Source organism: Streptomyces sp. H27-H5 (assembly GCF_026627505.1).
GTDB lineage: Bacteria > Actinomycetota > Actinomycetes > Streptomycetales > Streptomycetaceae > Streptomyces.
The window spans coordinates 1-42,139 of sequence record NZ_JAPNLK010000074.1 but is presented as its reverse complement, the minus strand read 5'-3'; the positions used below and the strand labels follow the sequence as shown (position 1 = coordinate 42,139).

General features: G+C 72.6%; 30 protein-coding genes and 1 tRNA gene. 11 read left to right on the top strand and 20 right to left on the bottom strand.

Features of this window, described 5'->3' with window-relative positions:
- Window positions 1-400: 400 nt before the first annotated feature.
- The 4 genes from OTB19_RS30265 (at window position 401) to OTB19_RS30250 (ending at window position 3,075) form a co-directional block, all read left to right on the top strand.
- Window positions 401-811, top strand: coding sequence for a rodlin (locus tag OTB19_RS30265; protein ID WP_053679627.1), 411 nt, complete (start codon window positions 401-403; stop codon window positions 809-811).
- A gap of 292 nt (window positions 812-1,103) precedes the next feature.
- The gene (locus OTB19_RS30260; RefSeq protein WP_324289527.1) at window positions 1,104-1,337 is read left to right on the top strand and encodes a chaplin; all 234 of its coding nucleotides are present in this window, start codon (window positions 1,104-1,106) and stop codon (window positions 1,335-1,337) included.
- A 121-nt stretch (window positions 1,338-1,458) separates the two neighbouring features.
- The gene (locus OTB19_RS30255; protein WP_267801787.1) at window positions 1,459-2,583 is read left to right on the top strand and encodes a chaplin; all 1,125 of its coding nucleotides are present in this window, start codon (window positions 1,459-1,461) and stop codon (window positions 2,581-2,583) included.
- Between the two features lie 156 nt (window positions 2,584-2,739).
- A complete protein-coding gene (locus OTB19_RS30250) occupies window positions 2,740-3,075 on the top strand; it encodes a hypothetical protein (protein ID WP_267801786.1) in 336 nt (111 codons plus the stop codon).
- 75 nt (window positions 3,076-3,150) lie between these two features.
- On the opposite strand, the gene OTB19_RS30245 is transcribed toward OTB19_RS30250, so the two are convergent.
- Complete coding sequence (locus tag OTB19_RS30245; protein WP_164324667.1) at window positions 3,151-3,393, bottom strand: chaplin; 243 nt, start codon at window positions 3,391-3,393, stop codon at window positions 3,151-3,153.
- A gap of 167 nt (window positions 3,394-3,560) precedes the next feature.
- Window positions 3,561-4,025, bottom strand: coding sequence for a hypothetical protein (locus OTB19_RS30240; protein ID WP_267801784.1), 465 nt, complete (start codon window positions 4,023-4,025; stop codon window positions 3,561-3,563).
- 279 nt (window positions 4,026-4,304) lie between these two features.
- Between OTB19_RS30240 and OTB19_RS30235 the strand changes: the two genes are divergently transcribed.
- The gene (locus OTB19_RS30235; RefSeq protein ID WP_267801783.1) at window positions 4,305-4,715 is read left to right on the top strand and encodes a rodlin; all 411 of its coding nucleotides are present in this window, start codon (window positions 4,305-4,307) and stop codon (window positions 4,713-4,715) included.
- A 100-nt stretch (window positions 4,716-4,815) separates the two neighbouring features.
- Here the strand turns inward: OTB19_RS30235 and OTB19_RS30230 are convergent, their stop codons facing one another.
- A complete protein-coding gene (locus tag OTB19_RS30230; RefSeq protein WP_420716945.1) occupies window positions 4,816-5,466 on the bottom strand; it encodes a vitamin K epoxide reductase family protein in 651 nt (216 codons plus the stop codon).
- A gap of 183 nt (window positions 5,467-5,649) precedes the next feature.
- Here OTB19_RS30230 and OTB19_RS30225 point away from each other — a divergent pair, with 183 nt between their 5' ends.
- Complete coding sequence (locus OTB19_RS30225; protein ID WP_267801781.1) at window positions 5,650-6,420, top strand: DUF6227 family protein; 771 nt, start codon at window positions 5,650-5,652, stop codon at window positions 6,418-6,420.
- 16 nt (window positions 6,421-6,436) lie between these two features.
- Here OTB19_RS30225 and OTB19_RS30220 read toward each other — a convergent pair whose 3' ends face one another.
- From OTB19_RS30220 to OTB19_RS30205, 4 genes are all read right to left on the bottom strand, one after another.
- Complete coding sequence (locus tag OTB19_RS30220; protein WP_267801780.1) at window positions 6,437-8,506, bottom strand: PTS fructose transporter subunit IIABC; 2,070 nt, start codon at window positions 8,504-8,506, stop codon at window positions 6,437-6,439.
- A gap of 20 nt (window positions 8,507-8,526) precedes the next feature.
- Window positions 8,527-9,477 (bottom strand): 1-phosphofructokinase, encoded by a 951-nt coding sequence (pfkB, locus tag OTB19_RS30215; protein ID WP_267801779.1) that lies wholly within the window; start codon window positions 9,475-9,477, stop codon window positions 8,527-8,529.
- Complete coding sequence (locus OTB19_RS30210) at window positions 9,474-10,235, bottom strand: DeoR/GlpR family DNA-binding transcription regulator (RefSeq protein WP_267801778.1); 762 nt, start codon at window positions 10,233-10,235, stop codon at window positions 9,474-9,476. The genes pfkB and OTB19_RS30210 overlap by 4 nt, the downstream gene beginning before the upstream one ends.
- Window positions 10,236-10,442: 207 nt before the next feature.
- Window positions 10,443-12,005 carry an MFS transporter gene (locus OTB19_RS30205; RefSeq protein WP_267801777.1) on the bottom strand — a complete coding sequence of 521 codons (1,563 nt, stop codon included), beginning with the start codon at window positions 12,003-12,005 and terminating at the stop codon, window positions 10,443-10,445.
- 62 nt (window positions 12,006-12,067) lie between these two features.
- Between OTB19_RS30205 and OTB19_RS30200 the strand changes: the two genes are divergently transcribed.
- Window positions 12,068-13,012 (top strand): helix-turn-helix transcriptional regulator, encoded by a 945-nt coding sequence (locus tag OTB19_RS30200; protein ID WP_267801776.1) that lies wholly within the window; start codon window positions 12,068-12,070, stop codon window positions 13,010-13,012.
- 139 nt (window positions 13,013-13,151) lie between these two features.
- On the opposite strand, the gene OTB19_RS30195 is transcribed toward OTB19_RS30200, so the two are convergent.
- The 4 genes from OTB19_RS30195 to OTB19_RS30175 form a co-directional block, all read right to left on the bottom strand.
- Window positions 13,152-14,129: a sigma-70 family RNA polymerase sigma factor gene (locus OTB19_RS30195; protein WP_267801775.1), complete on the bottom strand. Its 978-nt coding sequence runs from the start codon at window positions 14,127-14,129 to the stop codon at window positions 13,152-13,154.
- Window positions 14,130-14,655: 526 nt separating this feature from the next.
- Window positions 14,656-15,423 carry a dioxygenase gene (locus OTB19_RS30185; RefSeq protein WP_267801791.1) on the bottom strand — a complete coding sequence of 256 codons (768 nt, stop codon included), beginning with the start codon at window positions 15,421-15,423 and terminating at the stop codon, window positions 14,656-14,658.
- A gap of 118 nt (window positions 15,424-15,541) precedes the next feature.
- On the bottom strand, window positions 15,542-17,074 hold the full coding sequence (locus OTB19_RS30180; RefSeq protein ID WP_267801773.1) for an MFS transporter: 1,533 nt from the start codon (window positions 17,072-17,074) through the stop codon (window positions 15,542-15,544).
- An 84-nt stretch (window positions 17,075-17,158) separates the two neighbouring features.
- Window positions 17,159-17,833 (bottom strand): TetR/AcrR family transcriptional regulator, encoded by a 675-nt coding sequence (locus OTB19_RS30175; RefSeq protein ID WP_267801772.1) that lies wholly within the window; start codon window positions 17,831-17,833, stop codon window positions 17,159-17,161.
- A 247-nt stretch (window positions 17,834-18,080) separates the two neighbouring features.
- Between OTB19_RS30175 and OTB19_RS30170 the strand changes: the two genes are divergently transcribed.
- The gene (locus OTB19_RS30170) at window positions 18,081-19,358 is read left to right on the top strand and encodes a M6 family metalloprotease domain-containing protein (protein ID WP_267801770.1); all 1,278 of its coding nucleotides are present in this window, start codon (window positions 18,081-18,083) and stop codon (window positions 19,356-19,358) included.
- On the opposite strand, the gene OTB19_RS30165 is transcribed toward OTB19_RS30170, so the two are convergent.
- From OTB19_RS30165 to OTB19_RS30140, 6 genes are all read right to left on the bottom strand, one after another.
- On the bottom strand, window positions 19,355-21,295 hold the full coding sequence (locus tag OTB19_RS30165; protein WP_267801769.1) for a non-ribosomal peptide synthetase: 1,941 nt from the start codon (window positions 21,293-21,295) through the stop codon (window positions 19,355-19,357). The genes OTB19_RS30170 and OTB19_RS30165 overlap by 4 nt on opposite strands.
- 41 nt (window positions 21,296-21,336) lie before the next feature.
- Window positions 21,337-22,104, bottom strand: coding sequence for a thioesterase II family protein (locus OTB19_RS30160; protein WP_267801767.1), 768 nt, complete (start codon window positions 22,102-22,104; stop codon window positions 21,337-21,339).
- Between the two features lie 77 nt (window positions 22,105-22,181).
- Entirely contained in the window at window positions 22,182-23,489 is a 1,308-nt protein-coding gene (locus OTB19_RS30155) for a M18 family aminopeptidase (protein ID WP_267801766.1), read from the bottom strand.
- Window positions 23,486-29,311: a MupA/Atu3671 family FMN-dependent luciferase-like monooxygenase gene (locus tag OTB19_RS30150; RefSeq protein ID WP_267801764.1), complete on the bottom strand. Its 5,826-nt coding sequence runs from the start codon at window positions 29,309-29,311 to the stop codon at window positions 23,486-23,488. The genes OTB19_RS30155 and OTB19_RS30150 overlap by 4 nt, the downstream gene beginning before the upstream one ends.
- Window positions 29,308-32,733, bottom strand: a complete 3,426-nt coding sequence (locus tag OTB19_RS30145) for a type I polyketide synthase (RefSeq protein WP_324290554.1) — start codon at window positions 32,731-32,733, stop codon at window positions 29,308-29,310. Before OTB19_RS30145 ends, OTB19_RS30150 begins: the two co-directional genes overlap by 4 nt.
- Window positions 32,693-34,042 carry an MFS transporter gene (locus tag OTB19_RS30140; protein ID WP_267801790.1) on the bottom strand — a complete coding sequence of 450 codons (1,350 nt, stop codon included), beginning with the start codon at window positions 34,040-34,042 and terminating at the stop codon, window positions 32,693-32,695. Before OTB19_RS30140 ends, OTB19_RS30145 begins: the two co-directional genes overlap by 41 nt.
- Before the next feature lie 197 nt (window positions 34,043-34,239).
- On the opposite strand from OTB19_RS30140, the gene OTB19_RS30135 reads away from it, so the two are divergent.
- Both OTB19_RS30135 and OTB19_RS30130 read left to right on the top strand, forming a co-directional pair.
- Window positions 34,240-35,238 carry a LuxR family transcriptional regulator gene (locus OTB19_RS30135; protein ID WP_267801762.1) on the top strand — a complete coding sequence of 333 codons (999 nt, stop codon included), beginning with the start codon at window positions 34,240-34,242 and terminating at the stop codon, window positions 35,236-35,238.
- 399 nt (window positions 35,239-35,637) lie between these two features.
- Window positions 35,638-35,710, top strand: a tRNA-Arg gene (locus OTB19_RS30130).
- 151 nt (window positions 35,711-35,861) lie between these two features.
- Here the strand turns inward: OTB19_RS30130 and OTB19_RS30125 are convergent.
- The 3 genes from OTB19_RS30125 to OTB19_RS30115 form a co-directional block, all read right to left on the bottom strand.
- Complete coding sequence (locus OTB19_RS30125) at window positions 35,862-36,065, bottom strand: hypothetical protein (protein ID WP_234350270.1); 204 nt, start codon at window positions 36,063-36,065, stop codon at window positions 35,862-35,864.
- Window positions 36,066-36,163: 98 nt separating this feature from the next.
- Window positions 36,164-37,936, bottom strand: a complete 1,773-nt coding sequence (locus OTB19_RS30120; protein ID WP_267801788.1) for an MFS transporter — start codon at window positions 37,934-37,936, stop codon at window positions 36,164-36,166.
- Between the two features lie 273 nt (window positions 37,937-38,209).
- The gene (locus OTB19_RS30115; protein WP_267801759.1) at window positions 38,210-40,978 is read right to left on the bottom strand and encodes a hypothetical protein; all 2,769 of its coding nucleotides are present in this window, start codon (window positions 40,976-40,978) and stop codon (window positions 38,210-38,212) included.
- A gap of 186 nt (window positions 40,979-41,164) precedes the next feature.
- Between OTB19_RS30115 and OTB19_RS30110 the strand changes: the two genes are divergently transcribed.
- Window positions 41,165-41,923 (top strand): GOLPH3/VPS74 family protein, encoded by a 759-nt coding sequence (locus OTB19_RS30110; protein WP_267801757.1) that lies wholly within the window; start codon window positions 41,165-41,167, stop codon window positions 41,921-41,923.
- The last annotated feature ends 216 nt before the right edge of the window (window positions 41,924-42,139 follow it).

Below are 42,139 nucleotides of genomic sequence, written 5' to 3'. Positions count from 1 at the left end.
CTGTGGTGGTCCACCTGGCGCCGCCGCCATCAACACCGCGCCCGCCTCTGCCACCGCCGTTGGCACACCTACGCCGACACCACACCATGACCAGCCAGCACACCAGCGGCTATCTACAGCTGCCGTAAAAGTGGGCGGGTCGTTATGGGGGTTGCTCCACCGCTCGGAACCGAAAGGGAAAACGGAGTCCGGAAGGGGCCGGCGCACCGGGGACGACGCCCCGACGAACGGCCTCACCCACGGCACCCGCCCCCGTGCGACGCCGACGACGTCAACGCCCGACGTCAACCGCGGCGCCCGAAACTTCGGCATCCGAGTGAAGACACGCAACCCGAGCCGGGGCAGCGCCGTTGATCCGCATGCTCCAGTACCGGGCAATCCTGCCAAAAAAGGGACGACAATGATCAAGAAGTTTGTGGCCGGCGCAGCGGTTGCCGCCTCCGTCGTGGGTCTCGGTGCCGCGATGGCCCCGTCGGCCATGGCCATCGGCAACGACGGCGGCATCAACACCGCCAACGGCAACAACTCGGCGCAGATCTACGGCAACCAGGCCACGTACGGCAACATGAGCCCGCAGATGGCGCTCATCCAGGGCTCCTTCAACAAGCCCTGCATCGCCCTGCCGGCGAAGGCCAACGTGCAGTCGGTGCTGGCCCTGGTCAACGTCGGCGTCCAGGACATCCCGGTCCTGTCCAGCCCGCAGAACCAGCAGTGCACCGAGAACTCCACCCAGGCCAAGGGTGACGAGGCCCTGTCGCACATCCTCAGCAACATCCCGGTCCTCTCCGGCAACGCCTCCGCCGGCAGCTGACCGCCGCCCCGTACGTGGGCATTCCCCCGGCCGGGTCCGGGGAACGAGGCCGTCGCACCTTCGGGTCGCGGCGGCCTCGCCGCGTCCGACGCGGCCTCGCCGCGTCCGAGGCCGCTCGAATTACCGCGAGCCGCGGAAATCCGCCGACTAATTCCACACCCGCGCGACTTTTAGCGCGCGAGCATCGGAGTGAAATGCGGAACGGCCCGGGAAAATTCCCGGTTTCTTTTGCCGGACCCGCTCGTTGTTATGTGTGCAGTGGATACGCCTCTGCGGGAAGGATCGAAAACAAATGACGTACAAGAAGGCACTGGTGCTGGCCGCCGGCGTGCTGATGGCCGCCGGTGCCGCCTCCCCCGCCATGGCCGACTCGGCCGCCGAGGGCCAGGCCATCGGCTCCCCCGGCGTCGCCTCCGGAAACCTCGTCCAGGTTCCGGTGCACGTCCCGGTCAACGTCTGCGGCAACACCGTCAACGTGATCGCCCTGCTGAACCCCGCGTTCGGCAACACCTGCGTCAACGCCTGACGAAGCGACTGCGCCCGCAAGGGCGAACCTCCTCGGGGTGGCCTCGGAGTGCACGGCGGTGCACTCCGAGGCCTCCTTCGATCCAGCACCGGCCCCAGCGCCGGTAGACAGGGAAGGACCCATGCGACAGGTACTGAGCCGACAGGTGCTGGGCAAGGGGATGCTCACGGCGGCGGCCGCCTCCAGCCTGCTGTCGATCGCGACCGGCGCGGCCCACGCGCAGCCCGGGGCGATGGCCGAGGCCTCGCACTCACCGGGGGTGCTGTCCGGCAACAGCGTCTCGGTACCGATCACCTTCGCGCCGAACGTGTGCGGCAACAGCGTGGACGGGGGTGCCGCGCTCAACCCCTCGATGGGCAACACCTGCGCCACCACCACCGGCTCCGACGCCGCCTACGACTACGAGCGCCACCTCAGCCCCGAGCACGCCGCGATGTTCGAGCGCTACCTCGACGAGCGCCAGGGCGGCCGGCACGCGATGCCGCAGCAGCGGGACGAAGAGCCCCGCAGGCAGGCGCCCCGGCACGCGGCACCCCGGCACGCTGCGGCCCGCCACGACGAGGCCCGCCACGACGACCCCCGCCACCAGGGCGGCCACGGGAGCGCGGAGGAGGAGTGCGACGGCCACCCGCCGGTCGGCCCCCCGAACCCCGAGCCGCGCCCGCAGGCCGAGCACCCGACCCCGGTGCCCCACCCGGCGCCCCCGGCGCCGAGGCCGCTGCCCCAGCCGCACCCGCTGCCGGGGCCCGTCGCGGAGCACCCTGCCCCCAAGCCGCTGCCCGAGCCGGTTCCGATGCCCGAGGCGCCCGCCCCGGTCCAGGAGGCGCCCCAGACGCTTCCGGCGCCCGAGCCCGAGTGGGAGCAGCCCAAGACGCTCCCGGCGCCCGCCCCGGGTCCGTCGTTCGAGGACGAGGTCACCGGGCCGCCGCGCGGCAGCATGCCCGTGACGCACCCCGCCCCGGCCCCGGCGCCCGAGGTCGTACGCCCCGCGGACCAGCCGCCGGCCGCTCCCGCCGGCGACCTCCCCGTCCACCTGCCCCCGGTACCGGCACCCGCGCCGGCTCCGGCTCCGGTCACCGCTCCGGCACCCGCCCTCCCGCCGATGGTCGCCGTCCCCGCGCCGGCCGCGGCACGGGAACGGGAACTGGCGGCGACCGGAGCGGGTGAATCGGCCGCCGCGGCCGCCCTCGCCACGGCCCTGATCCTGGGCGGCGCCATTCTGTACCGAAGGTCCCGTATCGCCTGACCGGCAATACCGGTAATCAGAAGAAATATCGGCCGGAGAATCCCTGGTGGATTCTCCGGCCGTTGCCGCGTTCGCTCGCGCGTTTCCGTATCGGCGGGGAATCGTTAGCCAGGTCGAAAGCGGCGCGACGGTCGCCGCTGGAAAAGGATTTCGAAAATGAAGTTCACGAAGGTCGCCGCTGTCGTCGCCGGTTCCGTGGCCCTCCTCGGCGCCGCGTCCCCCTCCTTCGCCGCCGGGACCCCGGCCGCGATGCCCCCCATGAGCCTGACCGGGGGACTGAGTGACGCGCTGACGGCCGCCACCGGCGCCACCGAGAACCTTCCCAACGAGGCGCTGGCCGAGCAGGGCGACAGCCTGGGCAAGGTCGTCGGCACCGTGCAGACGGTCAACAAGGCCCGCAACGACCTGCCGGGCGAGACCCTCAAGCTCGCGAACGGCGCCACCCAGGCCTCCCCGCTGCTCGGCGGCGTGGACCTCAACGGCGGTCGCTGAATCCGACCGGACGCGACATGACCGTGGGCGCCACCGGCGAGGCCGGGGCGCCCACAGTCATGAGATCGACTGACGTCAGTCGTTGACGCAGACGTTGCCGAACGCGGGGTTCAGCAGGCCGATGACGTCGACCGAGTTGCCGCAGACGTTGACCGGGATGTGGACCGGCACCTGGGCCAGGTTGCCCGAGAGGACACCGGGGGAACCCACGGCCGCGCCCTCGGCCGCGGAGTCGGCGGAAGCGGCGCCCGCGGCACCGGCCACAGCGAGACCAGCGGAGGCCAGGGCCACGGCGGCCTTCTTGGCAGCAGAGTTCATGGGAAGTGCACCTTCTCTTCGACGTCCTGCCCCGATCCCGGGGCTCACACCGAGCGAAACGGTTCTGGTTCCCAAACGACACGGGTGGGCACCTAATCAGACCTGTTCAGCCCAATAGTCGTAACCACGGCGCCCTCCCGGGCCGCCCCGCGCCGCCGCCTCGACGCCTACGGCACGTCGGGGACGTCCGGGATGTCGGGCACCAGGTTCACCGGCAGGGCGGGGACGGCCGGCACCGCGGGCACCGCCGGGGCAGCGGGCACCGCGGGGATCTCCGGGAGCTTGGGGATCTCCACCGGAACCTGCGGGACGGTCGGGATCTCCGGCAGCGCGGGCAGCGTGGGCAGTTGGATCGGCGGCAGCTTCACCCCGGCCGGCAACAGGCCCTCCAGGGACTTGAGCAGCCCCTCCAGCGTCGTACGGAGCGTGGCGAGCAGATCGTCGATCGGGCCTGCGGCCGCGCGGGCCTCGATGGCTTCGATCTGTTCCTGTACGGCTTCCACGCGTCGCGTGAGAGCCGCGCCCGCGCCGCTGTCGGCGGCGCTCGCGGGGGCGACCGCGCCGGACAGTATGGTGACCGCGAGGGCAGAGGGGACGAGGACGCGGGCGCGGAACGACTTCTTGCGGTGCATGAATCTTCCTTCTGGTCGCACGAATGCGGACCCGAGCGATCCGCTTCCTTACCCACCGTGCGAACACCTCGTACGCTCCGCAACCGGAACACCGCCGCCGACCCCACCCACTGAGGGCTGCGTACGGCCTTCGCGCACGCGTCCGGAGCCGCCTCACCCGGGTTGGGGAAAAGCGCGCCCCAAGCGGGCCGTTTGAGTGAAGCAGCGGAACCAACCAGGCACCGGGCAGTTGATCAGGGCGCTCCACTAGCGGGCACTCGTGCGACAAAAGGACCAATGATGCTCAAGAAGATCATGACCGCCGCCGCGGTTTCCGCCGTTGCCGTCGGCGCGGGCGCTGCTGCCGCCGCCCCGGCCATGGCCATCGGCAACGACAACGGGATCAACACCGTCAACGGCAACGGTGCCTCGCAGATCTACGGCAACCAGAAGACCAGCGGCGACCTGAGCCCGCAGCTCGGCCTGGTCCAGGGCACCCTGAACAAGCCCTGCATCGGCCTGCCGGCCAAGGTCAACGCCCAGTCGCTGATTGCCCTGCTCAACATCGGTGTCCAGGACATCAACGTCCTGTCCAACCCGCAGAACCAGCAGTGCACCGAGAACTCCACCCAGGCCAAGGGCGACGAGCCGCTCTCGCACATCCTGGACAACATCCCGGTCCTGTCCGGCAACGGCTCCCTCGGCAGCTGATCTCCGCTCCCCCTCATGTCCGGGCCGCGGTGCCCGTGGAGCGGTGTGACGAGGGCCCCGGCAGCCACCAGCTGCCGGGGCCCTTGCACGTCGTCAGCCGTCAGCTCGTCCAGAACTCCCACCACCGGGTCAGGATCAGCATGCCGATCACGCCGAGGTGCAACGCGGGCGGGGCCCAGCCGAATTCGGTGAAGAACCCCCGTACCGGGCCCGGCGCGGGAAGGATGCCCGCGGCGACGGTGTGGGCGGTGACCGCCCAGAACATCAGCAGCGTCGCCACCCAGGCGAGACAGCACCACAGGCAGAGCGCGTTGATCTCGTAGAGGGACTGGACCATCAGCCAGCCGCAGAAGACGGTGCCGAAGAGGGTGCCCGCGTTCAGGCCGAGCCAGAACCAGCCCCGGTAGTGGGCGCCGGCCAGCAGGCCCATGCCCACGCAGACCACGACCGCGTACGCCGCCAACCCCAGCATGGGATTGGGGAAGCCGAAGGCGGCCGCCTGGTCGCTCTTCATCACGCTGCCGCAGGAGACCACGGGGTTGAGGCTGCAGGCGGGCTTGAAGTTCGGGTCCTCCAGCAGGAGGAACTTGTCGAGGGTGATGACCCAGGAGGCCAGCACTCCGGCGGCCCCCGTGAGCACGAGCAGCCACGCCAACCCCCTTCCGGGGGCGTCGGGTCGATCCTCGCGTCGGGTGTCGGGGCGACCCTGCTGCCGCGGGACGCCCACTGTGTTCGTTGCCATGGGACCCATGGTCGCGCGCCATGCCCCAGACCGGGTCCAATCATGCCTATTCGTACACAAGTTGACCTGAAGGGGTGGCGGGAACCCCCGATGCTTCCCGGACGTTTTACCGAACCCCGGACGTGATGTCAGAGCCAGGCGTTACGTTGAGCTTCTGCGAAGTGACAAGCTGCGACGGCCTGGAGACCCACCTTGAGCGATCCGTACGAGACAACCGAGGCGCACCTCGATCGACTCCTGGGCCGCGCCCTCAACTCCTTCGATCTGCCGGACCTCCTGGTCGAACGCCTCGGGACGGCGCTCGCCCACAGCTCCTCGCTGTCCACCACGCACCACAGCCCGTCGGCGGGGCTGTGGCGGGAGACCCACTGGCACACGTACCTGCTGGCCGACGGGGGTTCGGAGTCGCTGTGGGAGTTGGCGTACCGGCAGGAGGGTGACCGGGCCGTCCGGCACGAGGTGTTCGCGAACAAGTCGGACCTCTGCATGGCCGTGACCCGGCTCTTCGGGGAGGTTCCCGCGCGGGTGGCCCGGGACCTCGCGGCGTCCCCGGCCGGGGGCGGGTCGGCCGACGACATGGCGGCGCTCGGCGCGCTGTTCACGGCTCCGGGCCCCTCGCTGCGGCACCGGGAGTACACGGTGGAGCAGTCCGCCGACCACGCCCGGCGGGTGCTGCGGCGCGCGGAGAACGTGGATCGCCCGGGCGAGCGGTTGGCGGAGCGGCTGCGGTCCGCGTACGCGCACCAGATCACCCAGGCGTTCGGCGGGAGGCGGAGCCTGACGTCCGGGCGGGACGCGGGATTCAGCCTGTACGAGCACGCGTTCGTCCTGCTGGACGGGTCCGAGGTCAGCCTGTGGGAGGTCGAGCACACGGCGACGCCGGACGGGCGGCACATGTGCGAGGTCTACGAGAGCGAGACCACCGCGCGCGGAGCCATGGAGCTCCGCGCGCGGGTTCGGTGAGGCGGGGGCGGCCGGGTCAGGCGGCGACGGTCAAGGGTGCGTTCTCGGCGTCGGCCTCCCCGCCGGGGCCCTGCGCGCCCTGCGGCTGCCCGCGCAGTCCCTTGAGGAGGATGACCAGGCCGGCGGCCGTCACCGTGCCGGCGGCGATGGCGACCAGGTAGAGGAACGGGTTGCCGATCAGCGGGACGACGAAGATCCCGCCGTGGGGGGCCCGCAGGGTGCACTCGAAGGCCATCGAGAGGGCGCCGGTGACGGCGCCGCCGGCCATGGCGGCCGGGATCACGCGCAGCGGGTCGGCCGCCGCGAAGGGGATGGCGCCCTCGGTGATGAAGGAGGCGCCCAGGAACCAGGCGGCCTTCCCGTTCTCCCGTTCGGCCTTCGAGAAGAGCCGGCCGCGAACGGTGGTGGCCAGGGCCAGCGCGAGGGGCGGCACCATGCCGGCGGCCATCACCGCGGCCATGACCTTCAGGCTGCCTTCGTTGGGGGCGGCCAGTCCGCCGATGGCGAAGGCGTAGGCCACCTTGTTGAGCGGGCCGCCGAGGTCGAAGCACATCATCAGGCCGAGGATCACGCCGAGGATGACCGCGTTGGCTCCGGAGAGGCCGGACAGCCAGTCGGTGAGGGCCTTCTGGAGCGAGGCGACGGGCTTGCCGACGACCAGGAACATCAGGAACGCGGTCACGGCGGAGCCGATGAGCGGCAGCACGACCACGGGCATGATCCCGCGCAGGGCGGTCGGGATCCGCAGCCGCTGCACGGCGAGGACGGTGCCGCCCGCGATCAGACCGGCGATCAGGCCGCCGAGGAAGCCCGCGTTGATGGTGAGCGCGACCGCGCCGCCGACGAAGCCGGGGACCAGGCCCGGGCGGTCGGCCATTCCGTAGGCGATGTAGCCGGCGAGGACCGGGACGAGGAAGCCGAAGGCGAGGCTGCCGGTCTGGAAGAGGAGGGCGGCCCAACTGGCGGCCTCGGTCCAGACGAAGTGCTCGGCCACCGAGGGGGCGGTGTTGATCTCGTAGCCGCCGATGGCGAAGGCGAGGGCGATGAGCAGCCCGCCGGCGGCGACGAACGGGACCATGTAGCTGACGCCGGACATGAGCCAGGTCCGCAACCGCGACCCGTAGCCGTCGGCCTCCTGACCCTGTTGCTCCACGGGCGTCGGGGCGGGTGCCCCCGTCTCGCCGCGGGCCGCCTTCTCGCGGGCTTCGGCGAGGAGTTCGGCGGGGCGGTTGATGCCGGCCTTGACGCCGACGTCGACGGTGGCCTTCCCGGCGAAGCGGGCGCGGTCGCGGACGGGTACGTCGTGGGCGAACACGACGGCGTCGGCGGCGGCGATGTCGGCGGGGTCCAACGGGGCGAACCCGGCGGAGCCCTGGGTCTCGACCCGGATCTCGATGCCCGCGGCCCGGGCGGCCTGCTGGAGGGACTCGGCGGCCATGTAGGTGTGCGCGATCCCGGTGGGGCAGGAGGTGACGGCCACGACCCGGAACGGGCGCGCCGCGCCCTCGGTGTCGGGGGCGGCGGCCTCGGGCGTCAGGGCCTGGGGCGTCGGGGCCTGGGGCGTCGGGGCGGCGGGTGTCGTCGGGTCGTTCGTCGTCGGGTCGTTCGGCTGCGGGGCGGGCGCGTCGGGCTTCGGTGCGGGGGTGTCGGCGCCGGCGACGAGGGCGGCGGCTTCGGCCGGGGTGGTGGCCGCGCGGAGGGCCGCCACGAACTCGGGGCGCATCAGGCGCCGCGCGAGGGAGGAGAGGATCGAGAGGTGGGCGTCGTCGGCGCCGGCCGGGGCCGCGATCAGGAAGATCAGGTCGGCGGGGCCGTCCGGTGCCCCGAAGTCCACGCCGGCGACGGACCGGCCGAAGGCCAGGGTGGCGGCGGTGACGTGCGCGCTGCGACAGTGCGGGATGCCTATCCCGCCCTCCAGGCCGGTGGGCATCTGCGCCTCGCGCGCCGCCACGTCCGCCAGGAACCCGTCCAGGTCGGTGACCCGGCCGAGGGACAGCATCCGCCGCGCCAGTTCGCGCGCCGCCGCCTCCTTCGAGTCGGCGGTCAGGTCGAGGTCGACCAGCTCGGGGGTGATCATCTCGCTCATCGCGGGCTCCTTCGCACGCTTCAGACCGCGGCGGGTTCGGTCAGGGGGAGGTCGAGCGGCAGGTCTCGGGTCACGCGGACCGCGTCGGGGCGCAGGTCGGCGGGGGTCGGCATGGCGCTGCCGGGCAGTTGCACGGCGGCCGCGCCGTGGGCCAAGGCCGAGGCGAGGGCCGCGGGGCCGGTGCCGCCGGCGATCAGGAAGCCGGCCAGGGAGGCGTCGCCCGCCCCGACGTTGCTGCGGATATCGGCGGCCGGGGCGGTGCCGTAATGGTCACCCTCGGCGGCGACCAGCAGTTGGCCGTCGGCTCCGAGGGAGGCCAGTACCGCCCGCGCGCCCAGGGCCCGCAGTTCCCGGGCGGCGTCGAGCACGTCGCCCAGGGTGGCCAGCGGGCGGCCGACCGCGGCGGCGAGTTCGTGGACGTTCGGCTTGATGACGTCGGGGCGGGCCGGGAGGGCCGCGAGGAGCGCCGGGCCGGAGGTGTCCAGGGCGATCCGGGCACCCGCTTCGTGGGCCCGGGCGACCAGTTCGGCGTACCACTCGGGGCGCAGGCCGCGCGGCAGGCTGCCGCAGCAGGCGATCCAGGCGGGGCTGCCGTCGTGGGTGCGGACCGTCTCCAGGAGCAACGCCGACTCCTCCGGGGCGAGTTCCGGACCCGGGGCGTTGATCTTCGTGAGGGTGCCGTCGGGTTCGGCGAGGGAGATGTTGGAGCGGGTCTGTCCGGCGATGGAGACGGCCGTCACGTCCACGCCCTGCGCGCCCAGCAGTTCGGCGATCAGTGCGCCGGGGGCGCCGCCGAGCGGGAGGACCGCGGTCGTGCGGACGCCCGCGGCCGCGACGGCGCGGGAGACGTTGACGCCCTTGCCGCCCGGGTCGACCCGGTCTCCGGTGGCGCGCAGGACGTCGCCCCGGCCGAGCGAGGGGACCTCGTAGGTCCGGTCGAGGGAGGGGTTGGGCGTGACGGTGAGGATCATACGAGCGCAACTTCCGTACCGGCGGCCTCGATCGCCGCCTTGTGAGCGGGGTCGAGCCCCGTGTCCGTGATGAGGAGGTCGATGTCCGCGAAGGCGCCGAAGCGCGCGAAGTGCTCCTGCCCGGCCTTCGAGGAGTCGGTGAGCAGGACCACGCGGCGGGCCGCCGCCATGGCGGCGCTCTTGACGGCGGCCTCGGCGAGGTCGGGAGTGGTCAGACCGCCGTCCGGGGTGAAGCCGTTGGTCGCGAGGAAGAGGACGTCCGCACGGATCTCCCCGTACGCGCGCAGGGCCCAGGCGTCGACGGCGGCGCGGGTGCGGTGGCGGACCCGGCCGCCCACGAGGTGGAGGTCGACGCCGGTGTGGTCCGCGAGCCGGGCGGCGGCGGGCAGGGCGTGCGTGACCACGGTCAGCGCCGACTCGACGGGGATGGCGGCCGCGAGCCGGGAGACGGTGCTGCCCGCGTCGAGGATGACGCTGCCGCCGTCGGGCAGTTCGGCGAGAGCGGCGGACGCGATGCGGTCCTTCTCGTCGGCGGCGGTGGCCTCGCGCTCGGTGAGGTCCGGTTCGAAGTCGAGGCGGCCGGCCGGTATGGCCCCGCCGTGCACCCGTCGGACCAGGCCGGCCCGGTCGAGGGCGGTCAGGTCGCGTCGCACCGTCTCGGCCGTGACCTGGAAGCGGTCGGCGAGGGAGAGGACGTCGACCCGGCCGACCTCGCGGGCGAGGCGGAGGATCTCTTGCTGGCGCTCAGGTGCGTACACGTGGATTCAGGTCCGTTCACGTCCGTCGAATGCCCGACTGTGTGTGTTCCCTTGCACGGTACGCCCAATTTTCTCCGAAAACAAAACAAACTGGGGCTCGAAAACAAAACAAACGGGCATGCCCGCTCTCTCGGAGCGGACATGCCCGTGTGTGCGTCGCGGTGCGACGCGGTGTTGTTCGGTGCGTCGCGGTGCGTTGCCCCGCGGCTAGTGGGCGCCTTCGCGCTCCTCCATCGGGACCGCCTTGCGCGGGAGCATGAACATCACCGCGAAGATCAGGACCAGGACCGCCGCGACCCACCACAGCGCGCCGCGGAAGGCCTCGACGTACGGGGCGCCGAGGACCCGGTCGTCGTCGATCAGCCCGAAGAAGACGACCGACGTCAGACCCAGGCCCAGCGCGTTGCCCATCTGACCGGTGGTGTTGATCAGGCCGGAGGCCGACCCGGCGTGCTCGCGCGGCACCTGCGAGAGCACGGTGTCGGTCAGCGGCGCGACGATCAGGCCCATGCCGATGCCCATGACGACCAGCGGGGCGGCCATCTGCCAGGAGGCGATCTCCATGCCGTAGCGGTCGGACTCCCAGATGTAGAGGAGCAGACCCGCGGCCATGGTGAGCGCACCGGCCTGGAGCACCTTGCGGCCGAAGCGCGGTACGAGCTTCTGCACGGACATGCCCGCGGCGACCGAGACGGCGATGGAGAAGGGGATGCCGGTGGTGCCGGCGCGCAGGGCGCTCCAGCCGAGGCCCATCTGCATGTACAGCGTCCAGACCAGGAAGAAGATGCCGGTCGCGATGCCGAAGGTCAGCTGGACGGCGATGCCGCCCGCGAAGCTCTTGACCTTGAAGAGGGACAGTTCCACGAGCGGGGAGCCGTCCTTGCGGATCTTGTGCTTCTCGTACGCGATGAAGCCCGCGAAGACCACCGGCGAGAGGATCATGCAGACGAAGCCCCACAGCGGCCAGTCGTTCTCCCGGCCGTGGGTGAGCGGGAAGATCAGCATGACCAGGGCCAGGGTGGCGAGCACGACGCCGACCAGGTCGAGGCGCAGCGCCTTCGGGGCCTTGGACTCGGTGATGAACTTGCGCCCCAGGAGCACGCCGGCGATGCCGACGGGCAGGTTGATCAGGAAGATCGGGCGCCATTCGAGGTCGAACAGGTTCCACTCGGTGAGCAGCGCGCCGAGCATCGGGCCCGAGACGGCGCCGAGGCCGACGATCGCGCCGAACATGCCGAAGACCTTGCCGCGCTCGTGCGGCGGGAAGGTGACGTGGATGATCGCCAGGACCTGCGGGACCATCAGGGCCGCCATGGCGCCCTGGAGGACGCGGGAGGCGACGAGCATGGAGGGGTTGGCGGCGATGCCGCAGAGCAGCGAGGCGGCGGTGAAACCGGCGATGCCGAGGAGGAAGACGCGCTTGCGGCCGTAGATGTCACCGAGACGGCCGCCGGTGATGAGGCCGGCGGCGAAGGCGAGCGCGTACCCGGCGGTGATCCACTGGATCGCGCTGGTGGAGGCACCGAAGTTCGCGCGCATGGTGGGTATCGCGATGTTGACGATCGTGACGTCGACGAGGTCCATGAAGGCCGCGGTCATCACGATGGCGAGCGCCAGCCAGCGGCGGCGGTCCCCGGGGGAGGCAGCGGCGACGGCGGCCTCTGAGGCGCCTGAGGCGCCGGATGCGTCGGTAAGGAGGGTGTCGTTCCGCTCTTCTTGTACGGGCCCGTTCTCTCTTTCGGGCGATGCCTTGGCTGTCTCGGTGCTCATGGGGAGAAACCTAGACGGCATGTAGGTCAGTCGGTGACCTATTTCGCCGGCAATCTGGAGCCATGAACGACACCCCGGGGCGGTTGCTCACCCTGCTGTCCCTTCTCCAGACACCGCGCGAATGGCCCGGGAGCGAGCTGGCGGAACGCCTGAGCGTGAGCGCCCGCACGATCCGGCGGGACATCGACCGGCTGCGCGAGCTGGGGTACCCGGTGGAGGCCACGCTGGGCTCGGAGGGCGGCTACCGGCTGGTGGCGGGTGCGGCGATGCCCCCGCTACTGCTGGACGACGAGGAGGCCGTGGCGATCGCGGTGGGGCTGCGGGCGGGAGCCGGGCACGCCATCGAGGGGATCGAGGAGGCCTCCGTCCGGGCTCTCGCCAAGCTCGAACAGGTCCTGCCGTCGCGGCTTCGCCGCAGGGTGAGCGCGCTCCAGTCGGCCACGGTCGCGGTGTCCCGGGGCGACGGGGCGACGGTGGATCCGCGGACCCTGACGACGATGGCGGCCGCGGTGGCGGGGCCCGAGCGGCTTCGGTTCGACTATCGGGCCCGGGACGGCGCGGCCACCCGGCGGCTGGTGGAGCCGTACCGGCTGGTGAGCACCGGGAGCCGGTGGTACCTGGTGGCCTACGACCTGGAGCGCGAGGACTGGCGGACGTTCCGGGTGGACCGGGTGAGCGAGCCGTTCGCGACGGGGGCGCGGTTCGCCGCGCGGGCGCTGCCGATGGAGGCGGAGGAGTTCGTGCGGCGGGGGCTGCGGGGCGGGGAGACGTACCGGGTGGAGGTGAGTTTCGCCGCGCCGGTGGACGCCCTGCCGGGATGGCTGCGGGGGGACGCCGTGGAGGAGCCGGGCGGCTGCCGGGTGCGGTTCGACACCGGGGATGCGCCCGAATGGGTGGCGGCGCGGCTGGCGCTGACCGGGTTGGGGTTCGCGGTGCGGGAGCCGGCGGCGCTGGCGGACAGCGCGCGGGGGCTCGCGCGGCGGCTGAGTTCGGCGGCGGGGGCGTAGCCGGCGGCCCTCGCCGAGCGGGTCCCGGCGGGCTGCGGCGAGGGGCGGCCGGGGCCGGGGTCCGGGTACGAGAGAGCCCCCGGCACCTGGGGGGGGTTAGGCGCCGGGGGCTCGTGGAGGGGGCTTCTTCGCGGGCCGGTCAGGCCACGGCGTCGAAGCCGGTGTCACGCGCCATCTTCTTCAGTTCCAGCAACGCGTGCTTCTCGATCTGGCGGATCCGCTCACGGGTCAGGCCGTGCTGCTTGCCCACCTCCGTCAGCGTACGCTCCCTACCGTCGTCGATGCCGTAACGCATCTTGATGATCGACGCGGTGCGCTGGTCGAGCTTGCCCAGCAGGTCCTCCAGCTCCTCGCTGCGCAGCAGCGACAGCACGGACTGCTCCGGGGAGATCGCCGAGGTGTCCTCCAGGAGGTCACCGAACTGCGTGTCGCCGTCGTCGTCCACCGCCATGTTGAGGCTGACCGGGTCACGGGCCCAGTCCAGGACATCGCCGACGCGCTTCTCCGTCGAGTCCAGCTCGGCGGCGACCTCCGCGTGCTCCGGGTCGCGGCCGTTCTCGCGGTTGAACTCGCGCTGCACCCGACGGATCCGGCCGAGCTCCTCGACCAGGTGGACGGGGAGGCGGATGGTGCGGGACTGGTCGGCGATGGAGCGGGTGATGGCCTGGCGGATCCACCACGTGGCGTAGGTGGAGAACTTGAAGCCCTTGGCGTAGTCGAACTTCTCGACCGCGCGGACCAGGCCCGCGTTGCCCTCCTGGATGAGGTCGAGCAGAGGCAGGCCGCTGCGCGGGTAGCGGCGGGCGACGGCCACGACGAGGCGGAGGTTCGAGCGGATGAAGACTTCCTTGGCGCGCTCGCCTTCGGCGGCGAGCGCCTCCAGCTCCTCGCGGGCCGGGGTCTCCCCCGTGCGCTCTATCGCGTCGTCGAGGATCTGTCGGGCGTACACGCCCGCCTCGATGATCTGCGAGAGCTCCACTTCCTTGGCCGCGTCGAGCAACGGGGTGCGCGCGATCTCGTCGAGGTACATGCCGACCAGGTCACGGTCTGCGATCTCCCCGCCCACGGCGCGAGCGCTGCTCGTGGACTGACGGCGGGCGACGGCGCGGGTTGCCATGCGTGCTCCCTTGCGATGCGATGAGTTCGGTCGCGGTGCGGCTGCGGGACGCGTCGTGTTTCTCCGAGTGGTGCGGATGATGCGTCCTTCGGACACTCTCCCGAGTGCCCGCTTTCGAAGGAAACAACGACTGGAAACGGGACAGAATTCCCACGCTGGCCCCTCTTTTCCGAGATCTTGCAGTATCCTGCCCCGCCACGCCCCGTCACCGAAGGCGACAGCGTGCGGTCGGATCTCGAAGAGGTGCAGGTCAGGCCCCGAGTGGCGGCCGACCTGCCAGCACTCAGGGCGCTGTACGACCACCACGTCCGTGAGACCGCCGTCACATGCGACACGGCGACCTTCACCCGGGAACAGCGACGCCCTTGGCTGCACTCCCACCCTGAAGACGGCCCTCGTCGGCTTCTGGTTGCCTGGACTGGCGATCGAATGGCCGGATACGCGACAAGCGGCGCTTTCCGTACCAAACCGGCTCGGACATCCGGGCGCCCGGGTGCTCGGGTGCTCGGGCCGTCGGGCCCTCGGGTCAGCCGAACTGGAGGGAGCGCTTCGAGAGGCCCATCCAGTAGCCGTCCACCGCGGTGCGGGGCGCCGCGAGGTCGCCGGTGGACTCGGCCGCGCCCAGCGTGACGAACAGCGGGGCGAAGTGTTCCGTACGCGGGTGGGCGAGGCGGCCCGCGGGGGACTTCGTCTCGAAGTCGAGCAGGGCGTCGACGTCGGAGGCGGCCAGCGCCTCCCGGCCCCAGGCGTCGAACTCGGCGGACCAGCCGGGCACGCCCGGGCCGGCGTGCCGCAGGGCGGCGAGGTTGTGCGTGAAGAACCCGCTGCCCACGATCAGCACGCCCTCGTCGCGCAGCGGCGCGAGCCGGCGGCCGATGTCCATGAGGCGGGTCGGATCCAGGGTCGGCATGGATATCTGGAGGACCGGCATGTCGGCCTCGGGGAACATCTCGACGAGCGGGACGTACGCGCCGTGGTCCAGCCCCCGGTCGGGGATGTCCTGGACGGGCGTGCCCGGGGCCCGCAGCAGGGCCCGTACCGAGGCGGCCAGGTCGGGGGCGCCCGGCGCCTCGTACCGCACGCCGTAGTAGTGCTCGGGGAAGCCCCAGAAGTCGTACACGAGCGGGACGGGCTCGGTGGCGCCGAGGGCGAGCGGGGCCTCCTCCCAGTGGGCGGAGACCATCAGGATCGCCCGGGGGCGGGGCAGGGCGGCGGACCAGGCGGCGAGTTCACCGGGCCAGACCGGGTCGTCGGCCAGCGGGGGCGCGCCGTGGCTCAGGTACAGGGCCGGCATGCGGGTCACGGGGCGCTCCTCGTTGGTCGGGCGGGGCCACGGAACAAGACTAACCCCACTTCGTTCAAATTTGAACGAAGTGGGGTCGTCAGTCATTCCCGGGCCCGTGCCCCGGGGGTCAGTGGGCGACCACCGGGATCTTGATCTCAGCCTCGGCGCCCTCGCCGGAGGCCACCGGGCCACCCGCGCCGGGACGGCCCGTGGTGATCAGGGTGAAGGCGATCAGCGAGCTGGTCACCAGGATGCCGACGGCCCACCAGATGGCCGAGGAGTAGCCCTCGACCATGGCCTGGGCCTGGATCAGCTTGGCCGCCGGGCCGCCCGCCGCGGCCTCGGCCGCGTGGTCGGTCAGGTACGCGGTCGTCGCGGAGGCGGCGATGGTGTTCAGCAGGGCGGTGCCGATCGCGCCGCCGACCTGCTGCGAGGTGTTGACCATGGCGGAGGCGACACCGGCGTCGGCCGGGTTCACCCCGTGCGTGGCCAGGGACATGGCGGGCATGAACGCCGAACCCATGCCGAGGCCGAGCAGGAGCTGCGCCGGCAGGATCAGCGCCGGGTACGAGGACCCGACCTCGAGCTGCGTCAGCAGCAGCATGCCGGTGGCGGCGAGCAGGAAGCCCGGGCCCATCAGCAGCCGCGGCGGGACGCGGGTCATCAGGCGGGCGCCGATCTGCGTGGAGCCCGTGATCATGCCCGCGATCATCGGCAGGAAGGCGAAGCCGGTCTTGACAGGCGAGAAGCCCTTCACGACCTGGAGGTAGTAGGTGAGGAAGAGGAACAGGCCGAACATCGAGATGACGGCGAGGCCCAGGGAGAGGTAGACGCCGCCGCGGTTGCGCTCCAGCAGGACGCGCAGCGGCAGGAGCGGCGACTTCACCTTGGACTCGACGTAGACGAAGGCCGTGAGCAGCGCCGCCGAGGCGATGAACATCGCCACGGTCACGGTGTCCGACCAACCGGCGGACTCGGCGCGGGTGAAGCCGTAGACCAGCGCGACCAGACCGAGGGTGGAGAGGATCACGCCGGGGACGTCGAGCTTGGCGGGGTTGCGGGCGCCGGCGGGCTCACGGATGACGAACCAGGCACCGACGGCCGCGACGATCGCGAAGGGGATGTTGACGAAGAAGGTCCAGCGCCAGTTGAGGTACTCGGTGAGGAAGCCGCCGAGGATCAGGCCGACGGCGCCGCCGCCGCCCGCGATCGCGCCATAGATGCCGAAGGCCTTGGCCCGCTCCTTGGCGTCGGTGAACATGACCGCCAGCAGCGAGAGCGCGGCCGGGGCGAGCAGCGCGCCGAAGGCGCCCTGGAGGGCGCGGGAGCCCAGCATCATGGCCTCGCCGGTGGCGGCGCCGCCGAGCGCGGAGGCCAGGGCGAAGCCGATCAGACCGACGACGAAGGCGTTCTTGCGGCCCCACTTGTCGGCGATGCGGCCGCCGAAGAGGAGGAGACCGCCGAAGGCCAGCGCGTAGGCGGTGATGACCCACTGTCGGTTGCCGTCCGAGATGCCGAGGTCGGTCTGGGCGGACGGGAGGGCGATGTTCACGATGGTCGCGTCGAGGACGACCATCAGCTGGGCCAGGGCTATGAAGACGAGTGCCTTCCAGCGGCTGGGGTCGGCAGCCGGCGCGAGGGTCGCGGCTGTTTTCGGCATGGGGGTACCCACTCACTGTGCGGAATGACTGAAAAGCAAGGTTTAGGGAGGATTTACGACGCTAAGGGGTGCGACCCGGCGGCGTCACATGGTTTTCCGCCTCAGGTCCCCCAGGGCGGCCGGGGCACCCGGCAGCACGGAGCGCGCCGGAGCCCGCAACCCGTCGAGGAACAGCTGGAGATGGCGGTGGACGAAGCGGTCCATGTCGGGGCAGCCGGTACCCGGGAGGGGACGGCTGAGCTGGGAGAGGGCGACGATCAGGTCGCCCGCGCCGATGTCCGGGCGGAGCAGCCCGGACTCCTGGCCGGTGCGCACGAGCGTCTGCACGGCGTGCTCCAACGCCATTCGGGACGCGAGGAGTTCGGGATGCTCTTGGTCGAAGTCCCCGGAGAGCATGGGGCACAGGGCCCCGATGCGCTCGTCGGCGGCCGCGTGCGTGAAGTGGCACAGCGCGGCGAAGGCATCGCCTTCGTCAGCCGAGGCGACCTCGGCGAGGGCGTTCTCCGCGTGGACGGTGACGCGGCCCATGACGTACAGGACCACGTGGTGGACCAGGGTGGCCCGGTCGGGGAAGTGTCGGTAGAGCGTGGCGTTGCCGATCCCGGCCCGGCGGGCGACCTCGTCGAAGGGGGCGGTCGAGCCGAGTTCGACGAGCACCTCGCGGGCCGCGGCCAGGATGCGTTCGCGGTTGCGGACGGCGTCGGCGCGGGGACGCGGGACCTTGGCCTCGATGCCGACGACGGCGATGGGGGTCTTCATTCCGGTGCCTCCTCGGCATGGGACTCCCCCAAACGGGGAAGCCGTCCCCGCTTCGTGGGACGTAGATGCAAACGGGGATCACGTCCCCGCTTATTTCACTCGTCGGTGTGACCTGGGTCACGACCTTTTCGGTCCCTACTCCCGTTTGGCCTCTCCCGACGCGCGGGCGCGCCGCAGCCGTCGGAGGGTGAGGCAACGGAGAGCAGTCCGGACCCGGCCGGCTGCCGCGGACCCGAAGGCGATCTCCATGCCGCAGACCCGCCACCGGATACGCACACCACGCCGCACCTGCGCGTACATCGGACTCACCGCGCTGGCCCTCGGCGTCTCGGCGACGGCGAGCGACGGGACCTCCCATCGTGGGCACTCGGCGGCCGGGCCCGTCTCCACGAGCGCCGAATCGCTGCTGGCGCCCTGCCGGATCACGGGCACCATGGGCGTCCAGATGTCCGAGGGACTGCCGACGCCTCCCGGGTACTCGCGGTCGACCGGCGAGGTCCGGGCCCTGAACCTGATGATCGACTTCCCCGACGCCAAGGGCGAGGGCACGGCCCTGGACCGGATGTCGGAGTTCTTCCCGCAGACCTCCGACTGGTTCCGCACCAGCTCCTACGGTCGGCTCACCTACCGGGCCGAGGCGCCGATAAGGACGTGGCTGCGGATGCCGATGCCGTTCGCGGCGTACGGGATCGGGCGCGGCTCCCCCTACGAGCCCGGATACCGCCAGCTCGTCGAGCACATCGCGAAGGCCGCCGACTCCGAGGTGAACTTCAGCCGCTACGACCTCATCAACATCCTGGTCACCCCGAACGCGGGGCCCTCCGCCCTGGACACCGTCCTGTCCGTGACCTTCTCCGGCAACGGCGAGGCCCCGGTCGCCGACGGCGTGCCCCTCGCGAACACGTCCTTCGTCTACAGCCGCCAGGACGACGGCTCGGGCACCTACCGGGAGACCGGGTACCGGGTGCTCCCGCACGAGAACGGGCACGTCTTCGGGCTGCCCGACCTGTACACGGCCGACGGCGGCGGCACGGTCGGGCACTGGGACATCATGAGCGAGGACTGGGGCTCCAACAACGACCTGCTGGGCTGGCACAAGTGGAAGCTGGGGTGGCTCGACGGGGACCAGATCAGCTGCGCCGCGAAGTCCGGGGTGAGTGATCACGTGCTGTCCCCGCTGGCGGTGCGGGGCGGCACGAAACTGGCCTTCGTACCGCTGTCGGAGAGCGTCGGGTACGCGATCGAGGTGCGCACGCAAGCCGGCAACGACGAGTCCGTCTGCAAACCGGGCGTCCTCATCTACAAGGTGGACTCCGAGGTCGACACCGGGCGCGGACCGGTCACCGTGTCCGACAGCGCGGACGCCAGCGGAGGGTGTACCCGGCGGCCGAACGTGCACGCGGAACTGTCCGACGCGCCGTTCCGGCCGGGCGAGACCTTCAACGACGACAAGGCGGGCATCAGCATCTCGGTGGTGGGCGAGCTGCGCAACGGCAGCTTCCAGGTGCGCGTCACCCGGCCCTAGGTCCTGTCGCCAAAGTCTCGCCTGGCCCGCGGCGCCATTTTGACGACAGGACCCAGGCACGCCGACGGGATCCAGGGACGGGTCTGAGTGGGTCCGTCGAGGATCCGACGCAGTTCCGCGGTGAACTCCGCGAGGGTCGGCTCCGTCAGCAGGGCCGCCAGCGGGATGTCCGCGTCCAGGCGCTCCCGGAGCGCCTCCACGACCGCGACCACCTTGAAGGAGTCGCCCCCCAGGTCGAAGAAGTCCTCGTCCGGGCCCACCTCGGCGACGCCGAGGACCTCGCACCACACCCGGGACACCAGCGCCTCCGGATCCGCGGCGGCCCCGCCGGCCGCGCCGTTCGCCGGGTGGGGGCCGGGGGCCTCGGCGGAGCGCTTGGCCGCCCATTCCGCCAGCAGGAGCCGGTCGAGCTTGCCGTTCGCGGTCAACGGCAGGTCGTCGAGCACCTCGACGGTCGCGGGCACCATGGAGTGCGGGAGCCAGGTCCGCAGGGTCTCCCTTACGGCCGCCGGCAGGTCCTCGGTCGCCCCGTCCTCCCCCGGCACCACGTACGCGGCGAGTCGCTTCGCGCTGCCGGAGCCGTGCGCGACGACCGCCGCCCGCAGCACGCCGGGGCACCGCAGGGCGGTGGCCTCGATCTCGCCGAGTTCGAGGCGGACCCCCCGGATCTTCACCTGCCGGTCGACGCGGCCCAGGAACTCCAGCGCGCCGTCGGGGCGGGCCCTGACCAGGTCGCCGGAGCGGTAGAGGCGGCCGTTCGGTTCGAGGTCCGGGAGGGTGACGAAGCGTTCCGCGGTGAGTTCGGGCCGGTTCAGGTAGCCGAGGGCCAGGCCGGCGCCGCCGATGTACAGCTCGCCGGGTTCCCCGTCGGGGACCGGGACGCCCGCCCCGTCGAGGATCCACAGCACGGTGTCCGCGACGGCCGTGCCGATGAGCACCGTGTCGAGGTCCGGGTCGCGCGGGCAGACCCAGGCGGTGCAGTGGATGGTGCACTCGCTGGGGCCGTAGAGGTTGGTGAGCGTGGCGGTGGAACGCGCGTGGAAACGTTTCACCAGCTCGGGAGGGAGCGGTTCGCCGCCGGTCAGGACCTGCCGGAGGCCGTCGTACCGCTCTGCCGGGTCACGGGCCAGCAGGAAGAGTTCGAGCAGGGACACCACGCAGTAGAACGTCGTCACGCCGCGGTCCCGGATCAGCTCCGCGAGGTGGTCCGCGTCGCGTTGGCGGCCGGGCTCGGCGAGCACCACGGCGGCGCCGGCCAGCAGCGGCCAGTACACCTCGCTCAGGTACATGTCGAAGGTGCACGCGGTGTGGTGGATCATGCGGTCCCGCTCGTCCATGCGGTGCGAGCCCTGGAGCGCGCGCAGGCGGGAGACGAGGGCCCGGTGGCTGATCAGCGAGGCCTTGGGGCGGCCCGTGGAGCCGGAGGTGTACAGGACCACCGCGGGATCGTCCGCCGTCCCCGCGACGGGCAGCGGGTCCCGCTCGGGGCCGTGCTCCCCGAACCCGTCGCCGGCGTACTCCTCGTCGGTCAGGACGAGGACGTCGGGGACCTCGGTGAAACGGGACCGGAACGCGGCGCCGGCCAGGACCGCGCGCGGGGCGCAGTCCTCCAACGCGGCGAGGGTGCGGGGCAGCGGTTCGCGCACGTCGAAGGCCGCGTGGGCGGCGCCCGCGAACACGGCGCCCAGCAGGGCCACCACGAACGCGACGGACCGCTCGTGGTAGATCGCGACGAGGTCCCCCGGGCCCACCCCGCGGGCGCGCAGCGCGGCGGCGGCGAGCAGGACCCGGTCCCGCAACTCGCCGGTGGTGACGACGGTGTCGCCGGACACCAGCGCGGCGTGTTCGGGGTGGCGGTCCCACCCCTCCAGGAGGAGTTCGTCGATCCGGCGCTCGGGGTCGATCCGGCGCTCGGGAGGGACGGCGGCGCTCTGCATGGAAGTGAACCTCGTGTCGGAGACGTTCTATCGGAGACGTTCTAGTGGGCGGGGTCCGCGGTGAACTGGTCGAGGTTGCCGACGAGGGCGTCCACCACCGCGTCGGGGCTGTCCGCGAGGAGCATGTGGCCACCCGGTACCCAGGCGCCGCGGACGTTCTCGCCGAACAGCGACCAGTCCTCGGTCCGCTCGTCGGGGCACAGGTCGTCCGCGTCCCCGAACACGGTCAGCAGCGGGCAGGCGAGGAGCGGGTCGGGGCCCGACGTGTAGTCCTCGACGGCCGCCATGTCCGCGACGATGGCCGGCAGCACCAGGCCGAGCATCTCCGGGTTGGCGGCGAGCGATTGCGGTACCCCGCCGAACTCCCGGAGGATCTCCAGGACGCGGGCGGGGTCGTCCGTGTCGCGCAGGGACGGGCGGTCGGGGTCGGGTTTCTCCGTCACCGCCCACTGGGAGACGACCACCAGCCCGGCGACGAGGTCGACGTCCTCACCCTGTACGGCGCGTACGGCCTCCAGGGCGATGACCGCCCCGGAGCACACGCCGACGACGATCAGGGGGGCCGTGCCGGGCAGGGCGCGGAGGGTGGCCACGACGTCGGCCACCAGGCCGGGCAGCGCGGGGACGCTCTCGCGCAGGCGGGACTCCCGGCCGGGCAGCCGGGCCGTGGCGACGAGCCAGTCGGCCGGGGCGTGCTCCGCGAAGGCCAGACCGGCCGCCGCGCCGGCGCCGGCGTGCGGAACGATCAGGACGCGCAGGGCGGCGTCCCGCGGGTCGGCGCCTTTGATGACGACGTTGCGTGCGGACATGCTCGGTCTCTCCCGGAGGGCGTGGGTCGGGGCGCGGGGGCCGCGGGCGGTGCCGCGGCCCCCGCGCGTACGGGGCGTCAGCCCGTCGTGACGAACTCGGCGAGGGCCCGCGTGAGGTACCCGGGGTCGTGGGCGCCGACCAGCTCGCGCGCGGAGTGCATGGACAGGCCGGGGATGCCCACGTCCACGGTGGTCACGCCGAGTTGGGCCGCGGTGAGCGGGCCGATCGAGGTGCCGCAGGCCATCGCGTTGTTGGAGACGAACCGCTGCCACGGCACGTCGGCCCGCTCGCAGGCCGCCGCGAACGCCGCGAAGCCGGTGCCGTCGGTGGCGTACCGCTGGTTGACGTTGACCTTCACCACGGGGCCGCCGTTGGGCAGCGGGTGGTTGTCCGGGTCGTGGCGCTCGCTGTAGTTCGGGTGCACGGCGTGGGCCATGTCGGAGGACACGCAGAACGACCCGGCGATGGCTCGCGACCAGTCCTCGCCGCCGCCTCCGCGACCGCTGACGGAGCGGTTCAGGATCCGCTCCAGCAACGGGCTGCGGGCGCCGGTCTCGGAGCCGCTGCCGCACTCCTCGTGGTCGAAAGCCGCGAGCACCGGGATCCGCAGGCCCTCCGCCGGGACGGTGTTCCGCGCGTACGCGTCGGCGGCGGTCGTGAGCGCGGTGACGCCCGCGTGGACGGACACCAGGTTGTCCAGGCGCGAGGACACCAGGAACTCGCTTTCCTCGCCCAGGTGTCCGGGCGGCTGGATGTCGTGCAGCATCAGGTCCCAGCCGAGGATCTGGTCGGGGTCCCGGTCGGCAGCGCGGGCGACCCGGCGCAGCAGCGCGCCCGGCTCCGAGGCGCCCAGGGCCCAGATGGGCTGCGTCTGGCGCTGCCGGTCGAGGGCGAGCCCGTCGTTGACCGAGCGGTCCAGGTGGATGGCCAACTGCGGTACCCGGAACAGGGGTTCGTCGATCTTGACGAGGGCGGAGCCGCCGTCGCGCAGGCTGATCCGGCCCGAGATGCCGAGGTCCCGGTCGAGCCAGGTGTTGAGCGGGACGCCCCCGTAGACCTCCACGGCGATCTGCCGCCAGCCGGCGGACGAGGTGTCGGGCGTGGGCTTGACCCGCAGGTTGGGCGAGTCCGTGTGCGCGCCGATGATCCGGAAGGGCGTGTGCGCGGGAGCCCCCTCGGGGACGTACCAGGCGATGAGGGCGCCGGCGCGGGTGATGAACCTGCCTCCGGTGCCGCCGGTCCATTCCTCGGTTTCGCTCAGCTCCGTGAAGCCGGCCTTCTCCAGGCGGCGGGCGGACTCGGCCACCGCGTGGTAGGGCGAGGAGCTGTCCTTCAGGAAGGCGAGCAGGTCCTCGGCGTGGCTGGGGTCGTTGACCAGAGTCATTCGGATTCCGCCTCTCGGGGCGTCGGTTGAGTGCTGAGCAGGGCCGCGATCCGACGGTCGGGGTGGGCGCTCAGGTCTGCGAGCAGCGTTGCGTAGGAAGAAAGGAGGTCCTCGGCCGTTCGCCCGTCCCACAGGTCGGCCGAGTACTCCAAGAAGGTGCGGTAGCCGAGGGACGGGTCCCGGCGGGGCGAGAGCCCGAAGACGAGCTCGGCCCGGCACACCGGCGGTGCGAGGTCCTCCACCTCCACTTGGAGGCCGGGGATCTCGATGTCGGTGTCGGGGTAGTTCTGGAACGCGAGGACGTACGGCACCCGGTCGGGCACCTCGCCGGCCCCGGCGTCCCGCATCGCCTGCATGATGCGCGCGGTGGGGAGCACGTTGGCCATGACGGCCATGGCCTCCGTGCCGGTTCGGCTCACCAGGTCGGCGAAGCTCTCGTCCGGGTCGACGCGGACACGGACCATGACGGCGGTCGTCGTCATCGCCACGAGCGATTCGAACTCGACCCGCTCGCGGTTGGCGTACGGGACGCTCAGCAGGATGTCACGCACGCCGGAAAGCCGGGCGAGGTGGACGCCGAGCGCCGCCGCCGACACCGCGAACGGGGTGACCCTGCGGGCCGTCGCGAGCTGCTCGACGGCCGTGCGGACGGCGGCGGGCAGCACGCCGCGGATCGTGCCGCCGTCGCCGCTCGGCGTCTCGGGCCGGGGCCGGTCCGTGGGGATGTCGGAACGGGTCGGCACGCCTTCGAGGTACGCGGCGCAGTGCGCGGCCCGTCGGGCCTCGGTCGCGGGGTCCTTCGTCGCCCTCTGGTGGCGGGCGTGGTCCGTCGGCTGGGAAGCGGGCGCCGCGAGGGTGTGCGCCCTGCCCTCGGCCGCGGCCGTGTACAGCTCGGCGAGCTCGGAGACGAGCAGCGAGTGCGCCCAGCCGTCGGCGGCGATGTGGTGCAGGACGAACATCAGCAGCCACTCGTCCTCGGCGACCCGCAGCAGCTTCGGCGGGGCCAGTGTCGAGCGGGTGATGTCGATGGGGGTGTCCGCGAGCCGGCGGCACACCCGGTCGGCCCGCGCGGTCCGTTTCGCGGGGGCCAGCCGGGTCAGGTCCTCGATCGGGAGGCGGACGGGCCGGGCGGCCGACACCTCCTGCCACCATTCCCGGCCGGTGTCGGGGCCCTGGTCGGTGCGGGTGCCCTGGCCGGGGTCCTGGCCCGTGTCGGGGTCCTGGGTGAAGCGCAGGCGCAGGGCCTGGTGGCGGGCGACCAGTTCGGTGAGCGCGGCGCGCAGCGCGTCGGGTTTCAGGGCGCCCCGGAAGCGGATCCTGGTGGGCATGTTCCAGACCTGCGGCTGCGGTACGGAGAGGTGGCCCGCGATCATCCGCTCCTGCTGGTCGCTGACCGGCGCCCGCTCGACGACCTCGCCCGCGCGCGGGGCGGACGACGGGGCCGGCGCCGGGTCCTGCTCGGCGGTGGGGTCCTGTCGACCGGCCGGGTCCTGGGCTACGGTCGGGTCTTGGTCGGCGGCCGGATCCTGGGCGGCGGCCGGGTCCTGGTCGCCTGCCGGGTCCTGGTCGCCGGTCAGTCGGCGGGCCATCGCGCCCAGGTTGGCGTCCGCGAAGAAGTCCGCCATGGCGAAGTCGACGTCCAGCGTCTCGCGTACCCGGTTGATCAGGCGGATCGCCGAGATCGAGTTGCCGCCGAGGTCGAAGAAGTCGCCGTCGTCGGGCACCTCCTCGACCTTCAGGACCGCCTGCCAGATCGTCCGCAGCTCCTCCGGGACCGGCCCGGCGGCCGCGGGGACGGCGGGGACGTGGTCCGCGCCGACGGCGGGGACGGCCGCGGTGTCCCGGACCCGTTCGGCGACGCCGCCCGCCATCGCCGCGAGGATCCGGTCGAGGTCGTCCAGGTGGGCGCGCGCCGTCGCCGCGTCGAAGAGATCGGCGTCGTAGCGCAGGCGCAAGCGCAGGCCGGAGCCGCTGCGGATGGCCATCAGGGCCATCTCCAGGGGCGCCGACTCCGTACCGCCGGGCACCTCCCGGGCGCGCAGTCCGGGCAGGTCGATGCGGGTCAGGGGGGCGGTGTCGAGGTCGGCCGACACGGTGATCAGCGGTCGCGGGTTGCCCCGGTCGGGGTGGACGGCCGTCAACAGCGCGTCGAGGTCGACGTGTTGGTGGGCGTCCGCGTCGAACACCGCGTCGCGGGTGGCGCGGACGGCGTCCGTGAGGGACGTCGTGTCCGTGAGGGACACCCGCAGGGGCAGCACGGAGACGTGGAAGCCGACCGTGTCTGCGGTCTCGGGCGTGCGCCGGCCGAAGGTGGAGCCGACGACGAACTCGTCCTGACCGGACCGCTCGCGCAGCACGAGCTGCCAGCCGGTCAGGAGGGTGGCGAAGAGCGTGACGCCCCGCTGCCCGCTCCATTCCTGGAGCGCGGAGGTGCGGGCGGGGTCGAGGCGGATCTCGACGGCCGCGCCGCTCCCGGCCACCCGGCGGCCCCGGGGCCGGTCGGTGGGCAGGGCGGGCGCGGGCGGCAGCGGGGTGAGCCGGTCCTGCCACCAGCGCAGGTCGGCCGGGTCCCGTTCGGGCTCGGGTGCGCCGACCGTGGTCCCGGCGGGCGCCGTGAAGCGGGCCGCGCGGCCTTCGACGGCGGCCGTGTAGAACTCCTCCAGGTCGGCGGCGAGCAGGGTGGCGGAGTGTCCGTCGGTGACGATGTGGTGCATGCCCAGGACGAGGACGTGTTCGTCGTCGGCGAGGGCCAGCAGGCGCGGGGTGAACAGCGGCCCCTCGGCCAGGTCGTACGGCCGCCTGCTCTCCCGCGTCAGCACGGCGGCGACGGCGGCGTCCACGTCGGCGTGGTCCCGCAGGTCGCTCGCTCGCAGCGCGATGTCCGCGTCGGCCCGGACGACCTGCCGGACCGTCTCGTCCCCGGTGCCCGCGCGGAACACGGTCCGCAGCGCGGCGTGCCGCTCCACGAGACCGGCGACGGCCTCGCCGAGGGCCGCCGTGTCCAGGGCGCCGCTCAGTCGCACCGCCTGGATCTCGTTGTAGGCGGCGGGGTCCCCGATGAGCTGGGACGCGAGCCAGATCCGCCGCTGGGCGTCGCTCGCGGGCGCGGACACGTCGACAGGCCCCGCGATGGCCCCGGCCCCGACTTCGGCCCCGGCTTCCGCGGCAGCCTCGCCGGGGTCGTGGAACCGGGCCCGCAGCGCGTCGAGCCGTTCCAGTCCGGACCGCATCAGGTCGGCCGGCATGCCGAAGTCGACGAGCGAGGCGATCTCGTCGACGCCCGCCCGGCGCAGCGCTTCGACCACCGGGGCGCAGGTCTCGGGCGTGCCGATCAGGGCGCGTTCGTCGCAGTACCGGTCGTACGCCCGACGGAAGAGGTAGTCGAGGTCCTCCTCGCTCGCGCCGGCCACGTCCTGAGGGCTGCTCGCCAGTGCCCCCGCCGCCGAGCGCATCTGGAGCGAGGACCGCAGGTAGCGGCTCATCGGCTCCAGTGCCTGCGCCCGCGCCGTCGCGTGGTCCTCGCCGAGGTACGTGTGCAGGAGTACGGTCACGCGGCCCGCGTCGGGGTCGAGGCCGTGCCGCTCGCGCACCTTGCGGTAGTGGCGGACGTTCTCGGCCAGCTCGGCGATCGTCTGGTTCATCAGGTGGGTGACGATGCCCAGGTCGCGCTCCGCCGCCTCCTCGTACGAGTCCCGGCGCCCGGAGGTGGCCAGGAACATCGGGGGCTCGGCCTGCACCGGGCGGGGGTGGACGCGGATCCCGACCTCCGCGCCGCTCCCCGTGGTCCGGCGCAGGGTTCCGCCGCGCCACAGGGTCCGTACGTCGTCCAGGTGGGCGAACCCGATCTCCTTGCGGCGCGCGAAGCGGTCCGGGTGGAGGGCGAAGTCCTGGGCGTGCCAGCCGGTGGCGCAGCCGATGCCGACCCGCCCGCCGGACAGGTTGTCGACGACCGACCATTCCTCGGCGACACGGACCGGGTCGTGGAGCGGCAGGACCACGGAACCGGCGTTCAGCCGGATGCGGTCGGTCTCCCGGGCCAGCGCGGACGCGAGGACGGACGGGTTGGGGAAGAGGCCGCCGAAGGAGTGGAAGTGCCGTTCGGGGACCCACAGCGAGCTGAAGCCGCGCTCGTCGGCGAAGCGCGCCGTCTCGATGATCCGCTCGTACGCGTCGGCGGGCCGCGGCGCGTGCCGGCCGTCGTCGCCGGGGCCTTCGTCGGCGTCGGGGTGGTCGCCGAAGAAGTACATCCCGAAGTCGGGGGCGGGCCGGGGACGGGCGGGCCGCGCGGCCGGCCGCGACCGGACGCCCGGGCGGCTGGTGGGGAAGAAGCCGCCGGCGCGCAGGGCGCGCAGCGAGTCCTTCACCGCGTCGGATACCCGTTCGACGTCGCCGTCGGTGTGGGCGGTGGACAGGTAGAAGCTGCGCCACTCCCAGACGTAGACGCCGCGCGTCAGGAGGTGTTGGTAGAGCAGTTCCATGTCGGCTCGGTGGGTGAACCGGAACATGGAGCCGAAGTGGGCCAGTTCCAGGGGGAATTCCTCGTCCCGGAAGAAGGCGTTCAGGTCGTCGGCGAGGGCGTCGGTCCTGGCGTTGAGCCGCTCCTGGAGGGCGGGGCCCTCGGCGGTGAGGTGGGTGAGGACCGCCTTGGCCGCCGCCATGGACAGCGGGTGCTGCATGTACGTGCCGCCGAAGAAGGTGGTCTCGACCTCGGGCCGGCTGTCGTCGCCGTACCGCCAGAAGCCGCCGTCCACCCCGTCCAGGATGTCGGCGCGGCCGGCGATCGCGCCGATCGGGAAGCCGCTGCCCAGCGCCTTGCCGTAGGTGGCGAGGTCGGGGACGACGCCGAAATGGTGCTGTGCGCCCCGGGGATGGGGCCGCAGACCGGTGAGCATCTCGTCGAAGAGCAGTACGATGCCGCGCCGTCGGGTGAGGTCGCGCAGGGTGCGCAGGAACTCGACCGGGCGCAGTGCGGGGTTGCGGCACTGGACCGGTTCGACGATGACGGCGGCGATGGTGTCGCCGAGCGCGTCGATGGTCTCCAGGGCGTCCTGGCTGCCGTATTCGAGGACGAGGAGTTCGGCGACGGCGCTGTCGGGGATGCCGCGGGTGACGGGCACGGCGCGCCCGGACTCCGGGCCGGGGCGACCCAGTACCGAGTCGATGTGGCCGTGGTAGGAGCCGCGGAACATGACGACGCGGTCGCGGCCGGTGGCGGCGCGGGCCAGGCGCAGGGCGGCCGAGTTGGCCTCCGTTCCGGAGTTCGCGAACGCCACCCGTTCCAGGCCGGTGATGTCGGCGAGGAGTTGGGCGACCTCGCCGGCTTCGACCGGGCGGGGGCCGAAGCGCAGGCCGTCGTCGAGGTGCCCGCGCACGGCCGCCGTGACGAACTCCGGTTCGTGCCCGAAGAGCAGGGCGCCGAAGCCCATCGTGATGTCGGTGTACTGGTTGCCGTCCACGTCCGTGAGCCGTGCGCCGCGCGCCGAACGGGCCACCAGCGGGTACAGGGTCTCCTTGGTGGAGCGGCGGAAACCGACGACGGCCCGGCTGTCGGCCAGTACGGCACGCCGGCTCTGGGCCAGCTCCTTCGAGGTGCGGGTGCGCTCGACCAGGCGGCGGCCGAGTTCGGCGGCGTGGGCGCGCTGGGCGGCGTCGGCGCCGTCGCCGGCCATCCCGGCACCCTCGGGCAGCACGATGCGCGGGCCGTGCGAGGGCGGGGGTGTCGGCTCCGCGGGCGGGGGCGTGAGGCGGGCCCGGGCGGTGGCGAGCTGCGCCGTGAGCTGCCGGGAGAGCGCGGCGGCGCGGTCGGCCGCGGTGGTGCTCATCGGACGCGCTCGGCGCCGAGCAGGGCCACGGCCTCGGAGAGCTGCACCAGCATGGCGGCCTGGGTCTCGGCCAGCAGGTCGATCTGGCGGCGCAGCTCGGCGATCTCCGCGCGGTGCGCGTCCTCGGCGGCGGGCGCCGGTGCGGGTATCGGGGCGGGCGCCGGTGCGGGGACGGATATGGGCGCGGGTGCGGGTGCGAGCACGGTCAGCGGGGCGGGCCCTGCGGGGTCGGCGAACACCGAGCCACCGGAGACGCTGGGGACGCCCGGGCCGCCGGAGACAACCGAGGCGCCGGAGGCCGGCGTGGCACCGGAGGCGCCCGAGGAACGCGAGGCGATCAGGCGGGCCGTCAGCTCCGGTGTACCCGCATCCTCCAGCACGTCGCGGATCGCGAGCCGCACCCCGAACTCGGCCTCCAACTGCCTCAACATCCCGATCAGTTGCAGCGAGTCGGCGCCGAGACCGATGAACGTCTGCCCGGCGCGCACCTCGGCGAGGTCGTAACCGAGGTGGCGCGCGGTGAGTTCGCGTACGCGCGTGAGTACGTCCCGTTCGGTCATGCCGTCCTCCATGGAGCCTTGGTTCGTGGGTGCGCGGTCCGCCTGGGGAACGGAATACGGTGGGGGTCCCGTCCAGTACGACCGGTGCTGGAACGGGTACACGGGCAGTGGGACGCGCCGGCCGGGACAGCCGTCGAGGAGCGCCGCCCAGTCGATGGCGACGCCGGCGCAGTGCAGCCGGGCCACCGCCGTCCACGGGCCGTCCGGATCGCCGCCCTCGCGGACGGCACGGACGGCACGGACGGCACGCCCGGGGGGCTGGGTCGGGACGCAGAGGGCGTCGGGTATCGCCCGGCGGGCCAGGCCGGTCAGGGGTGCGCCGTGTCCGAGTTCGACGAGGACTCCGACGGGGGCGAGCGTGCCCAGCACGGCGTGGAAGTCGGCCGTGTGCCGGGCCTGGCGGACCAGGTGATCGGCGTCGGGCAGCCACCCCGCGGGCCGGGTGCGACCGTCGAGCCCGCTGACGAAGTCGATTTGTACGGGGCGTAGTTCGGTCTTCTCGGCGGCGGCGCGGAACGCGTCCAGGACCGGGTCGAGGAGCGCGGTGTGGAAGGCGCGGTCGACGGGCAGCGGTTCGCTCGTCTCCCCGCGTTCGGCGAGCCAGGAGCGGGCGGCCTCCACCGCGGCCGGCCGGCCGGCGACGACGTGCTGCGCGGGCCCGTTGGACACGGCCAGTTCGAGGGGGCCGTGCGTCGACCGTCCGAGGCCGTCGAGGAGTTCCCGTACTCGTTCCAGGGGGCTGAACACGGCCAGCATGGCGCCGGGCTCGGTGTCCTGCATGAGCCGGCCGCGCCGGCACAGCAGCCGCATGCCGTCCTCGACCGTGAGGGCGCCGGCGACGCACAGGGCCGCGTACTCCCCCACGCTGTGCCCGGCGACGACGGACGGGGTCACGCCCAGGTGGCGCCAGAGCCTGGCCTGGGCGACCTGGAGGGCGAAGATCGCCGGTTGGGCGAAGTCGGTGTCCCACCGGCCCGGCCCCCGGCCGGCGACCACGCGTTCGAGGAAGTGGTCCTCCCCGGTCTCCTCCCGGTGGATCCGAGCGCACTCCCGGAGCACCTCGGCCGCCTGCGGGGAGTGCGCGGCGAGCGCGCCGGCCATACCGGGCCGGCCGCTGCCCTGGCCGCTGAAGACGAACCCGGGCACGACCGGAGCCGGCCCTTCGACCGTCCCGGTGTGGTGGGCGATGCCCCCGTCGGCACGGGCGGGAGCCCCGTCGGCACGGGCAGGGGCCGCGTCCCGTACCGAGCGGGACTCCTCTCCGTCGTGCCGGGTCGGGTCCCCGAGGTACGCGTCCAGGGCCTCGGCCAGGCGCCCTGCGGGCGCGGTGACGACGAGCCGGTGGCGCAGGTGGCGACGGCCGAGGGCCAGGGTGGTCAGCACGTCGGCGGGGGCGAGGTCCGCGCGCCGGCGCAGGGTGTCGCGCAGCGCCCGGGCGCTGTCGTCCAGGGCTCGGGGGCTCTGTGCCGACAGGGGCAGCAGGGCGGGGACCGGGCCGACCGGGGGGCGCGCGGGGGCGGCCGGGGCCTCTTCGAGGATCACGTGCGCGTTGGTGCCTCCCATGCCGATGGAGTGCACGCCCGCCCGGCGCGGGCCGTCCGCCGGCCAGGGAGCGGCCCGCCGGGGCAGCGTGAACGGGCTGTCCTCGACGCCTAGCAGGGGGTTGGGGCGGGTGAGGTTCACCAGCGGGGGGATCGTGGCGTGCCGCAGGACGAGGAGGGCCTTGATCAGTCCGGCGAGGCCGGCGGCGCTGTCCAGGTGTCCGATGGCGGGCTTGGTGGAGCCGAGCGCGCAGAATCCGGTGCGGTCGGTGTGTCGCCGGTAGGCCTCGGTGAGCGCGGCGAACTCGATCGGGTCGCCCTTGTAGGTGCCGGTGCCGTGCGCCTCCAGGTAGCCGATCGTGTCGGCCCCGACGCCGGCGTTGGCCAGTGCGCCGAGCACGGCGTCCCGCTGGCCCGCGACGCCGGGGGCAGCGAAGCCGGCCTTGTCCGCGCCGTCGTTGGTCACCGCGGAGCCCAGGATCACCCCGTGCACGGTGTCCCCGTCGGCGAGCGCCCTCGCCAGGGGCTTGAGCAGGACGGCGGCCACCCCGTTGCCGCCGACCGTGCCGTCGGCCGCCGCGTCGAAGGCCCGCACGGCGCCGGTCCGGGAGATCGTCGATCCCCGTACGTGCCGGTGCCCGGTGACCTGCGGCAGGTGCAGTGCGGCGGAGCCCACCACCATCAGGTCCGCGTCGCCGGCGAGCAGCGCCTGGCAGGCCAGGTGGACGGAGACCAGGCCGCTGGAGCAGGCGGTGGCGACGTTGACGGCGGGCCCGGTGAGGCCGAGCCGGAAGGCGGCGCGGTTGGCGGTGAAATCGGAGTAGTTGCCGACCTGGATCTGCTTGATCTCGGCCCAGTCCCGCGAGCCGTCCCGGCCGGCCGAACCACCCGATCCGACCGGACCACCGGAGTCGGCCCGGCCGCCCGGTTCGCCGATCTGTGACGCGAGGTAGCTGTGCAGGGAGTACAGGCGGTAGCCGATGCTCGCGTACACGCCGACCCGCTCGGCGGTGCCCGCGTGACCGCCGTCCTCCAGCGCGTGGTGGCAGCACTCCAGGAACAGCCGCTGCTGGGGGTCGGTCAGGGTGGCCTCGCGGCCGCTCATCCCGAAGAAGGCGGCGTCGAAGCCCTCGATGCCGGGCAGCAGGGCGCTCGCGCCGGTGAAGCCCGGGGCCCGGTGGACCTCGTCAGGTAACCCGGCGGCCGCGAACTCGGCCTGGGTGAAGGGGCGTACGTGCGATGCGCCGGAGCGGATGTCGTCCCAGTACCGTGCGGGTGTGTCAGCCCCCGGAAACCTCAGCGCCATCCCGATGACTGCCACGCGCCGGTCCTGCATCGCCGCTCCCTCCCTCGTCGCTGTCCGCCGTCGCCTTCCGCGACGCGTTGCGCTGCCAGAGCACCTGGGCCACGAAGACCAGGGCCACGAGGATGGCGGCGCCGTGCGCGACGGCGACGACCGACAGCGGGGTGAAGGCGTCCAACGCGGTCGCGACCACGATCATCCCGACGCCGAAGCCGAGGTTCTCGACGGTGGCGGAGAGCCCGAAGGCGTGGGTGCGCAGGCCGCTCGGGAGGGTCTGCAGGTGTGAGGTGTACGAGACTTCGGTGAGCCCGTCGGCCGCGCCGGCGAGCAGGGCGATCACGATGGTCGCCGTCCACGGGAACCCGGCGAACGCCAGGATGAACGTCGCCGACATCACGATGGTGCCGAGTCCGAACCCCAGGGAGCCGACGGCGCGTTCGGTGCGCTTCGCGTACCGGCGCAGCACCTGTTGGGCGAGGACGTTGCCGATGGCCCACACGCACCAGAAGACGCTGACGAAGACGGCCGGGGAGTCGGCGTCCAGTCGGGTGGAGTACACGGGCAGGGCGGCGTTGTGCGAGGACGATCCCAGTGCGTCGACCCCGCGCAGGGCCACCATCAGCAGCAGGGCCGGGGCGGCTCCCAGCGCGGCGAGCGCGGCGGAGGACCGGATCTTCCCCTCGGCCCCCTTGGCGCCCTTGGCGCCCCCGTCGCCCTCCACACCGCCCTTCTCGCCGGTGTCACCCGTGTCGTCGGCTGCGTCGTCGGCTGCGTCGTCGGCCGCGTCGTCGGCCGCGTCCCGGGCCATCGGCAGCAGGGCGACGGTGAGGGCGCAGACCAGGAAGGTGCCCATGTCCGCGAGGAAGGCGGCGGTGTAGCCCAGCAGGGAGACCACGACGCCCGAGGAGGCGAAGCCCGCCACCATGGCCATCGAACGCCAGCTGACCATCAGGGAGTTGGCCCATGTGGTGCGGCCCTCGCCGACCATGTGCGGGATCGAGCTGCGGAACGCGACCATGAACAGGGTGCCCGCGGCGCCGACCACGGCGGAGACGGTGAACAGCGAGGCCGTGTGGTGGGCGTCCGGCACCACCACGAGGAGCAGCATCGCCGCCGCCTGGACCAGGTTCGCCCAGAGCATGGCGCCTTTGACGGAGCAGCGGGCGAGCAGCGGTCCGGCGACCAGGCCGGTCAGGAACCCGGCGGCGAACCGCACGGTCATGAACGCGCCGACGGCCAAAGCCCGGTTGGTCACCGCGTACACGTACAGGTTCAGCGCGACCAGGTTGAGGAAGGTGCCGTACGAGGAGATCGCGTAACCGGCCACCAGGATCCGGTACCAACGCTCCTTGAGAGCCGTGCCGGAGGTCACGGATGGGCCTGTGGCGCTAAGGCGTCGTCCCGAACCGAACCAGACATGGATGACTTCCCCCTCGAACGCCCGCGCAACGTGCCTGGCGAACATAAACCGACGGCCCTGTGCTCATAGGGATATCGGGTTGCACGAATGTAATGTGCACAGTTGTGAAGCAAGATCATTTCGGCACATTCGGATGCGATTGCGACGAATCGCCCCCAAACCCCCAGCCCTGCAAGGCGGCCCTGACCGCCTACCGCACGGCGCTGCGCGAGGGCCGCGCCCCCCGCGCGGGGCTGCCGTCCTGCCTGTGGAGGCTCCATCTCGTCATGGAGGACCGCGAGGACCCCGGGTACGCCGTACCCGTCACACCCGCCGCCGCGACCTTCGCCACGCTGGGACCGCTGGAGGACCTCCTGACGGAACAGCGCCGGTCCCTGCGCGCCGCGAAGGCCCGACTGTCCGTCTTCGAGGCGGTGTACGCGCAGGAACAGGACGCGGCCCGCCCCGCCCCCGTCCGACTCGTCGGCCAGGACGTCATCAGCGCCACCCTGGAGGCGGCCGTCGGCTGCTGCCGGGAGGAACTGCGCACCGTGCAACCCGGCGGCGGACGCCCCGAAGGGGCCCTCACCGAGGCCCTGGAACGGGATCTGCGTGCACTGGAACGGGGCGTGCGCCAACGGACCCTCTACCAACACACCGTCCAGACCCACCGACCCACCATGTGGTACATCGAGCAGGTCACGGCCGCCGGCGCCGAGGTCCGCAGCCAGGCGGAGATCATCGAGCGCGTCATCATCTGCGATCAGGACGTGGCGTTCATCCAACTCTCCGACGAACCGGCCGAGGGCGCACTGCACATCGGCGACCCGTCGCTGGTGCGTTTCCTGACCCGGTACTTCGACCAGACCTGGGAACGCTCCACGCCGATCCTCCCCACCGGTTCGCCCTCGCGCGGCCCGATCGTCACCTCCGACCTGCAACGCACCATCCTGCGCGCGGTGATCGGCGGCGAGACCGACAGCTCCATCGCCCGCCGACTGGGCATGAGCCGCCGCAGCGTCGCCGAACACATACGCAAAGTCTCCCTGGAACTGGGCAGCGGCAGCCGCGCCCAACTCGGCTACCTCCTGGCCGCGTCGGGCCTCTTGGACGACGAGACCTGAGGGCGGGCACCGAGAGTGGGGGGCTGCGGCGAACCGGGCCCGCCGACCCCTGCGGGGGAAGCGGACCGAGGTGCCCCGCGCCCTCGCGACGATCCGGCCGCCGTTCCACCCAGGAGACGCTTCGCGGCGGCCGGCCGGGCGGGCGGGCGGCGGCGCACGACGCGAAGAGGACCGTGAGGTGATCACACGGCGCGAAAGCTCCGCGGCTTATGGGGGCGCGTCCGCGGAGCACGATCCGCTAGGCTGTCTGCGGTCGGACGGCTACTCGGCTCGTGCGGGAGAGATGTTCACCGGACATCTCACCCACCGCGCGGAGCACCGGCTGACCAGGACGTTTGACCCGCCGCGATGGCGAAACCCCCCTGGGGTTTCCCACACCGTGTGCGGCAGACCCCGCCCGCCTTCGTAGCTCAGGGGATAGAGCACGGCTCTCCTAAAGCCGGTGTCGCAGGTTCGAATCCTGCCGAGGGCACATCGACGCGAGACCCCCGCCGATCACGGCCGGGGGTCTTCGTCGTTCCCGGGGGCAAGTCCGGGCGCGGGATGCGTGAGTGAGGTCGCGGCGGGCACGGAAAAGGCCCTCCCGGACGGGCCGGGAGGGCCGTGCGATCAACCGACGGGGGTCAGCTCAGGCCTCTGCTGCGTTCGCCGATCCGGTCGCCCTGCGGAGTGCCGGCCCGCTTGAGGGCCGCCTTCGTGTGGGCTCCGCCCTTGACCTTGCTGCGGACCGGACCTTCGAAGCCGTGACCCTGCGTGCGCGGCAGCTGTACCTGCTCCGACGCCTTCGCGATCACTGCCTGGACGTCATGCTTCTGCTCTTTGCTCATCCCGCCGTCAACTCCCTCGGGAAGCACCCAATCGGACTACTGGGATCGTATGCAGATATATCGCCCCACGCACCCGGACCGAACGTAAAAACTCTCGATCATGGCCGGGACGGACCGGCCGGCGCCTGCGGTCCCAGGACCTCGTCGACCAGTTCCTCCGGGCAGGGCGTTCCCCGCGGGATCTGGTACTTCGCCGCGACCCGGTACTCCCCCGGGGCGGGCGCCAGCAGCTCGGTCCACACGTCGCCGACCGCGTCCGGGGCCGCCTTGAACAGGCATCCCGCGGTATTGGCGAACCGCTTCGGCCCGGGTTGCCGCGCCGAGGAGCGCGCCTTGGAGTCGTCCGTCTCCTGCGGGGGCGCCACCGCCTTGCCCTGGGCGTCCACCAGCCCCAGCCACGGCGAGTGCGGGACGCGCACGCTGATCCGACCGGCCTGCTTGACGTCGATGACCAGCTGGTCGGCGCCCGCGCGCACCACCGTCGCGGGGCCGGCCACCAGGTCGGTGGGGGCCTGCACCTTGAAGAGCTGCCAGTTCGCGTCGCCCCAGATCTGCTGGAGGTACGGCAGCCCTCCGCGCACCAGCGTCGCCTCGTCCTTGCCGCCCTCGTCGGGTTTGTCGACGGGCAGCACCACGTAGTGCACGGCCCAGCGGCCCAGCCAGGCCCGGTAGCTCTCGGCGGTGAGCGTGTCGTCGTAGAAGAGCGGGTTGCGCTCCAGGTCCGCCTGCCGGTTCCAGCCGCGCGCCAGGTTGACGTACGCGGGGAAGGCGGAGGACTCGCGGTGGCTGCTCGCGGGTACCACCTCGACCCGTCCGCGGTCGGCGCCGGCCTTCTGGAGCCGGTCGACGAGGGGCGCCAGCTCCCGGTTCCAGGAGGCCAGCGGCGTGGTGCGGATGATGTCGGTGACGCTGTTGGTGGTGATCCAGACGTTCAGCCCGACGAAGGCGAGGACGAGCGCGTACCAGCGGCGCGTGCGCGGGACCTCGTACGGCAGGGTCGCGAGCAGCACCGCCCCGCCGAACAGCATGACGAGCCGGGTGACGTTCGACCCCACCTGGGAGTCGATCAGCCAGGTCAGGGCCACCCCGAGCGCGTACACGGCGGCGGCGATCCGGACCGTCTTCCACCGCTTCGGCACGAGGAAGACGATGACCAGCCCGAACACGAACGGCAGCCAGGCCGAGCCCAGCTTCATCGGCTGCGTTCCGGAGAAGGGGAACAGCCAGGCCGACAGTCCGACGACGGCCACCGGGGGTAGCCCGAGGGTGTACGCGCCCGGTCGCCGCCGGCTCAGGAACAGCGCGGCCGCGATCACCCCGAGGAACAGCCCGGCGACCGGGCTGGCGGCGGTGGCGAGTGCGGCGAGCGGGGCCGCGACGGCGGCCTTGGCCCAGCGCCGCTCGGCCCAGGAGCGCGGCCGGCAGAAGACCGCGGCGACCGCGCCGAGCGCGAGCATCGCGCCGAGCCCGAAGGTCACCCGGCCGGACAGCGCGTTGCACAGCAGCCCGTACACCCCGGCGAGGGCCGGCCACAGCGGCTGCCGGACGGCGCCCCGGCAGCGCGTCAGGATCAGTGCGAGAAGCCCGGCCGACACCGTCCCGGCGATCATCATCGTGGTCCGGACGCCGAGCATGTGCATGAGGTACGGGGACACCACGCTGTACGAGACCGGATGCATCCCGCCGTACCAGGCGAGGTTGTACGCCGTGTCGGGGTGCCGGCCCACGAACTCGGCCCAGGCGTCCTGCGCGGCGAGGTCCCCGCCGCTGTTGGCGAAGGTGAAGAGCCAGACGACGTGCAGGACGGCCGCCACGGCGGTGGCGACGACCACGGGGTGCCCCTGCGCCCAACGGAGCGCGAGACGGGCCATGCCCGGCGGGCCGCCCGAGCCGGAACGAGAACCGGAACGGGGACCGGAACCGTCCGCGGGGGAGGTTTCGCCGGCGGTCGTGCCGGAGCCCGCGGTCCGCCCGCGCTGCTCCTGCTCCTGCCCGTACTGCTCAGCGGTGGTCACTACCGACGCTCTCTCCCCGACACCTGCGCGAGTACCGCACTCGCATCCAAGACGTGCTCAGGCGCCCCGGGGTTGCCCGGAGCGCCTGAACGAACCCGTCCCCGGCGGATCGATCCCGCCCGGGGCGGCTCAGCCGACGCGGGTCAGCTTGCTGCCCAGACTCGGGCTGACGAGATCCTGCTTCAGTGCCACGGGCACCTTCACCTGGCTGGCGCCCTCGCCGATGGTCAGGACGCCGATCTCCGTGCCCGCCTTGGCGGTCTGCGGCAGCGGGCCGCCGCCCTCACCCAGCTTGACGTTGACCTTGAGCGACGGCCAGCCGACCGCCTCCACGTCCGCGGTGGCCACGACCGGGGTCCTGCCCCCGAGCCCGTCGTCCACGTACCCGACGACCTGGCCCTTCTTCACGACGTTCGCACCGGTCAGCGTCTTCTGCGTGGCCAGCATGACGTCCTTGCTGGCCGCGATGGCGGTGTCGAGGATGGGCACGCCGTGCTGACCGAGGACCGCGCCGACGATCAGCTGGTTCGTCTTGCCGACCTGCTTCTGGGCGGCGAAGAGCAGGTTGCCGCCCGCCTTGGTGGTGGAGCCGGTCTTGATCCCGAGGGAGTCGTTGTACGGGATCAGGTCGTTGTAGTTGCGCCACGTCTTGCCGGACGGGTCGGTCCACTTCGGCAGCTTGGTGATCGCGATCAGCTCGGGCATCTCGACGACCTTGAGACCCAGCTTGACCTGGTCCTCGGCGGTGCTGACCGTCGTCGCGTCCAGACCCGAGGGGTCCGTGTACGTCGTGTTGGTCATGCCGAGTTCCTTGGCGGTGTCGTTCATCTTCTTGACGAACGCCTCCTGGTCACCGCCGGAGTCCCAGCGCGCGAGCAGCCGCGCGATGTTGTTGGCGGAAGGGATCATGATCGCGGCGAGGGCGTCGTACTCCGAGATCTGGCCGCCCTCCTTGAGGGTGTTGACGGTGGACTCCCCCTCGGAGTCCTTCTTGCCGTCGTCCACGGCCGTCTTGTCGACCGGGATCATCTGACCCTTCTCACCCTTCTTCATCGGGTGGTCCTTGAGGATCACGTACGCCGTCATCGTCTTGGCGACGCTGCCGATGGCGATCGGCTTCTGCTCGCCGAAGGTGCCCACCGTGCCGAGGCCGGCGGCGGCCATGTAGCCCTGGCCCTCCTTCGGCCACGGCAGGACCGGGGCGGATCCGTCGAAGGTGAACGAACCCTGCGCCGTCATCTTGAGCTGCGGCTCGGGCAGCGGACGCACCAGCTGCACCACGGCGAGGATGATCACCAGCAGCGCGACGAGCGGGGCGTAGATCTTGAACCGCCGCGCGAACGTGCGCAGGGGGCTCGGCGGCGGGGGCGGGTTGTTCGTGAGGTCCGCCAGCATGTCGAGCGGCGGCTTGGGCGGCAGCGGCTGCTGCGTGGTCCGCTCGCTGTCCTGCCGGAGACCGGCGGGCGCGGGCGCCTGCTTCGGCGCGGGCGCCGGTGCGGCGGGGGCCTGCTTCGGCGCGGTGGGCGCCGCGGGCCGGGCGTTGTCGCCGCGCAACGGCACGAAGGTACTGGCGCGCTCGCCCCCGGCGGTGTGCGGCGGCGCGGGCCGGTCGCCCTGCGGGGGCTTGGGCGCGGAGGGCGCGGCGGGACCGGCGGGAGCCGCACCGGGCTTCACGGCCCGGAACACGGCCGTACGCTCGCTGTCCTCGGACGGCTTCGACGGCGCACCGGAACCCGAACCGGAACCGGCACCCGGCTTCGACGCCTCGGCCGCACCGGGCTTCACGGCCCGGAACACGGCCGTACGCTCGCTGTCCTCGGACGGCTTCGACGGCGCGGGCCGGTCGCCCTGCGGGGGCTTGGGCGCGGAGGGCGCGGCGGGACCGGCGGGAGCCGCACCGGGCTTCACGGCCCGGAACACGGCCGTACGCTCACTGTCCTCCGACGGCTTCGCCGGCGCACCGGAAGCGGAACCCGAACGCGGGTCAACGGCCGCACCCCGCCCGGTGACCGAACCAGAACCGGAATCCGAACCGGAACCTGGCTTCGACTCCGACGCGGGCCTCGACGCGGGCCTCGGCTCAGGCCTCGACTCGGGCCTCGACTCGGGCTGCGATTCCGACGTGGGCTCGGGCTTCGGCTGCGTCTTCGGCGCCTCGCGGGCATCGTTCCTGAACGCCCGGAACACGGCGGTGCGCTCGCTGTCGGCGGGCCCCTCGGCCTCGGTCGACTTCTCGGCGGATGCGTCCGGAGTGGGCTTCACGACCCCGAACGCGGTCGTCCGCTGGTCCGCGGCGGCGGGCTTGCCCGCGGCCACCGACCCCCGCGCGGCCCCGTCCGAACCAGAGGCAGAACCGGAACCGGAACGAGAACCGGAAGCGGAAGCGGACTCGGAAGCAGAGCCGGAGCCGGAGCCTGAGCCGGAATCAGAGCCGGCGCCGGAGCCGGACTTGGCTCCCGAGTCGGAACCCGTCGCCGCATCGGCGGAGCCGGTCGTGGCGGACGAGTCCACCCGACCGGAGGACGCCTTCGACTCCGGAGTCGCCTCGACCACCTCGGCACCGGCCCCGGTACCCGCCTCAGCCTCGACCTCGGCGCCCTCACCAGCGGCGTCGGCACCTGCACCGGCACGGGAACGCGCGCCCCCGTCCCCGCCGTCACCCTGGCCGGCGCCGGCGCCGGCGCCATCGCCATCGGCCTCCGCCGTCCGCTCCGTGTCCGCCGACGCCGACGCGACCCAGGCCGCGACGGCCACCTTCAGAGGGTCCCGGTCGCCGGACTCCGGCTCGCGCGGTCGCAGGACCGAGAGCCTCGGGTCCCGTTCCGCGGAGGACGCGGCGGTGTCCGCCGCCCCCGACGCACCTTCATCTACCGACTTGTCGGGGGACTCGCCCGCCACCAGTTCCTCCTCGATCGACGTTCGGCCGCTGTCCGAACCGTCTAACAGTGTCCCGTCTCGGGGGCATCGCCCACCCGCTAGACGAGAACGACATAGCTGCAGGTTCCCCCATAAAGCGACCAGGCGCTCTCGACAGATGAATGTGAGAGGCGTCACCCTGTCACTCATCCACGCGGGGAGGCATGGATGGGCAGGAGCCGCAGAACAATTCCGGAGGAGCTTCTGTTGCTCGCCTTGGACCCGACCACGGGAACCACGGCGCAGCCGCAGTCGCTCGACCTCGGCCTGGCCGGGGCACAGCTAGTGGAGCTGGCTCTGGCAGGACGGATAGCCCCTGACGGGGATCGTATCGCCGTGGTGATGCCACGGCCGACAGGAGATCCGACTCTGGACTCCGCACTGGAACTGCTGCGCAGGCGCGGCAGCCCGGTTCGGGCGGTCCACTGGATCGGCGGACCCCGACTGGGGCTCCGTCAGATTTACCTCGCTCATCTGGAGCGTTGCGGCATGGTCCATGCCGTCGCGGGACAGATGTGCGGGGTGTTGCCGACGACTCGCTACCAGGCGACCGACACGGCGATCAGCCGGGAGATCCGTGCCCGGCTCGACAGTGCGATCCGCACCGGTGTACCGCCGGACCCGCGGACCGCGGCGCTCGCCGCACTGGCCCACGCGGTCGGACTCGGCAAGCACCTGTACCCCGGCAACGAGGGGCGGTCGTCCAGGTCCCGGTTGCGGGATCTGATCCGGCACGACCCGATGGGCGGTCTGGTGGCGCACGCCGTCATGGACGTCCAGAACGGGGTGGCGGCACAGCCACGTCGTGACCGCGCGCCGGCGCCGGCATCCGCCGGGCGGGCTTCGGCCACCTCCGCGACCAGTGCGGGCGGTGTCCCGATGCAGCCGCGTCGGACGGGTGCGATGGCCCGTGCGGCCGCGCACTGACCGCCGGGTGACGAGCAGGACCGGCACCGCCGGCAGGACCAGCACCATCGGCACCACCCGCGGGACCCGCGACACCCCTTGATCCATTCGCGGCCCGCACGCGCAACCGCTCGATCGAACGCCATCGCCGGAACCGGCCGTCCCCCAAAGACCCGGTTCGGGAAACCGCCGGCCCGGCGGGGGCGGCCGACCCCCCCCAACGGCCCCCCCCCCCCC

Coding starts and splice junctions, on each gene's coding strand:
- OTB19_RS30185 (WP_267801791.1), bottom strand. CDS start 15,423: ATGCCGGCCCTGTACCTGAGCCACGGCGCGCCCCCGCTGGCCGACGAC.
- OTB19_RS30155 (WP_267801766.1), bottom strand. CDS start 23,489: ATGACTCTGGTCAACGACCCCAGCCACGCCGAGGACCTGCTCGCCTTC.
- OTB19_RS30260 (WP_324289527.1), top strand. CDS start 1,104: ATGACGTACAAGAAGGCACTGGTGCTGGCCGCCGGCGTGCTGATGGCC.
- OTB19_RS30165 (WP_267801769.1), bottom strand. CDS start 21,295: ATGCAGAGCGCCGCCGTCCCTCCCGAGCGCCGGATCGACCCCGAGCGC.
- OTB19_RS30205 (WP_267801777.1), bottom strand. CDS start 12,005: ATGAGCACCGAGACAGCCAAGGCATCGCCCGAAAGAGAGAACGGGCCC.
- OTB19_RS30235 (WP_267801783.1), top strand. CDS start 4,305: ATGCTCAAGAAGATCATGACCGCCGCCGCGGTTTCCGCCGTTGCCGTC.
- OTB19_RS30125 (WP_234350270.1), bottom strand. CDS start 36,065: ATGAGCAAAGAGCAGAAGCATGACGTCCAGGCAGTGATCGCGAAGGCG.
- OTB19_RS30250 (WP_267801786.1), top strand. CDS start 2,740: ATGAAGTTCACGAAGGTCGCCGCTGTCGTCGCCGGTTCCGTGGCCCTC.
- OTB19_RS30110 (WP_267801757.1), top strand. CDS start 41,165: ATGGGCAGGAGCCGCAGAACAATTCCGGAGGAGCTTCTGTTGCTCGCC.
- OTB19_RS30170 (WP_267801770.1), top strand. CDS start 18,081: ATGCCGCAGACCCGCCACCGGATACGCACACCACGCCGCACCTGCGCG.
- OTB19_RS30160 (WP_267801767.1), bottom strand. CDS start 22,104: ATGTCCGCACGCAACGTCGTCATCAAAGGCGCCGACCCGCGGGACGCC.
- OTB19_RS30265 (WP_053679627.1), top strand. CDS start 401: ATGATCAAGAAGTTTGTGGCCGGCGCAGCGGTTGCCGCCTCCGTCGTG.
- OTB19_RS30220 (WP_267801780.1), bottom strand. CDS start 8,506: ATGAGCGAGATGATCACCCCCGAGCTGGTCGACCTCGACCTGACCGCC.
- OTB19_RS30175 (WP_267801772.1), bottom strand. CDS start 17,833: ATGAAGACCCCCATCGCCGTCGTCGGCATCGAGGCCAAGGTCCCGCGT.
- OTB19_RS30200 (WP_267801776.1), top strand. CDS start 12,068: ATGAACGACACCCCGGGGCGGTTGCTCACCCTGCTGTCCCTTCTCCAG.
- OTB19_RS30245 (WP_164324667.1), bottom strand. CDS start 3,393: ATGAACTCTGCTGCCAAGAAGGCCGCCGTGGCCCTGGCCTCCGCTGGT.
- OTB19_RS30195 (WP_267801775.1), bottom strand. CDS start 14,129: ATGGCAACCCGCGCCGTCGCCCGCCGTCAGTCCACGAGCAGCGCTCGC.
- OTB19_RS30240 (WP_267801784.1), bottom strand. CDS start 4,025: ATGCACCGCAAGAAGTCGTTCCGCGCCCGCGTCCTCGTCCCCTCTGCC.
- OTB19_RS30180 (WP_267801773.1), bottom strand. CDS start 17,074: ATGCCGAAAACAGCCGCGACCCTCGCGCCGGCTGCCGACCCCAGCCGC.
- OTB19_RS30230 (WP_420716945.1), bottom strand. CDS start 5,466: ATGGGTCCCATGGCAACGAACACAGTGGGCGTCCCGCGGCAGCAGGGT.
- pfkB (WP_267801779.1), bottom strand. CDS start 9,477: ATGATCCTCACCGTCACGCCCAACCCCTCCCTCGACCGGACCTACGAG.
- OTB19_RS30150 (WP_267801764.1), bottom strand. CDS start 29,311: ATGAGCACCACCGCGGCCGACCGCGCCGCCGCGCTCTCCCGGCAGCTC.
- OTB19_RS30255 (WP_267801787.1), top strand. CDS start 1,459: ATGCGACAGGTACTGAGCCGACAGGTGCTGGGCAAGGGGATGCTCACG.
- OTB19_RS30120 (WP_267801788.1), bottom strand. CDS start 37,936: ATGGCCCGTCTCGCGCTCCGTTGGGCGCAGGGGCACCCCGTGGTCGTC.